Source organism: Bradyrhizobium sp. USDA 4532, from assembly GCF_024171315.1.
Taxonomy (GTDB): domain Bacteria; phylum Pseudomonadota; class Alphaproteobacteria; order Rhizobiales; family Xanthobacteraceae; genus Bradyrhizobium; species Bradyrhizobium australafricanum.
The window spans coordinates 6,705,387-6,762,711 of record NZ_JALJZN010000001.1; the positions used below are offsets into that span (position 1 = coordinate 6,705,387).

50 protein-coding genes and 1 pseudogene (1 of these 51 running past the window's edge) are annotated in these 57,325 nt (G+C 65.4%); 15 read left to right on the plus strand and 36 right to left on the minus strand.

The annotated features are described in order from the left end of the window. Positions 1-293 precede the first annotated feature (293 nt). Positions 294-1,007 carry a DNA repair protein RadC gene (gene radC / locus J2R76_RS30830; RefSeq protein WP_076831172.1) on the minus strand — a complete coding sequence of 238 codons (714 nt, stop codon included), beginning with the start codon at positions 1,005-1,007 and terminating at the stop codon, positions 294-296. A 124-nt stretch (positions 1,008-1,131) separates the two neighbouring features. Here radC and J2R76_RS30835 point away from each other — a divergent pair, with 124 nt between their 5' ends. Further along, positions 1,132-1,851 carry a DNA-3-methyladenine glycosylase I gene (locus tag J2R76_RS30835; RefSeq protein WP_076831169.1) on the plus strand — a complete coding sequence of 240 codons (720 nt, stop codon included), beginning with the start codon at positions 1,132-1,134 and terminating at the stop codon, positions 1,849-1,851. A 25-nt stretch (positions 1,852-1,876) separates the two neighbouring features. Here the strand turns inward: J2R76_RS30835 and map are convergent, their stop codons facing one another. Both map and J2R76_RS30845 read right to left on the minus strand, forming a co-directional pair. Next, on the minus strand, positions 1,877-2,701 hold the full coding sequence (map, locus tag J2R76_RS30840) for a type I methionyl aminopeptidase (protein ID WP_076831166.1): 825 nt from the start codon (positions 2,699-2,701) through the stop codon (positions 1,877-1,879). A gap of 167 nt (positions 2,702-2,868) precedes the next feature. Next, the gene (locus J2R76_RS30845; protein WP_076831164.1) at positions 2,869-4,185 is read right to left on the minus strand and encodes a mechanosensitive ion channel family protein; all 1,317 of its coding nucleotides are present in this window, start codon (positions 4,183-4,185) and stop codon (positions 2,869-2,871) included. 221 nt (positions 4,186-4,406) lie between these two features. Between J2R76_RS30845 and J2R76_RS30850 the strand changes: the two genes are divergently transcribed. After that, positions 4,407-6,200, plus strand: a complete 1,794-nt coding sequence (locus tag J2R76_RS30850) for a potassium/proton antiporter (RefSeq protein WP_057019518.1) — start codon at positions 4,407-4,409, stop codon at positions 6,198-6,200. 9 nt (positions 6,201-6,209) lie between these two features. On the opposite strand, the gene J2R76_RS30855 is transcribed toward J2R76_RS30850, so the two are convergent. From J2R76_RS30855 to mepA, 6 genes are all read right to left on the minus strand, one after another. Further along, positions 6,210-7,514 carry a hypothetical protein gene (locus tag J2R76_RS30855; protein WP_141342811.1) on the minus strand — a complete coding sequence of 435 codons (1,305 nt, stop codon included), beginning with the start codon at positions 7,512-7,514 and terminating at the stop codon, positions 6,210-6,212. A gap of 94 nt (positions 7,515-7,608) precedes the next feature. Continuing rightward, complete coding sequence (gene modC, locus J2R76_RS30860) at positions 7,609-8,280, minus strand: molybdenum ABC transporter ATP-binding protein (protein ID WP_057019517.1); 672 nt, start codon at positions 8,278-8,280, stop codon at positions 7,609-7,611. 103 nt (positions 8,281-8,383) lie between these two features. Continuing rightward, positions 8,384-9,079, minus strand: a complete 696-nt coding sequence (gene modB / locus J2R76_RS30865) for a molybdate ABC transporter permease subunit (protein ID WP_076831159.1) — start codon at positions 9,077-9,079, stop codon at positions 8,384-8,386. Between the two features lie 2 nt (positions 9,080-9,081). After that, on the minus strand, positions 9,082-9,867 hold the full coding sequence (gene modA, locus J2R76_RS30870) for a molybdate ABC transporter substrate-binding protein (protein WP_076831188.1): 786 nt from the start codon (positions 9,865-9,867) through the stop codon (positions 9,082-9,084). A gap of 208 nt (positions 9,868-10,075) precedes the next feature. Next, positions 10,076-10,585: a hypothetical protein gene (locus J2R76_RS30875; RefSeq protein WP_076831155.1), complete on the minus strand. Its 510-nt coding sequence runs from the start codon at positions 10,583-10,585 to the stop codon at positions 10,076-10,078. Positions 10,586-10,715: 130 nt separating this feature from the next. Continuing rightward, positions 10,716-11,678, minus strand: coding sequence for a penicillin-insensitive murein endopeptidase (gene mepA / locus J2R76_RS30880; RefSeq protein WP_057019514.1), 963 nt, complete (start codon positions 11,676-11,678; stop codon positions 10,716-10,718). 195 nt (positions 11,679-11,873) lie between these two features. Here mepA and J2R76_RS30885 point away from each other — a divergent pair, with 195 nt between their 5' ends. Continuing rightward, complete coding sequence (locus J2R76_RS30885; protein WP_225163662.1) at positions 11,874-12,311, plus strand: L,D-transpeptidase; 438 nt, start codon at positions 11,874-11,876, stop codon at positions 12,309-12,311. Positions 12,312-12,664: 353 nt separating this feature from the next. Further along, positions 12,665-14,866: an EAL domain-containing protein gene (locus tag J2R76_RS30890; RefSeq protein WP_143271106.1), complete on the plus strand. Its 2,202-nt coding sequence runs from the start codon at positions 12,665-12,667 to the stop codon at positions 14,864-14,866. A gap of 87 nt (positions 14,867-14,953) precedes the next feature. On the opposite strand, the gene J2R76_RS30895 is transcribed toward J2R76_RS30890, so the two are convergent. From J2R76_RS30895 to J2R76_RS30910, 4 genes are all read right to left on the minus strand, one after another. Beyond that, the gene (locus tag J2R76_RS30895; protein ID WP_229193596.1) at positions 14,954-16,117 is read right to left on the minus strand and encodes an IS4 family transposase; all 1,164 of its coding nucleotides are present in this window, start codon (positions 16,115-16,117) and stop codon (positions 14,954-14,956) included. 259 nt (positions 16,118-16,376) lie between these two features. Further along, positions 16,377-16,823, minus strand: coding sequence for a DUF1801 domain-containing protein (locus J2R76_RS30900; RefSeq protein WP_076831150.1), 447 nt, complete (start codon positions 16,821-16,823; stop codon positions 16,377-16,379). 35 nt (positions 16,824-16,858) lie between these two features. Beyond that, positions 16,859-17,641, minus strand: a complete 783-nt coding sequence (locus J2R76_RS30905; RefSeq protein ID WP_076831147.1) for a sulfite exporter TauE/SafE family protein — start codon at positions 17,639-17,641, stop codon at positions 16,859-16,861. An 11-nt stretch (positions 17,642-17,652) separates the two neighbouring features. Beyond that, positions 17,653-18,258 carry a TetR/AcrR family transcriptional regulator gene (locus J2R76_RS30910; RefSeq protein WP_057019535.1) on the minus strand — a complete coding sequence of 202 codons (606 nt, stop codon included), beginning with the start codon at positions 18,256-18,258 and terminating at the stop codon, positions 17,653-17,655. A 107-nt stretch (positions 18,259-18,365) separates the two neighbouring features. Between J2R76_RS30910 and J2R76_RS30915 the strand changes: the two genes are divergently transcribed. After that, positions 18,366-19,277 carry a sterol desaturase family protein gene (locus tag J2R76_RS30915; protein ID WP_076831144.1) on the plus strand — a complete coding sequence of 304 codons (912 nt, stop codon included), beginning with the start codon at positions 18,366-18,368 and terminating at the stop codon, positions 19,275-19,277. 21 nt (positions 19,278-19,298) lie between these two features. Here the strand turns inward: J2R76_RS30915 and J2R76_RS30920 are convergent. The 6 genes and pseudogenes from J2R76_RS30920 to lepA all read right to left on the minus strand — a co-directional run bounded on the left by J2R76_RS30920 (position 19,299) and on the right by lepA (position 27,766). Beyond that, positions 19,299-21,262: pseudogene (locus tag J2R76_RS30920) on the minus strand (methyl-accepting chemotaxis protein). Positions 21,263-21,441: 179 nt separating this feature from the next. Further along, on the minus strand, positions 21,442-22,359 hold the full coding sequence (locus tag J2R76_RS30925) for an NADP-dependent oxidoreductase (RefSeq protein WP_076831142.1): 918 nt from the start codon (positions 22,357-22,359) through the stop codon (positions 21,442-21,444). A 352-nt stretch (positions 22,360-22,711) separates the two neighbouring features. Then, the gene (locus tag J2R76_RS30930) at positions 22,712-23,884 is read right to left on the minus strand and encodes an acyl-CoA dehydrogenase family protein (protein ID WP_076831139.1); all 1,173 of its coding nucleotides are present in this window, start codon (positions 23,882-23,884) and stop codon (positions 22,712-22,714) included. A 161-nt stretch (positions 23,885-24,045) separates the two neighbouring features. Further along, positions 24,046-25,272, minus strand: coding sequence for an MFS transporter (locus J2R76_RS30935; RefSeq protein WP_076831136.1), 1,227 nt, complete (start codon positions 25,270-25,272; stop codon positions 24,046-24,048). 252 nt (positions 25,273-25,524) lie between these two features. Further along, complete coding sequence (locus J2R76_RS30940; protein WP_076831133.1) at positions 25,525-25,854, minus strand: hypothetical protein; 330 nt, start codon at positions 25,852-25,854, stop codon at positions 25,525-25,527. A 100-nt stretch (positions 25,855-25,954) separates the two neighbouring features. After that, positions 25,955-27,766, minus strand: a complete 1,812-nt coding sequence (lepA, locus tag J2R76_RS30945; protein WP_057019506.1) for a translation elongation factor 4 — start codon at positions 27,764-27,766, stop codon at positions 25,955-25,957. A gap of 238 nt (positions 27,767-28,004) precedes the next feature. On the opposite strand from lepA, the gene J2R76_RS30950 reads away from it, so the two are divergent. Further along, the gene (locus J2R76_RS30950; protein WP_349629221.1) at positions 28,005-28,217 is read left to right on the plus strand and encodes a M15 family metallopeptidase; all 213 of its coding nucleotides are present in this window, start codon (positions 28,005-28,007) and stop codon (positions 28,215-28,217) included. 109 nt (positions 28,218-28,326) lie between these two features. Next, on the plus strand, positions 28,327-29,940 hold the full coding sequence (locus J2R76_RS30955; RefSeq protein WP_076831131.1) for a glycosyltransferase family 39 protein: 1,614 nt from the start codon (positions 28,327-28,329) through the stop codon (positions 29,938-29,940). A 184-nt stretch (positions 29,941-30,124) separates the two neighbouring features. Here J2R76_RS30955 and J2R76_RS30960 read toward each other — a convergent pair whose 3' ends face one another. The 5 genes from J2R76_RS30960 to J2R76_RS30980 form a co-directional block, all read right to left on the minus strand. Next, on the minus strand, positions 30,125-30,451 hold the full coding sequence (locus J2R76_RS30960; RefSeq protein WP_028335869.1) for an HPr family phosphocarrier protein: 327 nt from the start codon (positions 30,449-30,451) through the stop codon (positions 30,125-30,127). Beyond that, entirely contained in the window at positions 30,448-30,849 is a 402-nt protein-coding gene (locus tag J2R76_RS30965) for a PTS sugar transporter subunit IIA (RefSeq protein WP_021076632.1), read from the minus strand. The genes J2R76_RS30960 and J2R76_RS30965 overlap by 4 nt, the downstream gene beginning before the upstream one ends. Positions 30,850-31,063: 214 nt before the next feature. Then, on the minus strand, positions 31,064-31,504 hold the full coding sequence (locus J2R76_RS30970; RefSeq protein WP_076831128.1) for an HPr kinase/phosphorylase: 441 nt from the start codon (positions 31,502-31,504) through the stop codon (positions 31,064-31,066). Next, positions 31,501-33,309 carry a sensor histidine kinase gene (locus J2R76_RS30975; RefSeq protein ID WP_057019534.1) on the minus strand — a complete coding sequence of 603 codons (1,809 nt, stop codon included), beginning with the start codon at positions 33,307-33,309 and terminating at the stop codon, positions 31,501-31,503. Before J2R76_RS30975 ends, J2R76_RS30970 begins: the two co-directional genes overlap by 4 nt. A 110-nt stretch (positions 33,310-33,419) precedes the next feature. Beyond that, positions 33,420-34,121 (minus strand): response regulator transcription factor, encoded by a 702-nt coding sequence (locus tag J2R76_RS30980; RefSeq protein WP_016843287.1) that lies wholly within the window; start codon positions 34,119-34,121, stop codon positions 33,420-33,422. Positions 34,122-34,362: 241 nt separating this feature from the next. Here J2R76_RS30980 and J2R76_RS30985 point away from each other — a divergent pair, with 241 nt between their 5' ends. The 4 genes from J2R76_RS30985 to J2R76_RS31000 all read left to right on the plus strand — a co-directional run bounded on the left by J2R76_RS30985 (position 34,363) and on the right by J2R76_RS31000 (position 37,590). Further along, a complete protein-coding gene (locus J2R76_RS30985) occupies positions 34,363-35,097 on the plus strand; it encodes a HugZ family protein (RefSeq protein ID WP_076831125.1) in 735 nt (244 codons plus the stop codon). Between the two features lie 53 nt (positions 35,098-35,150). Continuing rightward, a complete protein-coding gene (locus tag J2R76_RS30990; RefSeq protein ID WP_158074224.1) occupies positions 35,151-35,417 on the plus strand; it encodes a hypothetical protein in 267 nt (88 codons plus the stop codon). Between the two features lie 112 nt (positions 35,418-35,529). Beyond that, on the plus strand, positions 35,530-35,796 hold the full coding sequence (locus J2R76_RS30995) for a hypothetical protein (RefSeq protein WP_141339785.1): 267 nt from the start codon (positions 35,530-35,532) through the stop codon (positions 35,794-35,796). 177 nt (positions 35,797-35,973) lie between these two features. Continuing rightward, positions 35,974-37,590, plus strand: coding sequence for a phosphoenolpyruvate carboxykinase (locus J2R76_RS31000; protein WP_076831120.1), 1,617 nt, complete (start codon positions 35,974-35,976; stop codon positions 37,588-37,590). 270 nt (positions 37,591-37,860) lie between these two features. Here the strand turns inward: J2R76_RS31000 and rocF are convergent, their stop codons facing one another. The 3 genes from rocF to J2R76_RS31015 all read right to left on the minus strand — a co-directional run bounded on the left by rocF (position 37,861) and on the right by J2R76_RS31015 (position 42,416). Further along, positions 37,861-38,838: an arginase gene (gene rocF / locus J2R76_RS31005; RefSeq protein WP_076831116.1), complete on the minus strand. Its 978-nt coding sequence runs from the start codon at positions 38,836-38,838 to the stop codon at positions 37,861-37,863. 102 nt (positions 38,839-38,940) lie between these two features. Beyond that, positions 38,941-39,762 carry an acyl-CoA thioesterase II gene (locus J2R76_RS31010; RefSeq protein ID WP_076831113.1) on the minus strand — a complete coding sequence of 274 codons (822 nt, stop codon included), beginning with the start codon at positions 39,760-39,762 and terminating at the stop codon, positions 38,941-38,943. 134 nt (positions 39,763-39,896) lie between these two features. After that, positions 39,897-42,416 carry a glycogen/starch/alpha-glucan phosphorylase gene (locus tag J2R76_RS31015; RefSeq protein ID WP_141339784.1) on the minus strand — a complete coding sequence of 840 codons (2,520 nt, stop codon included), beginning with the start codon at positions 42,414-42,416 and terminating at the stop codon, positions 39,897-39,899. A 292-nt stretch (positions 42,417-42,708) separates the two neighbouring features. Between J2R76_RS31015 and J2R76_RS31020 the strand changes: the two genes are divergently transcribed. Then, complete coding sequence (locus tag J2R76_RS31020; RefSeq protein ID WP_057019498.1) at positions 42,709-42,942, plus strand: hypothetical protein; 234 nt, start codon at positions 42,709-42,711, stop codon at positions 42,940-42,942. Positions 42,943-43,219: 277 nt separating this feature from the next. Here the strand turns inward: J2R76_RS31020 and J2R76_RS31025 are convergent, their stop codons facing one another. After that, the gene (locus J2R76_RS31025) at positions 43,220-43,513 is read right to left on the minus strand and encodes a GIY-YIG nuclease family protein (protein WP_076831108.1); all 294 of its coding nucleotides are present in this window, start codon (positions 43,511-43,513) and stop codon (positions 43,220-43,222) included. Between the two features lie 195 nt (positions 43,514-43,708). Here J2R76_RS31025 and J2R76_RS31030 point away from each other — a divergent pair, with 195 nt between their 5' ends. Next, entirely contained in the window at positions 43,709-44,140 is a 432-nt protein-coding gene (locus J2R76_RS31030; protein ID WP_016843277.1) for a hypothetical protein, read from the plus strand. 107 nt (positions 44,141-44,247) lie between these two features. On the opposite strand, the gene J2R76_RS31035 is transcribed toward J2R76_RS31030, so the two are convergent. Together J2R76_RS31035 and pyrE are read right to left on the minus strand one after the other, a co-directional pair. Further along, on the minus strand, positions 44,248-45,045 hold the full coding sequence (locus J2R76_RS31035; RefSeq protein ID WP_076831105.1) for a DUF2865 domain-containing protein: 798 nt from the start codon (positions 45,043-45,045) through the stop codon (positions 44,248-44,250). Positions 45,046-45,434: 389 nt separating this feature from the next. Then, entirely contained in the window at positions 45,435-45,998 is a 564-nt protein-coding gene (pyrE, locus tag J2R76_RS31040) for an orotate phosphoribosyltransferase (RefSeq protein WP_076831103.1), read from the minus strand. Between the two features lie 214 nt (positions 45,999-46,212). Here pyrE and J2R76_RS31045 point away from each other — a divergent pair, with 214 nt between their 5' ends. Next, positions 46,213-46,839 carry a glutathione S-transferase family protein gene (locus J2R76_RS31045; RefSeq protein ID WP_076831100.1) on the plus strand — a complete coding sequence of 209 codons (627 nt, stop codon included), beginning with the start codon at positions 46,213-46,215 and terminating at the stop codon, positions 46,837-46,839. Positions 46,840-46,986: 147 nt separating this feature from the next. On the opposite strand, the gene J2R76_RS31050 is transcribed toward J2R76_RS31045, so the two are convergent. The 6 genes from J2R76_RS31050 to J2R76_RS31075 all read right to left on the minus strand — a co-directional run bounded on the left by J2R76_RS31050 (position 46,987) and on the right by J2R76_RS31075 (position 56,731). Further along, on the minus strand, positions 46,987-47,622 hold the full coding sequence (locus tag J2R76_RS31050) for a LysE family translocator (protein ID WP_076831097.1): 636 nt from the start codon (positions 47,620-47,622) through the stop codon (positions 46,987-46,989). 304 nt (positions 47,623-47,926) lie between these two features. Continuing rightward, entirely contained in the window at positions 47,927-50,965 is a 3,039-nt protein-coding gene (gene polA / locus J2R76_RS31055; RefSeq protein ID WP_076831067.1) for a DNA polymerase I, read from the minus strand. A 256-nt stretch (positions 50,966-51,221) separates the two neighbouring features. Continuing rightward, the gene (locus J2R76_RS31060; RefSeq protein ID WP_076831064.1) at positions 51,222-51,959 is read right to left on the minus strand and encodes a response regulator; all 738 of its coding nucleotides are present in this window, start codon (positions 51,957-51,959) and stop codon (positions 51,222-51,224) included. Next, positions 51,956-53,704, minus strand: a complete 1,749-nt coding sequence (locus J2R76_RS31065) for a DUF3369 domain-containing protein (protein WP_057019490.1) — start codon at positions 53,702-53,704, stop codon at positions 51,956-51,958. The genes J2R76_RS31060 and J2R76_RS31065 overlap by 4 nt, the downstream gene beginning before the upstream one ends. Next, the gene (locus tag J2R76_RS31070; RefSeq protein WP_168859052.1) at positions 53,674-55,671 is read right to left on the minus strand and encodes a HAMP domain-containing sensor histidine kinase; all 1,998 of its coding nucleotides are present in this window, start codon (positions 55,669-55,671) and stop codon (positions 53,674-53,676) included. Before J2R76_RS31070 ends, J2R76_RS31065 begins: the two co-directional genes overlap by 31 nt. A gap of 103 nt (positions 55,672-55,774) precedes the next feature. Next, positions 55,775-56,731, minus strand: a complete 957-nt coding sequence (locus J2R76_RS31075; RefSeq protein WP_076831094.1) for a TRAP transporter substrate-binding protein — start codon at positions 56,729-56,731, stop codon at positions 55,775-55,777. 228 nt (positions 56,732-56,959) lie between these two features. Between J2R76_RS31075 and ugpB the strand changes: the two genes are divergently transcribed. Further along, a protein-coding gene (ugpB, locus tag J2R76_RS31080) for a sn-glycerol-3-phosphate ABC transporter substrate-binding protein UgpB (protein WP_083715136.1) crosses the window boundary here: on the plus strand, positions 56,960-57,325 show its start. 954 nt of this gene lie beyond the right edge of the window; only the first 366 of its 1,320 coding nucleotides appear in the window; it begins with the start codon at positions 56,960-56,962; the stop codon falls past the right edge of the window.

Sequence of the window (57,325 nt, forward strand, 5' to 3'; positions counted from 1 at the left end):
TGGGCTAGTTTAGCGGCAGTTACGCTTGGTTCGTATGACGCGGGCGGAACGAGATGCAAGGCTCGGCAAGAGATGTCGCGAGAATGCGGTCGTATGACTCTCTGCCACAATCTCGATGTCGTCCCGGGCAAGCGCTGCGCGACCCGGGACCCATAACCACGAAAGCAAATTGGCTTGCAAAGCTGGAGCCACAGCGTGCTTCGACAACGCAACTCCGTAGTTATGGGTCCCGGCCCCCGTGTGCAATTGCGCACTAAGCCGGGACGACAGCGGAGGGCTTGTTGAGTGCAATGCTAAATCAGCCGCATGCCCTTGAAGCTGGTATGCCCGTTCTTGCCGACGATGATGTGATCGTGCACGGCGATTCCGAGCGGCTTTGCGATGTCGACGATGGCTTTCGTCATCTGGATGTCGGCCTGCGACGGCGTCGGGTCGCCGGACGGATGGTTGTGCACCAGGATCAGCGCGGTGGCGGACAATTCCAGCGCGCGCTTGATCACCTCACGCGGATAGACCGGGGTGTGATCGACGGTGCCGGTCTGCTGCACCTCGTCGGCGATCAGCTGGTTGCGCTTGTCGAGGAACAGGAGGCGGAACTGCTCCTTGTCGGCGAACGCCATGCCGGTGCGGCAATAGTCGATGACGTCGTTCCAGGACGACAGCGCGACGTTGCGCCTGATCTCACCCTTGGCGATCCGGCCGGCGGCCGCGGCGAGCAGCTTGAGCTGGTTGATCGAGGCATCCTTGACGCCCTCGACCTCGCGCAGCCGCGCCACCGGCGCGTGCACGACCTCGGCGAACGAGCCGAACTTCTTCAACAGCGCCTTGGCCAACGGCTTGGTGTCGCGGCGCGGGATCGCGGCGAACAGCGCCATTTCCAGCAGCTCATAGTCGGTCAGCGCGTCGGGACCGGCCGCATAGAAGCGCTCGCGCAGCCGTTCGCGATGGCCGTGATAATGTGGCGTCTCGTCGGGCTGATCGGGGCTGTCACTGGCTTTGGCGGGCATCGGCTACAACCATGCCGTGCTCGCGGCGATTTGCAAGAGCCGATGCAACTGCCGGGTTTGCCACGATGCTTCGGGCGAATTACCGTCGGCGGCAACGGTTCGAGAGCAAGAGGGGGAGGGCGGCGTGACATCATTCAAGGTGATCCGCTCGCGCGCGGAGAAGCGCAAGGGCGGGCCGAAGGCGCTGGAGAAACTGCTGCGGCCGCCGGCGGGCGCCAAGGCGCTGGCAAAGCTCAGCGACGACCGCGTGCTGGCCGAGATGACCAGGCGCGTGTTCTGCGCGGGCTTTGCCTGGAGCGTGATCGATGCCAAATGGCCGGGCTTCGAGGAGGCGTTCCTCGGCTTTCAGCCCGCCAAGCTCGCCTTCAAGCCCGACGAATTCTGGGAGAAGCTCGTCAGCGACGCCAGGATCGTGCGCAACGGCGCCAAGATCATGTCGGTGCGCGACAACGGCCGCTTCGTGCAGGAGATCGCGCGCGAGCATGGCAGCTTCGGCAAATTCCTTAGCGCCTGGCCGTCATCGGATGAGGTTGGACTGCTGGAGCTATTGGCCAAGCGCGGCAGCCGGCTCGGCGGCAACACCGGACAGATGCTGCTGCGCTTCCTCGGTTGGGACGGCTTCGTCACCTCGCGCGACGTCGTCGCCTGCCTGCGCGATGCCGGCCTCGATATCGCCGAGGAGGTCAAGTCGAAGCGCGATTTCGCCAAGGTGCAGGCGCAGTTCAACGCCTGGGCGGAGGAGACCGGACTGTCCTATCTGCATCTGTCGCGGATCTGCGCGATGTCGATCGGAGAGAACCATACGCCCGAGGAGATCATCGAGCGCACGCGGAGCGATTATTGACGAGGACGGTTACAGCTGAACCCGATTAGACCTGAACCCACGGCTTCTCGCCATGGCGTTCGGACAGCGTGAAGATCTCGACGCCGTCGGCGGTGACGCCGACCGAATGCTCGAACTGCGCCGACAGCGAACGGTCGCGGGTCACCGCGGTCCAGCCGTCGGACAGGATCTTCACATGCGGCTTGCCGAGATTGATCATCGGCTCGATGGTGAAGAACATGCCGGGCTTCAAGGGCGCGCCTTCGCCGGGGCGGCCGATATGGATGATGTTCGGCTCATCGTGGAACAGGCGGCCGAGGCCGTGGCCGCAGAAGTCGCGCACCACGCTCATGCCCTGCGGCTCGACATAGCTCTGGATGGCATGGCCGATATCGCCGGTGGTGGCGCCGGGCTTCACCGCGGCGATGCCGCGCATCATCGCCTCATAGGTCACCTCGATCAGCCGCTCGGCCTTCCGCGCGATGGCGCCGATCGCATACATGCGGCTGGAGTCGCCGTACCAGCCGTCGACGATGAAGGTGACGTCGACATTGACGATGTCGCCTTCCTTCAGCGGCCGGTCGCCCGGCATGCCGTGGCAGACCACGTGATTGATCGAGGTGCAGGTCGAGTAGCGATAGCCGCGATACATCAGCGTCGCCGGATAGGCGCCGTGGTCGAAGGCGAACTTGCGAACGAACTCGTCGATGACCGAAGTCGGGATGCCCGGCTTGACGATGTCGGTGAGCACATCGAGGCATTTCGACACCAGGGCGCCCGCCTTGCGCATGCCGGCAAAGCCGCTCGGTCCGTGCAGCTTGATCTGACCGGTCTTGCGAAGCGAGGTGTCGGTGGCGTCGATATAGCTCATGGGCGGGCTGTTTCTGCGGGCAAGGGGCTGATTTCAGGCCCTAATTTAATGATCGGCGCGCCCGGCGCAAGCCAAGGTTGGGCATGGGGACATGTCCAAACGGCTTGATTTTCAGGCCATATCCGGAACAGCGGCCACCGCTGCGGCGAAAAGACCGCGCTCAAGCGCTAATTGGAGACCTCGACCACGCTCTCGACCGGCAGCGCGCCGCCGCGGATGCGGAGTTCCCGCACCGGGTAGGGCACCCTGACCCCCTCCTGCTTGAAGGCGTCCCACAGCGACAGCATGACGTCGCTCTTCACATTGTCCATGCCGTCGGGGTCGGCGATCCAGAAGGTCAGGGAGAATTTCATCCCGGCCTCGGCGAACTCGGTCAGGATGCAGTTCGGCGTCCGGCCCTTGGTGGCGCGCGGATGGGCCGCCGCGGTCGTGATCGCGAGCTTGCAGACCTGCCGCGGATTGGCGTCGTAGTTGGTGGAGAAGGCGATCTTCACCAGCGTGTTCTTGTCGGTATAGGTCCAGTTGGTGACCTTCTGCGTCACCAGGTCCTCGTTCGGGATCAGGAACTCGCGGCCGTCGCCGGCGGCGACCGAGATGTAGCGGGTCTTCATCGCGCTGATCCGGCCCGAATTGTCGCCGATCGTGACGAGATCGCCGGGCTTCACCGATTTGTCGACCAACAGGATCAGGCCGCTGATGAAATTGGCGACGATCTTCTGCAGGCCGAGACCGATGCCGACGCCGGCCGCGCCGGTGAACACCGCGAGCGCTGAGAGGTTGATGCCGACCGCGCCGAGCGCGATCACGATCGCCGTCACCATCAATCCGATGCGGATGATCTTGACCAGCAGCACCTGGATCGACGGCGTCAGATCGGTGGCGCGGTTGATGCGGCTCTCGGCGAAATTGCCGGCGAGGTTGGTCAGCCACAGCGCCACGATCAGGAGCGCGCCGGCCTTGATCAACAGCAGCGGAGAAAGGCGGAGGCCGCCGACCACGACCGCATACGCATCCAGCGTGTCGGCCGCCCAATCGAGCTGGCCGATGATGCTGAGGGCGGCGACCACCCATGCCGCGATCGAGACTGTTTTCACGATGAAGGCGTTGTCGATCACCGAGGTGACGAGGCGGATCACCAGCCAGGCCAGCGCCAGCTTGGCGGAGACCGCGATCAGATAGCTGCGGCTCGGCCAGGTCGCGTGCCACATCACGATGCGGGAGATGATCATCAGGACCGCGAACACGGCGGTGGAAGCGCTCTTCACCATCACGCGGGCGAAGTGCCGGAGCGGCAGCGGCCAGCGCATCGCCAGCGACGACATGTCGACCCGCGCATGAATGGCGGTGTCGGCGGCGTAGGCGAGGCCGGCGGCGGCGAGGATGATGCCGAATTGCAGATAGAACCAGGGCGAGGCGACCTCGGCGCCGACCGAGCGCGCCGCCATTTGGATCGATTCGAGGACGTCCTTCCAGTTCATGTCCATCGGCAAAATCTCAACTCGAAGCGCGGGTCAGCCAAATGTGATTCGAATGCCCCGCGAGAATCCCACAAAGGCGCACACGCGACCATCGATACAACACAGTGTCGGGGCGACCTAGGGCTGATGAGACCGGGCACATTGCCGCTTATGTCAGAAATCGGTTGGCGTCCCAGTGTGGCGACGATAAGGATGCAATTGCAAGTATTTGAGACCTCCGAAGGCGCATGGCATCCCTCGACTCCGTCAGTATAGCGATCCTGCTCGGTGCGGTGCTGGTGATGGCCGGCATCCTGTCGAGCCTGCTGGCCTTGCGGTTCGGCGCTCCCTTGCTGCTGGTGTTCTTGCTGGTCGGCATGCTGGCGGGCGATTCCGGCCCCGGCCGGCTGCAGTTCGACGACGTCCGCACCACCTATCTGGTCGGCTCGGTGGCGCTGGCGCTGATCCTGTTCGACGGCGGATTGAAGACGCGGTTTGCCAGCATCCGCACCGTGCTGGTGCCCTCGATGGTGCTGGCGACCGCCGGCGTGCTGTTGACCGCGCTGATCACAGCGCCGGTCGCCCGTTTCGTGCTCGACCTCAACTGGACCGAGTCATTGCTGGTCGGCGCCGTCGTGGCCTCGACCGACGCGGCTGCCGTGTTCCTGCTGGTGCACACCCAGGGTCTGCGGCTACGCCCACGCGTCGGCGCGACGCTGGAGGCGGAATCCGGCACCAACGATCCGTTCGCGATCTTCCTCACCTTGATGCTGGTCGAGTTCATCTCGATCGGCCAGAGCTCGGCCTCGCACATCGCGCTGGAGTTCATCCAGGAGGCGGTGTTCGGCGCCATCATCGGGGTGATCGGCGGCCGGCTGGTGGTGATCGCGCTGAACTATGTAGCGCTGCCGCAGGGCCTGCATGCGCCGTTCGTCACCACCGCGGCACTGGTGATCTTCGGCGGCTCGCAGATCGTGCATGCCTCGGGATTTCTCGCGGTGTATCTCGCCGGTATCATCATCGGCAACCGGCCGACCCGCGCGCATAATTCGGTGGTGACGTTCCTCGACGCCGCGACCTGGCTGGCGCAGATCGTGATGTTCGTGCTGCTCGGCCTCCTGGTCTCGCCGCATCGCCTGCTCTCCAGCGCCGGCGGCGCCGTGCTGGTGGCGTTCGCGCTGATGCTGGTGGCGCGGCCGCTGGCGGTGCTGATCTGCCTCGCACCGTTCAAGTTCAACTGGCGGGAGAAGGTCTTCATCGCCTGGACCGGCCTGCGCGGCGCGGTCGCGATCTTCCTCGCCTCGATCCCGATGCTGGTCGGCCTGTCGAAGGCCTATCTCTATTTCGACGTCGCCTTCGTCGTCGTCATCATCTCGCTGCTGTTGCAGGGCTGGACACTGGCGCCGGCGGCACGGCGGCTGCACGTCGCGCTGCCGCGCGCCGAACGCGGCCCGCGCCGCGTCGAGCTCGATTTGCCCGGCCAGCTCGAGCAGCAGCTGGTCGGCTATCCGGTGCGGCCGAAGAGCCTGTACTTCCGCCGCGGGCTGATCCCGTCCTGGTCGAAGCCGACGCTGGTGATCCGCGACGAGCGGATCCTGACGCCGACCGAGGCCGATCCGGTCGCGCCCGGCGACTACATCTACCTGCTGGCGCCGCCGGAGCGCGCCGAGGCGCTCGACCGCTTCTTCGTCGACATGGCGCCGTCGAGCGCGCCCGATCCGCATCTGCTCGGCGACTTCATGGTGTCGGCGGAGCATACGCTCGGCGAACTCGCCGAGATCTACGGCGTCAAGGTCGACGAGCACCAGGCCAAGCTGACGCTCGCCGACTATTTCGACGTCAATCTCGACCGCGCGCCGAAGGAAGGGGCCGAACTGGCGCTCGACGAGATCGTGCTGGTGGCGCGCAGCATCAGCGGTGGCCGCGTTAACGTCGTCGGCCTGCGCCTGCCGGAGGAAGAGGAGAAGGTCGCGCCGCAAACGCGGATGCAGATCGTCAAGCGCAAGCTCGCCGATATCTGGGCGTCGGTGGCGGGGGTCTGAGGCGCGCCGTTACGTCTTGCGCAGGAAGCTCGAATCCGGCGCGAACTTCCTGATCATGTCGGATAGCCCGTCGTCGGCCGGCGGACCGGATGGGCCCTTGGACGCCGCGTCCGGCTTGGTCTCGCCCTTGATTTTCTGGCCGGAAATCTCGGCCAGCGCCGCGAGCAGCGTCTCGTCGAGATTGTCGGCCGCTGTCTTCGCAGGTGGTGTCGTCGCAGCTGGCGTCGTGGCGGGCGCAGCGGGAGCCGGCGGAGGTGGCGTCGGTGGAGTGGGCGCGACCGCACGGATTTCGGGCTCGCGCCGCGCCGGCGGCGCTGACTCCGGTGCCGGCTTGGACGCGTCCTTGGACGCATCCTTGAACGCATCCTTGGGGGCGTCCGCCCGCCGGGCGGCGGCCTCGCTGACGGCGGCGATCAACGATGCTTCGAGAGCGGCGGGCGTGTCGGCCGGCATGGGCGGCGGTGTAGCCGGCATCGGCGGCGTTGTGACCGGCACCGGCGGCGGCCCGGCGGGCTTCGCGTCCCGGGTGGCGCGACCGAACAGCGGTTCCCGCTGGCTCGCCGCCTGCGGTCGGCTGTCGGTGGCCTTGCCCGGCTCCTTTCCAGGCTCCTTGGCAGGCTTGAAGAGACCCGCGCGTTCGGCGGCCATCTTGGCGGAAGCCTCCTCGACCGTGGCGAGCAGGGACGCTTCGAGCGCGTTTGCGCGATTGCTTGGCGAAGCCGCCGCCTTGGCGGCAGGGATGATCACCGGCTTTGGCTGCGGCGGGGGCGGCAGCGGTGGCGGCCGAGATGCTTCGACTGGTGCGGGCGGCGGCGGGATCGGCTGACCGTCCCCGGCGCGCGCGATGATGCCGTCGACGATCGCCGCCAGGCGGCCCTTATCGGGGGCGGCCAGATAGCTCGCCGCCAGCTCATCGACATATTGCGGGCCGTAATCGGCGAGCACATTGGCGATCTGGGCGAGATCAGGATCGCTGTCGACAAGCCGGCGCCAGGCCTCGCGGTCGTAAGTCTCCCGGCCGTAGGCTGCGTCCCCCTTCTTGTCGGGCCAGGCCACCCGGCGCGACTGACGCTGCCCGGTATCCTGGCCTGCGATCGGATCGAGGGTCGGCGGCTGCAGCCCGTCGCTGAGGCGCGGCGGGGTAAATCCCGAGGCGCCGGCCGGCACGGCGGCATCGGCCGGACGCCGGGGCCGCTCGTCGACCTGCAGCGCGATCAGGCCGACGCCCATCAGCAGGAAGCCGAGCGCGGCCCACGAAATCGTGGCGCACAGCAGCCCGCCGATCAGCAGCAACACCCAGCCAGTCAGTCGCACAAATACACCCTTCCCTATGCCCGATCGGACGTCCCGACGCGGGCCTGGCAGACAAGATAGGCTATCTTATGCCGACTTTCGGAAAAACGGCCAGCTAGGCGCCCGCCGTCAGCACCTTGACACCGCCGAACGCGGTCACCTGGCCGCCGCGCAGCATCACGATCTGGGTGGCGAGCTGGCGCAGCTCGGCCGCGTCGTGGCTGACATAGACCATCGGGATGCCGGCTTCGTCGCGCAGCCGCACCAGATAGGGCAGGATCTCGAGCTTGCGGCTTTCGTCGAGCGCCCCCAGCGGCTCGTCGAGCAGCAGCAGCCGCGGCTTGGACAGCAGCGCCCGGCCGAGCGCGACGCGCTGGCGCTCGCCGCCGGAGAGCTTTCCGGGACGGCGGTCGAGCAGGGCGCCGATGTCGAGCAGGTCGACGACGCGCCGGTGTTGGGCGGGATCTTCGGTGAGGCCGTTCATGCGGCGGCCGTAGTCGAGGTTCTGGCGGACATCGAGATGCGGAAACAGCCGCGCGTCCTGGAACACGTAACCGATGCGGCGGCGCCAGCTCGGGACGTGGATGCCGGTCGCGGTATCGTCGACGGTCTCGCCGTCGATCACGATGGTGCCGCGGTCGGGACGCAACAGTCCCGCGATGGTGTTGATCAGCGAGGTCTTGCCGGAGCCGGACGCGCCGAACAGACCGGTGACGCGGCCCTCGCTGGTGAACGAGGCTGCAAGCGAGAACTCGCCGAGCTGCTTGGTGATGTCGACGCGCAGCATGGCTAAAGCGCGATGAGATTGAGTTGAATCGTCATCGCGCTTTAGCTCCTTGTTTGAGCATGGCCTCTTCGGAAAACCGCTTCACACTTTTCCGGATCATGCTCTATTGCCCATGCAGGCGCGCGGTGGCGCGACGCGCGAACACTTCAGCCGCGACCAGTGCGCCGACCGCGAGCACGATCGAGATGATCACGAGCCGCGCGGCGGCGGGGTCGCCATCCGGCGTCTGGATCAGCGAATAGATCGCCGACGAAATGGTCTGGGTCTCGCCGGGAATGTTGGAGACGAAGGTGATGGTCGCGCCGAACTCGCCGATCGCCTTGGCAAAACCGAGCACCATGCCGGCCAGCACGCCGGGCAGCGCCAGCGGCAGCGTCACGGTTGCGAACACCCGCCACGGCGCGGCGCCGAGCGTCTCGGCCGCCTGCTCGAGGCGGCGGTCGACCGCCTCGATCGAGAGGCGGATCGGCCGCACCAGAAGCGGAAACGACATCACGCCGCAGGCGAGCGCCGCGCCGGTCCAGCGGAATGCGAACACGATGCCGAGATGGTCGGCCAGCCAGCCGCCGACCAGGCCGCGCTTGCCCAAGGTCAGCAGCAGCAAATAGCCGGTGACGACGGGCGGCAGCACCAGCGGCAGATGCACGGCGGCATCGAGCAGCGACTTGCCCCAGAAATCGCGCCGCGCCAGCAGCCAGGCAAGCGCTACCCCGAACGGGGTCGCCACCAGTGTTGCGATGACGGCGACCCGCAGCGACAGCAGGATCGCCGTCCATTCGGTCGGCGAGATCTCAAACACGCTTAGGTCGTCGGGCTGATCAGGAACTTGAAGCCGTACTTCTCGAGGATCGTCTTCGCCGTCGAGGAGCGTAGGAAGGCGAGATACTCGGCGGTCTCCGGTTTCGCGGTCGTGGTCGCCGCGACCGGATAGATGATGGCCGGATGGGTGTCGGCCGGGAAGGTGCCGACGATCTTGACGCCCGGCTCGACCTTGGCGTCGGTCGAATAGACGATGCCGAGCACGGCTTCGCCGCGCGCCACCAGCGTCAGCGCGGCGCGCACGCTCTCGGCCATCGCGAATTTCGGCTCCGCCGCCTGCCATGCGCCGAGCTTCTCCAGCGCGGCCCTGGCGTATTTGCCGACCGGCACCGCCTTGACGTCGCCGGTCGCGATCCTGCCGTCGCCGGCGAGCTTGGCGAGATCGAAGCCGGGTCCGATGTTGACGTTGTCGAGCTTGGAATCCTTCGGCGCGATCAGCACGATCGAGTTGCCGAGCAGGTTCACCCGCGTCTGCTCATTGATGTTCTTCTGCTTGATCGCATAGTCCATCCAGTCGGTGTCGGCGGAGACGAACACGTCGGCTGGCGCGCCCTGCTCGATCTGTTTTGCCAATGCCGAACTCGCGGCATAGCTGGCGGTGATCTTGACGCCGCTCTTGGCGGTATAGGCCGCGTCGATGTCGTCGAGCGCGTTCTTCATCGAGGCGGCGGCAAAGATGGTGAGCGTCTTGTCCTCGGCGCTCGCGGGCGAATGCAGCGCGCCGAGCAGGATGACGAAAGCGGTGAAAAGTCCGGCAAGCCTTGAAATTGAAAGTCGTGGCATGGAAAGCGCTCCGTGCGAGTTCGCGCGCGAACGATCGCGCGCAAATCAGGCGTTGGGTTGGGGTCTGGCCTGCGACGGACGGAAGCGCTGTTCCGCTGGTCCCCGATGGACTTACGGTCCTCAGGGATATCGCACTGCAAACATAGCAGGCTGGGGCTTACGGTAAAGGCGACCGTTTGTCTAACCGCCCGTCCTATTCATCCGCCGGCTGGATAGCGATCGACAGCGAGTTCTCTTTTGAGCCGCTGACCTGCAGCACGAAGGGGCTGGCGGCGAGGTCGTATTTCACGGTCTTGCGGATACCGTCGCAATCGGTCGCGCCGCTGAACGCCTTGGGCTTCAGGAGATGCCCGTCCTGCACCAGGTCGACCCAGGCCCCGGCCGACAGGCTGACGGTATAGAGCCCGGCCTTCGGCGCGGCCTTGAAGTTGGTGAAGCCGGCGAAGGTGCCTTCCTTCGGCGCGCGCTCCGGCGGGGTCGGCAATTTGGCGTCGCCGGGGGCCACCAGCGCCAGCGTGATCGCGGTCGCCGGCAGCGCGGCCTGCTCGCTTCCCGATACGACCCGGGCACGATTGGGTGCGGTCAGCGCGGCGCGTGCGCGCTCGATCGACCATTTGAACTTGTCACAGCCGCTCGGCTCCTCCGCCGCGAAAGCGGAAGTCGAGACGAGCACGAGCGATGCGGCGAGGAGCGATTTGCGCATGTCTGGTCCATTCATGATGACGGATAGAATAGATCAGCCGCCCCGATCCATCGCCCGAACGCCTTACGGCGCGACGGCACGAGATCATATCGTAGTTCGAGCCGGCCGGCATAGCCGCCTGACAAAGATGTTATTGCCCTGGCAGCTGCTGTTTGGCGTCGGGGGCGTTCAGCACCGTCCTGCAGTCAGCCGGCATCTGCGCAAGCGTCATCGGCGGGCGGGGTTTCGGCGGCTTCGGCGGAGGCTTCGGATGCAGCACCGAATCCTTGAACCAGAAGGCGAGATCGGACGGCTTGCAGCCTTCGCCCTCCGCTTGCGGCTTCTGTCCCTCGCAGCTAGGGCTGCCGGGCGGACATCGCATACGAATGTGGAAGTGGTAGTCGTGGCCCCACCACGGCCGGATCTTCGACAGCCAGCCGCGATCGCCCGTGGCCTCGCGGCACAGCGCCTTCTTGATCGCGGGATTGACGAAGATGCGCTGCACCGCCGGCTCCCGCGCCGCGTCGCGGATGACGAGCACGTGGCCCGGCGTGAAGACGCGTGGATCGATGTCGAGCCGGTCGTCGCGCACCATCATCACCGCCGACATCTCCTCGCGGTCCTCGCGCGATAATTTGCGATCAGGCATCGGCGTCAGCCAGATGTCGGCGTCGAGTCCGATCTGGTGGCTGGCATGACCGGAGAGCGCGGGGCCGCCGCGCGGCTGGCCGATATCGCCGACCAGGATGCCCGGCCAGCCGGCGTCCTTGTGCGCGTTGGCCGCAAGCCGCTTCAGCAGCGCGATCATGTTGGGGTGACCCCAGTAGCGGTTGCGCGACAAGCGCATCACCTGCCAGGTCTCGCCGTTGAGCGGCATCTGCGCGGCGCCGGCGAGACAACCCTTGGTGTAGCCGCCGATCGACCGGGTCGGCAACGCCGCCGGCAGCACCTTGCGCGCGAACAGCTGCTTCGCCCCGATCTTTGGATCATTGGGGTTGGCGAGCGGCGGCAGCGGCTGTGGATTGAGCGAGCCCCTGTCCTGCGCCCGCGCGGAGATGGTGCAGGCGACGAGGGCTAAGATCAGGAGTGGGAACAGACGCAGGCGGGGTGTCATTCGGATCACTCTGTCGGCGCAAGGCTAGCATGGATTCGGAGCAGGCGGACCGCGCTTTCATCCCATTCGCTTGATCGCCCACAGGGTGGATTAAGATTACCTGCGGCTTCCAGGCTCCGATGTGAGCCACGCCACTTTACAAGCGCACGTTGTGGGCGACATCATGTCCGCAATAATTTCAGGGTAGGCGTTATTGTGACGAGCGTATCGTGCGTACGGCTGGCGTTTGCCGCCGCGATTGCCGCGCCGATTTTGGCGCTCTCGCCGGCGCGGGCCGACGTCGTCGTTCACATCGATAAATCATCGCAGCGCATGGCGGTCAGCGTCGATGGCGCGAGACGCTACAACTGGCCGGTGTCGACCGGCCGCCGCGGCTATGGCACGCCGAGTGGGGTGTTCCGTCCGCAGATGCTGGCGCGCCGCTGGTACTCGAAGAAGTACTATAACTCGCCGATGCCGCACTCGATCTTCTTCCACCGCGGCTTTGCCATCCATGGAACATACGAACTCACGCGCCTTGGCGGGCCGGCCTCGCATGGCTGCGTGCGCCTGCATCCCTCGCACGCCGCAATGCTCTATGGGCTGGTCGAGCGCAACGGCCGAGGCGGCACGCGCATCGAAATCACCAACTAAGGTATGATCCGGCAAAATCCGAAGGCTGAGGCGCACCGCGCTTTAACCGCGCGATAACCCTGCCGCACGCTGACGAACATTGATGCGCTTGAAGCGTCTTCGGCGCATTCATTGTGCAATCGCGCGCCGGTTTACGCTTCCTTCACCAAGCGCCGGCGCTTCCACGCTGCGAATCTGTGCCGTGCGCCGCCGGCGCGCCGGGAGCAAACTCGCGCCCGGCGTGAATTCGCCTGCAAAGCAGGCATGCAAGGGTTTCTCAGGCAGCGCAGCTACTCGCCAAGAGATACCAATTTTTCAGAGACTTATCGCAGATATATCGCCGAACTGGAATGCGCGTGGGGCGTGCGATACCGATGATGCGGCCGAAGAAAAAGACCAAGAAACCGAACCAGGCCAAACTGTCCCGTCCTCGGGGCCGTCGTCCCACACCGATGCCGAAAGTGTCGGGCAGATCGCGCCGCCCCGCGGTCGAGATCGGCGAACTGGTGCGCCAGCGCGCGCAGGCCGAAGCCGCGATCGCCGAGGCGCGCAAATCCAACGCGCGGCTGCGTGAGGCGATCGACATCCTGCCGCAGGGCATCGTGTTCCTGGATCCGGAAGGCCGCTACACACTCTGGAACAAGAAATACTCGGAAATCTACAAGCGCAGCTCCGACCTGTTCGAGCACGGTGCGCGCCTGGAAGACACCATCCGCATCGGCGTCGCGCGCGGCGACTATCCCGAGGCTGCCGGCCGCGAGGAAGAGTGGATCGCCGAACGGCTCAGGAAGATGTACCAGCCCGGCGAGCGGCACGAGCAGGTGCTGGCCGACGGCCGCGTGGTGTTGATCGAGGAGCGGCTGACCGCAGATGGCGGCATCGTCGGCCTGCGCGTCGACATCACTGAACTGAAGCAGCGCGAGGCGTCGTTCCGCCTGCTGTTCGACGGCAATCCGGTGCCGATGATCCTGTGCGCGCTCGACGGCGAGCGGATCCTCGCGGTCAACGACGCCGCGATCGCGCATTACGGCTATGTCCGCGCCGAATTCGAGCGGATGACGATCAGGAGCCTGCAGGCGTTCGATGCCGAGCTGCCTTGGGCGGCAGGCCGCAGCAGCGACGAGCAGGCGGCGCGGACCTGGAAGCATGTGCGCGCCGACGGCACGCTGATCGACCTTGCGATCTATTCGCGCCAGCTGATGCATGGCGACCAGCCGGCGATGCTGCTCGCGCTGATGGACATCACCGAGCGCAAGCGCGCCGAGGCGCGGCTCGCCTTCATGGCCCAGCACGACAGCCTGACCGGCCTGCCCAACCGCAATCTGCTGCGCCAGCAGATGGACGAGATGCTGCAGCACACCCGCCGCTCGACCGACAAGGTTGCGGTGCTGATGCTGGGTCTCGACAATTTCAAGGCGGTCAACGAGACGCTCGGCCACGGCATCGGCGACAAGCTGCTGCGCGCGGTCGCCAAGCGCCTGCGCTCGACGCTGCGCGAGGAAGATGCGCTGGCCCGTCTCAACTCCGATGAGTTCACCATCGTGCAGGGCGGCGTGATGCGGCCCGAGGACGCGGTGCTGCTGGCGCGGCGGATCTTGGATGCGATCGGCGAGCCCTATCTGCTCGAGGGGCATTCGGTGGTGATCGGCGCCAGCATCGGGATCGCGATGTCGCCCGGCGACGGCGAGGATTCCGAAAAGCTCCTGAAGAGCGCCGACATGGCCTTGTCGCGCGCCAAGAGCGAATTCCGCGGCACCTTCTCCTTCTTCGAGGCGGAGATGGACGCGCGCGCCCAAAGCCGGCGCAAGATCGAGATCGACCTGCGCGATGCGATCCAGAACGAAGGCCTGCGGCCCTATTACCAGCCGCTGGTCGATCTTGCGAGCGGGCGCATCACCGGCTTCGAGGCGCTAGTGCGCTGGCCGCATCCGGAGCGCGGCATGATCTCGCCTGGCGAGTTCATCCCGGTGGCCGAGGAGACCGGGCTGATCAATCCGCTGGGCGCGCTGATGCTGCATCGCGCCTGCATGGACGCGGCGCAATGGCCGGATGACGTGCGCGTCGCGGTCAATTTGTCGCCGCTGCAATTCCGTACCGGCAATCTGCTGGCGCTGGTCACCGACGCGCTGCGGCAATCCGGCCTGCCGGCGCGGCGGCTCGAGCTCGAGATCACCGAGACGCTGTTGCTTGAGAAGAGCAGCCAGGTGCTGGCGACGCTGCATGCGCTCCGCGCGCTCGGGGTTCGGATGTCGATGGACGATTTCGGCACCGGCTATTCCAGCCTCAGCTATCTGCGCAGCTTCCCGTTCGACAAGATCAAGATCGACCAGTCGTTCGTGCGCGACCTCGGTGCGAACCCGGACGCGCAGGCGATCGTGCGCTCGATCGTCAGCCTCGGCATCGGGCTCGGCGTCACCATCACCGCCGAGGGCGTCGAGACCGAGGCGGAGTTGAGCCGGCTGCGCGCCGAAGGCTGCCACGAGGGCCAGGGCTTCTTGTTCAGCCGCGCCCGGCCGAACCCCGAGGTCATCAGCCTGCTCAAGGCGCAGCGCGTCGCGACGGCGCTGGTGGCGTAGTGGAGCCTAGAGGCAGAGATGTAACCTCGATCGAGCGTCGGGCTCCCCTTACCTCGCCCCGCGTGCGGCAGGGGTGTCCGGGGAAATTCAGGCATAGCGGAGCTCCATCTGGTCAGGTGAGATGGTTGATTTCCGACGGCTGGGGTTGATGGGCGGAGGTTTGTCGATGGCAGCGAGGGATCGACGCGTGAGCAGGAGCTGGCCGACGAGTTCGGCGAACCTGAGCGGGAGCATTTTGATGCAGTTGGTGTGAGCGGCGATGCGCAGCAGCAGGTAGGCAATCATCGCAGCGAGCACCTGAAGGCGGATCGCGTTGTCGTTGGCGCCGAGGAACTTGCGAATATCGAGATGCTGCTTGATCCAGCGGAACAGCAGCTCGATTTGCCATCGGCTCTTGTAGAGGGCGGCGATCTCGACGGCGCTACGGGCAAGGTCGTTGGTCAGGAGTGTGATCTTGCCGCCTTTCTCGCGTCTGATCTTGATGCGGCGGAGCGGGATTGGAAGGCGCGAATCGCCCTTGCTGGTGAGCTTCACCTCGTCATCGGCAAGGATTTCGAAGCCATCCCCGTTACGCTTGCGGATGGCGCGATGCCTGAGCGAGCGAAGACGGATGCTCGTCTTCGCCCGGGTAACGAACAAAGCCTTGCTATCATTGATCTTCTGCCACCAGTCGAAACGGCAATAGCCCTTGTCAAACACATAGGTGGTGGCGGGCTGGATTGGGGTCTGTCGGCCGATCTCGATGTCATTGACGTTCGCGGCCGTCATCTCGACGCAGGTCGGGACATCGCTCCTTGGGTCGTAGACGACATGCAGCTTCATGCCGCGGATGCGGCCGTTCCACGTCGCCCAACTGCAGACCTTGCCGAGCGGGATCGGACTGGCGTCGATCAGACGCACCATCTCCATGCCTTCACTCCGCAGCTGGCGACGCGCCATCGCCGACAGCGCCGCAAAGGTTTGCGCGAAAATGCCGATCGGACGGCGGGCATTGGCATCGGACAACGTCGAGCGCGACAGCTTGCCGGTTCCCAAGTGATAGTGATGCTGCGAATTGGCGTTGAAGCCAGTCACCACCCCGCGCAGACTGCTGTTGCCGCTAAGCTGGGCATAGATCAGCGCCACCAGATGATCCCAGCTCCTGAACGACTTGTCGTAGGCATCCCCGTCCAGACGATCCACAACCGTCTGAAACTGCCGTCGATTGATCGGTTCAAGCAGCCTTCCAAAAATGCTACCGCGATATCGCATGCTCGGCCCTCTGTGTCTCGACAACCAGAAAAGACCGATTTGCCTCGGTCCTGCCGAGCATGCACCGCGACACAGTGAATCATTCCCCGGACACCCCTGCGCGTGCGGGGAGAGGTCGGATCGCATCATCAGATGCGATCCGGGTGAGGGGGATTCTCCGCGAACGCAGCTATTACCGAATGTGCGGAGACGGCCCCTCACCCCAACCCTCTCCCCGTAAGAACGGGGAGAGGGAGCGCACCGCCGTCGCCTTCACGCCCTACGATTCTTTCTTGTTGAGATGATAAGTCAGCGCCAGCGCCACGCAGTGGCGCAGCGCGGGCTCCGGCAGCTTGCCCGCGACATCGAGCAGGATGGCGCGGTTGCCGCTGTAGCTGAGCTCGGGATAGAGTTCGCGGAAGGTCTCGACCAGATTGGTCTGGCAGTGGAAGTAGACCGCGACCTGGTCGGCAGCCGGCTTCACCTGATCAATCCGGACCGTGCTGCCGCTGCCGGTCTCCGGCGTGAGGTAGCTCGGCTGGCCCCACTTCAATGTCTCTTCCAGCGCGCCGACGCCCTTGGTTGCCTTCGCGGTCTCGAAGATCAGCCGCCGCAGCGCCAGCAGCTTGGCTCTGACCGGGGCAGGGTACGTGTCGAACAGCGCAGCTGCCGGTTTAGCGTGCGGCCGTCGCGCCGCCTTGCTGGTCGATGCTGGCGGCTTGCGCATGGTGGGCTCCGTGAGGAGGACGTACCTATATCTATCTACCACAGCGCCTTGAAGGTCATATAGACCGCCATCAGCGAGACGAAGACGATCATCGCGTTGCGTAACCGCGCGCGGTCGATGCGGTTGGCGGCGCGGGCGCCGAGATCGGTGCCGGCCAGCAGGCCGACGATCACGCCCGCCAGCACCGGCCAGGACGCCAGCGAGCCCTCGCTCCAATAGATCCAGGCCGAGGGGATCGTGGTCGGGATCAGCGACATCACGAGGCTTGCCATCTGCGCCTGATGCTGCGGCACCCCGAGCACGGCGCTTAAGCCCACCACGGTCGCCAGTCCGCCGCCGATGCCGAGAAAGCCCGACGACAGGCCCGCCAGCAGCCCGACAATGAGCAGCGCCGGCCAGGATATTTCGCGCGCGGTGACTTTGTCGTCGTGCTTCGCCTGGTCGCGTCCGCCGCGCAGGATCAGCATCGCGTCGAGCACGACGAGATAGGCCATATAGGTCCAGCGCAGCGCGGGCTCGGCGACATGGTTGGCGGCGAGTGCGCCGGCCGCGCCGCCGGCGACAAAGCCGAATGTCAGCAGCGCGATCCAGCGCAATGGGGTGCGGTTGCCGCTCTGCCAATAGCGCCGGATCCCCGTGAGGCTGGTCGGCGGCACCTGCGCGACCAGCGAGATGCCTTGCGCGACATGTTGGCCGGCGCCGAGCAGTAGCATCGAGAACACGACCAGTCCGCCGCCGGGGCTGACGCCGAGCAGCCCGGCGGTCAGACCGCCGGCGAGGCCCGCGCCGATGCCGGCGAGGAGGTCGGGGACGATCACCGCATCCCCCGTCAGCGCCTGGCGGCAAGGCCGGCAAGGAAGATGTCGAAGGCGTGCATCGCTTCCGCGGTCGAGACGGTTTCGCCCCACAGCCGTTGCAGCACGATGCCCTGAAACATCGCGACCATTGCCCGCGCCGCGCCGCGCGGCTGCACGCCGCGGTCGATCGCGCCGCTCTTCTGGCCGCGCCGCAGCAGGTCCACGATCAGGGCGATCGGCTGGCGGATTCCGCTCAGCACCTGGTCGCGGACCACGTCGTCGCGCAGCGCCTCCGCCCAGAGCTGCAACGCGACGCGGCGGGCGCGCAGGCCTTCTTCCTTCTGCAGGTCGCCGAGAAAGCCGCGGGCGATCGAGCGCAGGCTCTGCAACACATCGTCCGGTGGACCCTTGAGCGCCAGCAGCGCGCTGTCGCGGCCATGGCGGCTTTCGCCGATCGCCTGGATCAGCTCCTCCTTGCCCGTGAAATGCCCGTAGATGCAGCCGGCGCTGAGCCCGGACTGCTTGATCACGTCCTGGATCGTGGTCTGGTGAAATCCCTGGCGGGCAAAGCAGATCTCCGCGGCCTGCAGAATCTCCTCGCGACGGATCGCGAGCGTCTCGGGTTTCACCTTCGGCATAGTCGGTCCTTGTCAGGTCGCGGCCGGCCGATGCGGCGGGCTTGACGATCATTCGTTGCCATTATAAAGAACGAATATTCGTTTTGTAAAGAGGGGAGGCTGACGGCATGATCGGCTTTGCAAAGCTTCTGTGGCATCCGGGCGCGGCTGAGATGGCTCATGTCGAGCTGCCGTCGACCGGCGCGCGGATCGCGTTCCTGCTCGCGTCGTTCGCGATCGTGCTGCTGTTCGAGGCCGCGTTTCCGCTGTTCAGCTACGGCCGCAGCGACCGGATGCGCAATATCGGCCGCAACGCCGCCATCACCGTGATCTTCGTCGGCGTGAACCTTTTGCTCAGCCCGCTGTCGCCGCTGGCCGCGCAATGGACGCTGGATGCGAAATTCGGCCTGTCGCACTGGCTCGGCCTGTCACCCCTGAACCAGCTCCTGCTCGGCATCATCGGGCTCGACCTGTTTGCCTATTTCGCCCACGTCTCCATGCACAAGCTCGGCTGGATGTGGCGCTTCCATCGCATGCACCATGCCGATCGCTTCGTCGACGTCACCACGACGTTCCGCGAGCATCCCGGCGAGACGCTGTGGCGGATCGGCTGGCACATCGCCGGCGTCTTCGTGTTCGGTACGCCGGCCTGGGTGCTGGTTACCTATCTGACGCTGTCGGCGCTGAACGCCCAATTCGAGCACGCCAATATCCGCCTGCCCGAGCGGCTCGACCGCTGGCTGCGGCTCGTCTTCGTGACGCCGAACATGCACAAGATGCATCATTCGCGTCATCAGCCGGAGACCGACAGCAATTATTCGAACCTGCTCTCGATCTGGGACCGGCTCGGCGGCACCTATAATCGTGGTCCACGCTTCGCGGAGCTGCGCTATGGCCTCGACGGCTTCGATGATCCCGAGAAGCAGTCGCTGCGCGGCCTGCTGAAGATGCCGTTCATGCGCGATTGGGGGCGGGTCGACGCTCGGCCGGACGACAAGTCCGACCGGTCCGCTCCGCCGCCCGTGCTGCCCTGGCCATGACTTGAAGCCCGGCGCCGCCGCTCAGGCGGCGTTGCGCAGTCCGGCGAGGAAGGTGTCGACGCTGTGCGACAGCGCGGCGGCGTGATCGCCGAGCTGGCCGGACGTATCCAGCACATTGCCGGTGAGGGCGCGGGATTGGCTGGCGGCCTCGCTCGCGCCCGCGATATTGGCGGAGACCTCGACGGTCCCGGTGGACGCCTGCTGCACGCTGCGGGCGATCTCCCGCGTCGCCGAGTCCTGCTGCTCGACGGCGGCCGCGATCGCGGTGGCGATACCCGAGATCTCGCGGATGGTGCCGCTGATGTCGCCGATCGCGCTGACGCAGTTGCCGGTGGCGGACTGGATCGCGCCGACCTGGCCGGCGATCTCCTCGGTCGCCTTCGCGGTCTGGCTCGCGAGGTCCTTCACCTCGGCGGCGACCACGGCAAAGCCGCGGCCGGCCTCGCCGGCGCGCGCCGCCTCGATGGTGGCATTGAGGGCCAGCAGATTGGTCTGGCTCGCGATCGCGCTGATCAGGCGCAGCACGTCGCCGATCTTCTCTGCCGATGCGGCGAGGCTCGTCACCATCTCGGTGGTCTCCATGGCCTTGGTCACGGCGCTGTCGGCGACGCGGCTGGAATGGGTGACCTGGCGGCCGATCTCGGTGATCGAGGACGCCAGCTCCTCGGTTGCGGCGGCGACCGCGTTGACGCTGGCCGAGGCTTCCTCGGACGCGGCGGCTGCCGCCGAGGTCCGTTCGGAGGCGCCGTTGACGCTGGCGGTGATCTCGCCCGCGACGCGCTGCATGTCGCCCGAGGACCGCGCGACGGCGGCGACCATGCCCTTGACGTCGGCTTCGAAACGATCGGCCATCTGCCGCTGCAAGGCCTGCTTGTCGGCCTCCGCCTTCACCTTGTCGGCCTCCTGCGCCTCGCGCAGCGAGGAGGTTTCGACCATGCTGCGGCGGAACACGTCGACCGCCTTCGCCATCGTGCCGAGCTCGTCGCGGCGCTCGCTGCCGGGTATGGTGACGCTGGTGTCGCCGCTGGACAGGCGGTTCATGACCGCGGTGATCGCGGTGAGCGGCCGCGACAGGCCACGGCCGAGCAGGAACGCGAGCAGCACGGCGGCGGCCATGATCGCGACCACGCCAAGGATCAGATTGCGCTGCGCGCTTGCCGCGGCGGCTTCATAGTCGCTGGTTTGACGATCTCGAGCACGGCGACCGGTTCGCCGGCGTAGTTCTTGATCTGGCCGAGATAGAGCTCCACCGCATGGCCGTCGAGAACGGCGTCGCGCAGCAGGGCCGCACCGTTCATCACACGCTTGAGCTCGTCCTGGGTCGCGACCACGGTATCGCCGAAGGTCGAGGACAGCCGCTTGAAGCTCTGGCCGTCGAAGGAATGCACCGCAAGGTCGATGCCGAAGCGCTTTTTGGCGCGGTCGACGAATTCCTTGCCGAAGGCGGCGCCGACGTCGACATTGGCCAGCGTCTTGCCCTCGTGCATGATCGGGGTCATCCCGAAGATCGAAAGCGCCTCGCGGCCGGGCTCGACGCCGACGATCGGCTTGCCGGTCTTGTTCGATTCCACCACCGTCGTGCGCCGCGTCGAGGCGTCATCGCCGAAAGTCTTCGGCGCATGGACCCGGTAGAAGCTGGTCGCCGGGGGCTGCCAGAACGAGATCAGCGGGATGCCCTGCGCCTTCATCGACGCCCAGGAGGCGCCGAGCAGCTTTCCGAGGCCGTCGCGGTCGCCCTTGGCGATGGCGTCCTCGACCGGCGGCAAGGCGGCGATGACCGCCGAGACCGCGAGCGCCGCGCGCCCCTCGTAGTCGATCGCTGCAATCACGCTGTCATATTGCAGCTTGAGCTGCTGATCGAGCGCGAGCCGCGTCAGCGCCCGCTGCTGGCTGATGGAGAAGCCGCCGAGGATGGCGCAGGCGACTGCGACAGTCAGCGAAATCGCCAGAATCAGGCGGGCGGCAATCGATCGAAGCGTGAACATGGGACCAGCGAAACTCCAGGCATTAGCGCCGCCCGCAAAGTCTCAGAAAAAGCTTAACAACCGGATGTTGCGCCGCCGGTATTCGTGCCGCGACCATGGCCGCCGGTGCTACTTTCGTACTGTTCAACGTCTGGCCTGACAGGGCCGGCCGGCTGCGCGCATCAATAGGCATGTGTCACTCAGGGGCGAACGCGGATGATCGTACTCCCTTTGCGTCGACCGGTCGGATTCAAGGCAGCGACGGCCTCGTCGAGAGTCGAGACGTTGCCGATGTTTGTCCGCAGGCGTCCGTCCCGCACCCGCCGGACGATCTCACTCAGTTGGGAACGATCGGACTCGACGACGAAGTCGACCGCCAGGCCGTCGGAAGGTCGCGCCCCGGCCGGCCCAACGACCGTCACCAGCATTCCTCCGCCTCGAATCAGTTTTGCCGACCGCTTCTGGATTTCACCGCCAATGACGTCGAACACCAGATCGACTTTGCCGACGTCCTCAAGGGCGTCGTTGTCGAGATCGACGAACTCCTGCGCGCCGAAGTCGAGCACAGTCTGACGGTCGGCGGACCGCCCGGAGCCGATCACATACGCGCCGGCCTCTCGCGCGAGTTGCGTCACCATCGACCCGACTGCGCCGGCCGCGCCGTGTGCGAGGACACTCTGCCCCGCCTGGAGGCGGCCGTGCTGAAATAGTCCTTGCCATGCCGTCAGGCCCGAGACCGGAAGGCTTGCGCCCATTGTGAAGTCGACGTCGCCCGGTAGCGGCGCGAGGTTGCGCGCCTCGATCGCCACATACTCGGCCAGCGTGCCGTCGCGATACCAGTCCGCTAGACCGAACACCCGCTGTCCCACCGATAGCCCTGTAGTGCCATATCCGAGAGCGGTGACCACTCCGGCCAGCTCGTGCCCCGGGATCGACGGTGTTCGGTCACGATCGAGGCGATCGGTCCAGGTCGAGGGCCACGCCAGCTCAGTCGGGACAAATCTCGACGCATAAACCTGAACGACGACGTCGTTTATCGCTGCCTGCGGCTCGGGCCGGTCCACCAGCTTCATCCCGGCCGTTCCCGCGGCTTGGTCCGTTACAACGATGGCCTTCATGGGAATACTCCTTGTCTCTTGGTGGAACTGCTGCAGAGCGCGCGGACGCGCCGACTAACCAAGAACTGCCAAGGCAGTTCGGTTGCTTAGTACGAACGAATAGATGCGCTGCGCCTGCTCATAAAACAGCACCAAGATTGCGAATTTTGGCTGTACCAAGCGCGACGGCTGCCCTCTGCGAGCTCAATGCGTTACCGCACCGCTGAAAAATCCGGGCAGTCGACAGAATCCATTTTGCACAGTCGGGGACAGAATTCAGATTGCGAGGGCCGCCAGTCGTCATGCCCACTGTTGGGCCCAAAACCGACATGATCTTTTCGGAAAACCGCTTCGCACTTTTCCGGATCATGCTTTAGCGCGCGGTCGGCGGAGCGCCGAGATTGCCTGCCAAAATCGCCTTGCCGGCGTCCTCGTACTGGGTGTCGCGGGCCTGGATCTGCTGCGCGATTGCGTGCATGTCGCGAAACCGTCGCTCGAACGGATTCTTGGCGAACACCGCCGTTGCCCCCGACATGTGATAGGCGATGTCGACCACTGCGGCCGACTGGTGGATGGTCCAGGTCGAGGCGATGCGGATCGCGACGCGATGTGCCTCGGTGATCGGGTCGCCGCGGACGAGATCGTTCCAGACCTCGTGGGCCGTCGCGTACAGATAGGCGCGCGCGGCGCGCAGGCTGGCCTCGGTGCGCCCGATCTGGCCCTGCACGGCATTGTTGTCGCGCATCGCCTTGAGGCCTTGCGGGGTCTTGCCGCGGGCAAGCTCGGTCGCCGCGTCCAGCATGGCGCGCGCGACGCCGAGCGAGGTGGCGGCAAAGCCCATGCTGAACACCATGTTGGTGGAGAGCTTGTAGAGCGGCCCCGGCTCGCGGCACGCGGCGGGATCGTCGCGCAGCGCGGCGAACTGCTCCGGAATGAAGAGGTTGTCGACCGAGTAGGAATCGGTGCCGGTGCCTTTCAGACCGATCACGTCCCAGACGTCATACATTGTCGCTGACGACATCGGGAACAGGATGGTGCGGATCTCCGGCGAACCGTCGGCCTTCTTGCGCGGTGAGCCGTCGTCCTCGACGACGCGGACATGGGCGCCGAGCCAGCTCGCCTGCCGCGAGCCCGAGGCGAAATCCCAGCGCGCGCTGGCGCGATAGCCGCCGGGCTCGGCGCGCACCTCATGGGCGATAGCGCCCCAGGCGAGGATGCCGGGCGTGGTGTTGAAGATCTCGTTAGCTGCGTCGGGTTCGAGATAGGCCGCGGTCATGGCGCAGACGCTGCACTGGCCGAGGCACCAGGCGGTCGATGCATCGGCCTTGGCGATCTCCTCCTGCATCTGCATGAAGGCGTCCAGTGTCGCCTCGGCGCCGCCAAAACGCTTCGGCAGCAGCGCGCGATACAGCCCGTTCTCGACCAGTGCCGCGGTGACGGATGGCGTCAGTCGCCGTGTCCGTTCGATCTCGTCGGCTTCACTCGTGATCAGCGGCGCCAGCGCGCGCGCCCGCTCGACAAGGTCGAATCCCTGCGGCTTGTTCATGCGTGTCCTCGGCGCCTTCTGTCATTCTTGTTGGGCAGGCCGGGCGATGGTGGCTCATCCGGCAGGAGAGGGCAAGGGAAGGCAAGGCAGGACGGCGCCGATGCAGATCAGCTATCCATCCGCTGTGCCGGTGCGCGCGAGTGTGACGAATGCAGCCGCGCTCAGGCGGCGGCGCGGCCGAGATCGAGCGACGGCTGGCGCTTGGTCGAGAAACTCAGCGCCACGGCGACCGCGGCGAGGCCGATCGCAAAGGAACCGGCGTGCAGCCACGTATAGCCGTGGAACGTGTCGAACACGTAACCGCCGGCCCACGGCCCGAGCGCCATGCCGAGGCTCGCGAAGGCCGACACCGCGCCGAACACCGTGCCCATGATGCGCGCGCCGAAGAACTCGCGCACCAGCACGGCGTAGAGCGGCATCACTCCGCCATAGGCCAGCCCGAACACGACAGACAGCGCGTAGAACTCGCCGAGCTGCGCCACCGCGAGATAGGTCGCGATCGACAGCGCCTGCACCAGGAGGCCGCCGACCAGGACCGGCTTGGCGCCGAGCCGGTCGGCGAGCACGCCGAGCAGCAGCCGGCCGCCGAGCCCGGAGAAGCCGGCGAGGCTGTAGACTGTGACCGCGGTGAGCGGCGCGATGCCGCACACCATGGCGTAGGACACCATGTGGAAGATCGGTCCCGAATGCGCCGCGCAGCAGGCGAAATGCGCCAGTGCCAGCGTGATGAATTGCGGCGTGCGCAGCGCCTGCGCCGCGGTCCATTCAGTTTGCGGCACGTTCGCGGCGGTCGGGATTGCGACGTCCGTTCCCTGCGGCGCCGGGCGCACCAGGAACGATGCGGGGATCAGCAACGCCCATGCGGCGATGCCGATCACGAACATCGCAAAGCGCCAGTCATAGGCCGTGATCAGCCAGCTCGCGGACGGCGCGACGGTCAGCGGCGATACGCCCATGCCGGCCGACACCAGCGCGACCGCGAGGCTGCGATGCTTGTCGATCCAGGCGCTGGCGAGCGCCATCATCGGCGCATAGAAGCTGCCGGCGGCGATCCCGATCAGCACGCCGAAGCAGAGCTGGAATTGCCACAGGCTCTGCGCCTGGCTTGCCGTCACGAGGCCAAGCCCGAGCAACAGGCTGCCCGCCAGCACCACGATGCGGGTACCGAAGCGGTCGGACAGCGCGCCCCAGGCGAACGCCGCAAAACCCATGCAGAGGAAATCCAGCGTCGCCGCCGCCGAGACGCCGGCGCGCGACCAGCCCATCGCATCCGAGATCGGCTGCAGGAACACCGCGAGCGACAGCATGGTGCCGAAGCCGACGCAGGTCATCAGCGCGCCCGCGCCGACGACGACCCAGCCATAGTCCAACCGAGCGGCCTTGCTCATGCGTTTCCCCGGCGCTGTTGTTTGTTGTGGTGCGCGCAGGGAGGATGCTGGCCTATCTGAGGTCCAGGGGCAACATGACGGGCAACATGCCTCTCATTCCGGGATCAGCGGATTGTGCGTTGCATGCGCAAGATGTCGCAGCGAGGTGCGGCTAGAGCCTTTTCCGTTCCGATAGAATCGGAACGGGGCTCTAGATTCTTGCTTTGACGCGTTTTCTTCACGCGAACCGGAGCCACTTCGCTCGAAAACGCTCTAGCCGCACTGCCAGGCGCGCCCGATCGGCGTCCAGGTCCAGCACGGGCCAAAACTGCCGCCATTGTAGCGGCCGCGGTAGAATCCGGGGCGGCCGAAATAGTACCAATCCCCGCCATACCAATATTGCGGCGAATAGTCCGGGTAGCCGCGGGCGGCGCCGCGCGGGCCGAACACCGGAATGGTTTGGTTCGGCGGCTGCCGGTAGCCGGGCAGGAAGCCATAGCCGTGCCAGCGGGTGCCGTGCCGCTTCTTCGAGGAGGCGGCGGAGCTCAGGTCCGGCTGCAGCAGTGCGAGGATGACGATAAGGAGGAACAGGATGCGCAACATGATCGCAGTCTAGTCGGAGCGCGATGCAGTGGCGATTCAAATCATGGTGCGTTTTGTTGCTGGGACAAGAATGGGCAACAGTCGCGCCGGTAGCGCCGCCTCAGCTGTCCACCTTGAGCGCGGCGATGAAGGCTTCCTGCGGGATGTCGACCTTGCCGAACTGCCGCATCTTCTTCTTGCCTTCCTTCTGCTTCTCCAGAAGCTTGCGCTTGCGCGTGATGTCGCCGCCGTAGCACTTCGCGGTGACGTCCTTGCGCAGCGCGCGGACGGTTTCGCGCGCGATCACCTTGCCGCCGATCGCCGCCTGGATCGGGATCTGGAACATGTGCGGTGGAATCAGCTCCTTCATCTTCTCGACCATGGCGCGGCCGCGGCCCTCGGCGCGGGTGCGATGCACCAGCATCGACAGCGCGTCGACCGGCTCGGCGTTGACCAGGATCTGCATCTTGACCAGATCGGCCGGCTTGTAGTCGGTCAGATGATAGTCGAACGAGGCGTAGCCCTTGGAGACCGACTTCAGGCGATCGTAGAAGTCGAACACCACTTCGTTGAGCGGCAGGTCGTATTTCACCATCGCGCGGGAGCCGACATAAGTGAGCTCCTTCTGCGAGCCGCGGCGGTCCTGGCACAGCTTCAAGACGCTGCCGAGATATTCGTCGGGCGTGAGGATCGTCGCCTCGATCCACGGCTCCTCGATCTCGGCGATCTTGACCACGTCGGGCATGTCGACCGGGTTGTGGATCTCGAGCTCGGTGCCGTCGGTCAGCTTCATCTTGTAGATCACGCTCGGCGCGGTCGCGATCAGATTGAGGTCGAATTCGCGCGACAGCCGCTCCTGGATGATTTCCAGATGCAGCAGGCCGAGAAAACCGCAGCGGAAGCCGAAGCCGAGCGCGGCGGAGGTTTCCATCTCGTAGGAGAAGCTTGCGTCGTTGAGCCGCAGCTTGCCCATCGCCGCGCGGAGCGTTTCGAAGTCGTTGGCGTCGACCGGAAACAAGCCGCAGAACACGACCGGAATCGCCGGCTTGAAGCCCGGCAGCATCTCGCTGATCGGCTTCTTGTCATCGGTGATGGTGTCGCCGACGCGGGTGTCGGCAACTTCCTTGATCGCCGCGGTGATGAAGCCGATCTCGCCGGGGCCGAGCTCCTCGACCTGCTCCATCTTCGGCGTGAAGAAGCCGACGCGTTCGATATCGTAGGCCGCGCCGGTGCCCATCATGCGGATGCGGCTCCCCTTCTTCATCACGCCGTCGACGACGCGGATCAAGACGACCACGCCGAGATAGACGTCGTACCAGCTGTCGACCAGCAACGCCTTCAGGGTCGCGTCGCGGTCGCCCTTCGGCGGCGGCAGGCGGGTGACGATCGCTTCCAGCACGTCAGGCACGCCGACGCCGGTCTTGGCCGAGATCATCACGGCGTCGGACGCATCGATGCCGATCACGTCCTCGATCTGCTGCTTGACCTTCTCGGGCTCGGCCGCGGGCAGGTCGACCTTGTTCAGGACCGGCACGATCTCGTGATTGTTGTCGAGCGCCTGATAGACATTGGCGAGCGTCTGCGCCTCGACGCCCTGGCTGGCGTCAACCACGAGCAGGGAACCCTCGCAGGCCGCCAGCGACCGCGAGACCTCGTAGGCGAAGTCGACATGGCCGGGCGTGTCCATCAGGTTGAAGATGTAATCCTTGCCGTCCTTGGCGCGGTAGTTCAGCCGGACGGTCTGCGCCTTGATGGTGATGCCGCGCTCGCGCTCGATATCCATCGAATCGAGCACCTGCTCCTTGCCCGCCATTTCACGATCCGACAGGCCGCCCGTCATCTGGATCAGGCGGTCGGCAAGGGTCGATTTGCCATGGTCGATATGGGCGACGATGGAGAAGTTGCGGATGTTCGAAATCGGGGCAGTTGTCATGGGCGCGGGATAGCATCCGCACCCCCGCGCGGGCAACCAAATTGCGGTATTTTGCAGCGGTGTGACGACGAATCACGGCGCCGTTTCCGGCTGGGTTGCCGTGACCGATTCCCGGGCATGTTCCTGCCAGGTTCGGCGGCCCGAAAATCGTCTTTCGCGTCGCCGACACCGGGCGGATGAGCATGCACGGCTACGCCGCCGCCATCGACCTCAACCTGAAAGTTCGGGATGACCGGCTGTGGGCCGGCAAAGGCAAGACCATCCCCTGCAACAACTGGATGCGGCCGGGATCGTCGGCATCTTCGAGCGCCACGGATTCATTCGGGGCGGCAAGCGGCGTCACTACGATACCATGCATTTCGAGCACCGGCCGGATTTCCCCGAAAGTGAATCCGCTGGCTGGAGGCGTTCTCACGCCAAGCTGATTTCACTGGCCACAAAAACGCGCTAAAGCGCGCTGAAATGCGGATGAGCACTCATCGCGCTTCCGCTTCCATTCGGGCATGATCCTTCCGGGAAACCGCTTTCCACTTTTCCGGGGCATGCCTCAGGCACAGGCCATGTCGACCGCCTCCACGCTCCCCGCCGCCCGGCGCACCAACCGCAAGCTGACGATCCGGCGGATCGCCGCCTGGATCGCCTCGCGCGCCACCGATCCGAGGACCAGCCTGTGGTTCGTGATCGGCTTCGCGCTGGTTCATGCGGTGCTGTGGACGCTGATCCTGGTCAAGCTCAAGGCCGCACAGGACATCCATATGGATGTTGCGGAAGCCTATGCCTGGGGCCAGCGCTTCCTGCTCGGCTATGGCAAGCACCCGCCGCTGTCGGGCTGGATCGCCGGGGTCTGGTTCAGGATTTTTCCCGTCACCAACTGGTCGACCTATGCGCTTGCGATGACGACGGTCAGCTTCGCGCTGGTGGTGTGCTGGCTGATCGCGCTGCGCGTCGTCGATCGCCGTCGCGCGTTCTTCATGGTGGTGATGCTCGCGCTCTACCCGATCTTCAATTTCAAGGGCTTCAAATACAACGCCGATCTCGCGCAGCTGGTGCCGCTGCCGCTGCTGGTGCTGGCCTATCTGAACGCGTTCGAGAAGCGCAGCTTCAAATCGGGTCTCTGGCTCGGCTTTGCCGGCATGCTGGCGCTGATGACCAAGTACTGGGTGGTGACGATGATCGGCGCCGTCGGGCTGGCCGCGCTGATCCATCCGCAACGGACGCAATTCCTGCGCTCGCCGGCGCCATGGGTTGCGATCGGCACGATGGCGGTGGCGATGATCCCGCACCTGGTGTGGCTGGAGGAGGTGGACTTCGTGCCGTTCACCTATGCCGGTGACGTCTACGCGCTGTCGAGCCGCGCACTCAATGTGCAGCTCGTGATCGGCTATGTCGTACACAATGTCGGGCTGCTCGCGATTCCCGTCGTGCTGGGCCTGGTGGCGCTGCTGCTGGGCTCGGTGCCGTGGCGGCCGTCGGACGTGCTGGCGCGGGTCTGGTCGCGCGGACCCAATCCCGCCGTCAACCTTCCGCAGGCGCTCAACGTCTGGATCATCCAGCTGATCGTCGCGATCGGGCCGCCGCTCGGCGCGCTGGCGTTCACCGTCTATATCAAGACCGATTGGGGCATCCCGCTGTTCTTCCTGGTGCCGCTTGCGCTGGTCGCGATTCCCTCGCTTCGCTTCCCGCGCATGGCGCTGTTCTCGATCACCGCGATCTGGTTCGTGGCCACGATCGCCACGCTGATCGCCGCGCCCAGCATCGCCACGCAGGAGATCGCGTCCAACCATGTCGGCGGCTCGACCTACGCCGCGCGCTCCGAGCTCGCGCGCGAACTCACCCAGACCTGGCAGGACAGATTCCATTCGCGCTGGGCCGTGGTCGTCGCGCGGTCCGATATCGGCGAGCCGATGACGTTCTACAGTCCGGATCATCCGGCATCGCTGGTGCCGGGCGAAGCCTGGTCGTCGGGGCTGACGTCGCTCGACGAAGCCAAGCGTCTCGGCTTCATCGGCGTCTGCGACACCACCGATCCGGTGTTCCTGAAGCCCTGCGAGGCGTGGATGGCGGAGCACGCCAAGGACGCCGAGCCGCTGGTGATGACCACCATGCGCTTCTTCAACGGCCATCCCGGTCCGTCGACGGTCTGGAAGGTCTATCTGGTGCCGCCGGCGAAGTAGCTGTCGCTCCCTCGCCCCGCGCTTGCGGGGTCGAGACGAGCGAAGCTCGCTCTTAGAGAGTTGGGGTGAGGGGCTCTCGCCGCGATGGCGATCTATCGATAGACCTGTACCCCTCACCCGGATCGCATCGTTCGATGCGATCCGACCTCTCCCCGCAAGCGGGGCGAGGTGAGAGGTGACTGCCTTACGTGCCTTCCTCGTTGAACTTGCTGGCGACGAGTTCGGCGATGGCGTCGAGCGCCTGCTGCGCTTCGTCGCCCTTTGCTGAGACCACGACCGTGGTGCCGGGCCCGGCGGCGAGCATCATCAAGCCCATGATCGAGGTGCCGCCGACGGTCTCGGTGCCGCGGGTGACCCAGATCTCGGCGTTGAATCGCTCGACCAGCTGGACGAACTTGGCCGATGCCCGCGCATGCAGGCCGCGCTTGTTGACGATCAGGAGCTCACGGGAAATGGCGCCCGCTGGCACGCCCGGGCCGACCTGATTTCCGCCCGGGGCCTCGTCGCTCATTTGCCTGCGAGAACGCGGCTGGCGATGGTGACGTATTTGCGGCCGGCTTCCTGGGCCATCGCGATCGCGTCGGGCAGCGAACGCTCCTCGCGAACCTTGGCAAGCTTGACCAGCATGGGAAGGTTGATGCCTGCGAGCACTTCCACCTTCGGGCGGCTCATGCAGGAGATCGCAAGGTTGGACGGCGTGCCGCCAAACATGTCGGTGAGGATCGCAACGCCGTCGCCGCTATCGACGCGGTTCACCGCCTCGATGATGTCGCTTCGACAGAGATCGGAATCGTCCTCGGCCCCGATCGTAATCGCTTCAATTTGTTTCTGCGGACCCATGACGTGTTCGAGCGCCGCTCTGAACTCGTCGGCAAGGCGCCCATGGGTCACCAGCACTAGACCAATCATTGGAAACTCCTCGCGGGCGCCCTTTGGTGCACCGCACGAACGCGCCACTTTGACCATCCAGAGGCCCTACGCAAGAGGGCATCTTGGCTAGTCTCCCGGTTCCTGGCGATAGAGAGGGGAGGCTGCGCCGGCAAAATCCGACGCGATAGTGGATGTGATATGGTTACCAATTCCCTTCCCACAATTGGCCGCAAGATTACGGGAACATGAACTTTCAGGTTGTCGTCAGCGCGGCGACAACCAGCGGCAGGGGTTGGAAGCCAACGCCGACGGGAATTCGCGGTAACAAAGCACCATTAAGGCGAATCGTGAGCGCCTCCGGCGGCGGCAGCCGCTCGGCGTCGTCAGCGGCGAGGTCGACGATCAGCCCCACCACGGCTTCATCTGCGAACGGACAATGGCGGATTCCGAGGCCTCGGATCTCGATCAGACCAGCCAATTGCTGGACCGGACGAACCCACAATTGTTCGCCGGCTGTGTCGAGACGGACACGGTCATCCCCCACCAAAATGGCCGGCGGAAGCGCTCCGGTGCGCCCGGCGAGAATCAGGTCAAAGGCCAGACGCGACTTGCCGGCGCCCGACGGGCCGCGGATCAGCACCGCACGCTCGCCGACCAGAACGGCGGATGCGTGCACGCTTGAATTGTCGCTCATAGTGTCGGCAGCCTGACCACGAAGCGTGCGCCGGCGATGGTGGGCTTGCCGTCTGCGTCCGCAGGGCCAGCGCGGTTCTCGGCCCAGATGCGTCCGCCATGGGCTTCAATGATCTGCTTGGAGATCGCAAGCCCGAGGCCGGAGTTCTGGCCAAACCCTTGGTGCGGCCGGTCGGTGTAGAAGCGCTCGAAGATCCGCTCCAGCGCGTCCTCGCCGATGCCGGGCCCGTCATCGTCGACCACGATCTCGACCTCGCCGCGGTTGCGGCGGCAGACGATGCGCACCTTGTCGCCCGGCTTGGAGAATGATTGCGCGTTCGACAGCAGGTTCGAGATCACCTGGCCGAGCCGTGAATCATGGCCGGGCACAGAGAGCGTATCGGTCGGTCCGCGGCCCTCGAAGCGGGCTTCGACGGCGACGTCGTGGCCGAGCCTGGTCTCGTTGGCGACGCCGGTCAGCGTCGTCAGCAGCCGCCGCAGATCGACCGGCGCCATGTCCTGGCGCTGCAATTCGGCATCGAGCCGGCTGGCGTCGGAGATGTCGGAGATCAGGCGGTCGAGCCGCCTGACGTCATGCTCGATCACGGCGAGCAGCCGCGCGCGGCTGTTGTCGTTGCGCGCCAAAGGCAGCGTCTCGACCGCGGAGCGCAGCGAGGTCAGCGGATTCTTCAGCTCATGGGCAACGTCGGCGGCGAACATCTCGATCGCCTCGATGCGGCTGTACAGCGCGTTGGTCATGTCGCGCAGCGCGCCGGAGAGATGGCCGATCTCGTCGCGGCGCCCGGTGAAGTCGGGAATCTCGACGCGGGTCTGGATGCGGTGGCGGACGCGCTCGGCGCCGTCGGCGAGCCGTCGCACCGGGCCAGCGATCGTGCTCGCCAATAGCAGCGACAGCATGATCATGACGGCGGAGGCGACGCCGCCGATCTTGAGGATGGCGAGGCGCTCGGACATCACCAGCTGGTCGATGTCGTCGCCCTGCGTGGTCAGCATCAATGCACCGCGCACGGCGCGGAAATGCTGCACCGGGACGGCGACCGACACGATGATCGCGCCGCGCTCGGTGACGCGCACGGCGCTGCCCTTCATGCCCTCGAGCGATTGCGCGACTTCGGAATAACCCTTGCCGCCTTCGGGACCGAGTTCGCGATAGATCGGCAGGTCGCCGCGGTTGAGCCAGGTCTTTATGGTGGCCTTGGTCCTTTCATAGAGCGACGGCTTCTCCGACGGCGGCGGCAGCTCCATGCGCAGCACGTCGCCGCGCGCGAACAGATTGCGGCTGTCGAGGATCAGGCCGCCATCGCGGTCGAAGATGCGGGCCCGCGTCTTGGTCGGCGCGATCAGGCGGCGCAGGACCGGCGCGACCCGCTCGGGATTGATCGGGAAATCCGCCGATTCATCCGGCTGGCCATAACTTTCGCCGGGCTTGAGGTCGAGCAGGCGATCGGGGTCGATCGTGACGGTGTTGCCTTCGACGGTGGCCGAGGCCGCGATCGCCTCCGAGATGATCTCGGCATAGACTTGGAGGCTCTGCGTGCGCGCCTCGATCAGGCCAGCGCGGAATTGCGAGAGATAGAGGATGCTGGCGACCAGCGCGACGAGGCCGGCGAGGTTGAGCGAGACGATACGGCGCGTCAGGCTCGAGAACGACAGCGCGAAGAAGAACTGACCGGCGCGGCGCAGCCAGCCGAGCGGACGGCGCCAGCCCTTGTCCTGCGCCACGTCTTCGGCAACGGCGTCCTGATCGAGGAGCTGTGACGCGTCCTCGGTGTTCAGGCCTTGCTCGAGCTGCGTTCGATCAAGCACTGGCAAAGCTGCCGGTTGGTATGGATGTCGTCCCGCGAAGCAATCGTTCGCCCGAGCTTACCCCAGCCGTGCGGAGCCTGTCAGTTAACAAGCCGCCCGGGAAGCGCAGATCAGGCTTCCTTGAAGCGATAGCCGACGCCGTACAGCGTCTCGATCATCTCGAAGTCGTCGTCGACCACCTTGAACTTCTTGCGCAGCCGCTTGATGTGGCTGTCGATGGTGCGGTCGTCGACATAGACCTGGTCGTCATAGGCCGCGTCCATCAGCGCGTTGCGGCTCTTTACGACGCCGGGGCGGGTGGCGAGCGCCTGCAGGATCAGGAATTCGGTCACGGTGAGCGTCACCGGCTCGTTCTTCCAGGTGCAGGTGTGGCGCTCCGGATCCATCCGCAGCAGGCCGCGGTCCAGCGCGCGGGCGTCCGGCTCCTTCGGCGCGGCGGTCGGATCCTTCGGCTGACCGCGGCGGAGTACGGCCTTGACCCGTTCGACCAGCAGGCGCTGCGAGAACGGCTTGCGGATGAAATCGTCGGCGCCCATTTTCAGGCCGAACAATTCGTCGATCTCCTCATCCTTCGAGGTGAGGAAGATCACCGGCAGGTCGGACTTCTGGCGCAGCCGGCGCAGCGTTTCCATGCCGTCCATGCGCGGCATCTTGATATCGAGGATCGCGAGATCGGGCGGCGACGTGCGAAACCCATCCAGCGCCGACGCACCGTCCGTGTAGGTCATGATGCGATAGCCTTCGGCTTCGAGCGCGATCGAAACCGAAGTGAGAATGTTGCGGTCGTCGTCGACCAGGGCGATTGTGGGCATGTGCTGCTTTCACAATGAGAGTGGCTTAGACGGCGGGCACTCTGGCGACGCGCCGTAGAATTGGGCTTCGAACGCGGTCAACGAGCAATGCAAGCTGGGCTGAAGTGTGACCGAGTTCCGCAAAAATCCGCTTCTGCGACCCACGCGATGGGTCCCCATATAGCACCCTTAGACCATGAGAAAAGGCCCTTTTTTCATAGGGAACCCACCCGATTCGTGCATAAAATGACCCGATAGGCCCATGCAACCGACCGCCGACTTCGATCCTGCCCACCTTGCCCGCTCGCTGCTCCGCCGCAGCCGCCAGGGCGCCCTCGCCACGTTGATGGCCGGCACCGGCGATCCCTATTGCTCGCTGGTCAATCTGGCCAGCCATCCCGACGGCTCGCCGATCCTGCTGATTTCCCGGCTGGCGCTGCATACCAAGAACGTCCTGGCCGATAGCCGGGTGTCGCTGATGCTGGACGAGCGCGCCGAGGGTGATCCGCTGGAGGGCGCCCGGATCATGCTGGCGGGCAAGGCGGAAGAGGTCGGGGAGGCCGGGCGGGAGCTCGTCCGAAGGCGCTATCTCGCTGCCCATCCGTCAGCGGAAGCCTTTGTGGAATTTAAGGATTTCTCGTTCTTCCGGATCAAGCCAAGCGGTGCCCATCTGGTCGCCGGGTTCGGCCGCATCGTGGACCTCAAACCCGCGCAATTCCTGACCGATCTCGGCGGAGCCGAGGCGCTGCTCGAAGCCGAGCCCGGCGCGGTGGCGCATATGAACGAGGATCACCGCGAGGCCATGAACCTTTACGCGACGCGGCTGCTCGGCGCGGAAAGTGCCGACTGGCTCTGCACCGGCTGTGATCCGGATGGCATGGACATGCAGGCCGGCCGCGACACGCTGCGGCTGGATTTCCCTGAGCGCGTCACCACCGGCACCGAGCTGCGCAAGATGCTGGTGCGGCTCGCCGGCGAGGCGCGCGCCAAGGGATAGCAAGGATAGGAGAAAGACCTGTCCTCACGGCGGCGCTGCGGCTGTGGCGAGGCATGGTGTCGCATGGCTGCGGCGGCGCGATTGCGCGGTCCGGATTTGACAGCGCGATCATTTCGCACGGGCGTGTCGTGTCATCGCCCGTTGGCTCGATCTGCATGCAAGAATGTCTGGCGCGGCTGCATCCGAAAATCAGCCGGATCGCGATGTCGACCGCGATGACGCGCGCGTGCGACCACGCTGATTGCGTTATCATCGATCGCGGGGTCAGCGATCGCCTCGCCGCCGAACGCTACGCGTTGCGGAACGTTCACGGCAGTTGAGCGTTGCACCAATCGGGCTTCAACGAAGGTGTGTTGAGCGCAGTCGAAACTGCTCATCAGCAGCTTCTCACTTGCAGCTCAATGCCGATCAGGTGGTGCCGCGTGCAACACGATGGTCATGCTCGGCTCTGCAGCGCTGCGTCAACGCGCGGCGGCTCATCTCAACGATACATCCTCAGCGCGAAATGCATACCCGGCATTCTCCGCGCCGTTCGCCTCGATCGGCGAACGCGCCGCCCGCCGGCTGGCACTTTTTGTGCATCGCAAAGCTCCGTGCGCGGCGGGAAAGGCGATGAAACGTCGCCCGACTGCCGGCAAAACAATGAGAAAACGAAAGCAAGACGAAAGGGTTTCGCGCTGCGGTATTCGCGCCAGATGATGGGCCTGCCTTGGAATCAGCCAAAAGCCGTTCGATTGGCTTGGCAAGCCCGGCGATCCCCACTATTAGGTCGCCGGACCGAAGCCGAGAGGCTATATTCTGATCACGGTCACCGCGGCGGGGCGCGACTAGCGACATTCGCGCGAACAAGGATACGCGGGTTCGAGGAGGTTCTTCGTGCAAGAGACGGGCGTGCATAACGGTGCCTTCGGCGCCGACAAATTCGGCTTAAAAAAACTCAAGGGCGTGCATTGGAATTATGGCGCACCTCAGCTTTACGAGCATTCGCTGCGTAATGGCGAAGCGGTGCTGTCGGCCGATGGCGCGCTTTGCGCGGATACCGGTGTGTTCACCGGGCGCAGTCCGAAGGACAAGTTCACGGTCCGCGACGATCTCACCGACAAGAACATGTGGTGGGCCGGCAACCAGTCGATCACCTCGGAGCAGTTCGCCACGCTCCATGCCGACTTCCTCAAGCATGCCGAAGGCATGACGCTGTTCGCGCAAGATCTTCACGGCGGCGCCGATCCGAAGCATCGCATCAAGACCCGCGTCTTCACCGAGCTTGCCTGGCACTCGCTGTTCATCCGCACGCTGCTGATTCGTCCCGAGGCGTCGGAACTCGCGAGCTTCGTGCCCGAACTGACGATCATCGACCTGCCGAGCTTCCGCGCCGATCCGAAGCGTCACGGCTGCAAGTCGGAGAACGTCGTCGCGATCGATTTCGCCCGCAAGATCGTCCTGATCGGCGGCTCGCAATATGCCGGCGAGATGAAGAAGAGCGTGTTCACCACGCTGAACTATTACCTGCCCGAGAAGGGCGTGATGCCGATGCACTGCTCGGCCAATGTCGGCGCCGACGGCGACACCGCGATCTTCTTCGGCCTGTCCGGCACCGGCAAGACGACGCTCTCGGCCGATCCCAAGCGCACGCTGATCGGCGATGACGAGCATGGCTGGAGCGAGGACGGCGTCTTCAATTTCGAAGGCGGCTGCTACGCCAAGTGCATCAAGCTGTCGGGCGAGGCCGAGCCGGAAATCTACGCCGCCAGCAAGCGCTTCGGCGCGGTGCTGGAAAACGTCGTGCTCGGCGCCAATGATCGCGTGCCCGATTTCGACGACGGCTCGAAGACCGAGAACACCCGCTCGGCCTATCCGCTCGATTTCATCCCGAACGCTTCGCGCACCGGCTGCGCACCGCATCCGAAGAACGTCGTGATGCTCGCCGCCGACGCCTTCGGCGTGATGCCGCCGATCGCCAAGCTGACGCCGGCGCAGGCGATGTATCACTTCCTGTCCGGCTACACCGCGAAGGTCGCCGGCACCGAGCGCGGCCTCGGCAACGAGCCGCAGCCGGAATTCTCCACCTGCTTCGGTTCGCCGTTCCTGCCGCGCGATCCGTCGGTCTACGGCAACATGCTGCGCGAGCTGATCGCCAAGCACAATGTCGATTGCTGGCTGGTTAACACCGGCTGGACCGGCGGCAAGTACGGCACCGGCCGCCGCATGCCGATCAAGGTGACCCGCGCGCTGCTCACCGCGGCGCTGAACGGCTCGCTCCGCAACGCCGACTTCCGCACCGACAAGTATTTCGGCTTCGCGGTGCCGACCTCGCTGCCGGGCGTCGAGCCGCACATCCTCGATCCGATCAAGACCTGGGCCGACAAGGTCGAGTTCGACAAGACCGCGCGTGCGCTGGTCGGCATGTTCCAGAAGAACTTCGCCAAGTTCGAAGCGCAGGTCGACGCCGAAGTCCGCGCCGCCGCACCGGAAGTGAAGCTGGCGGCGGAGTAAGCCGCGCAAGCGATACGCGATTTGAAAAGGCGGCCCTCGTGGCCGCTTTTTTGATTTTTGACGCAGTCAACGAAGCGCGCACCTTTTCGATCCGGCAAGCTGAGCAGCCAACGGCGCCACATACTCCAGTGTCGTCCCGGCGAAGGCCGGGACCCATACTCCGCAGCGGATGTTGTGGTTGGGACTCGTCATTCCACCGGTGCGCAACAATGACAATCGGTGGTTATGGGTCCCGGCTTTCGCCGGGACGACATCGCGTGTGTTGCTCCACTACTCCCCCATCTCCGGCAGCACCGCGTTGCTCGGCGTCTGCCGGTCGGTGATCTGCAGGCCGAACAGGCTGCCGATCAATTCGACCGCGACGCGCGCGGTGCGGCCGCGCTCGTCGAGGAAGGGATTGAGCTCAACGATGTCGAGCGAGCGCACCAGCCCGGAATCGTGCAGCAGCTCCATGATGAGATGGGCTTCCCGATAGGTCGCGCCGCCGGGCACCGTGGTACCGACGCCGGGCGCCACCGCCGGATCGAGGAAGTCGACATCGAACGAGACATGCAGCACGCCGTTCTTCGCCCTGACGCGTTCGATGACGCGGCGCGTGAGCACGGCGACGCCGAACTCGTCGATCTGGCGCATGTCCGCGATCGACACGTTGCGCTGCCGCAGCAGCTTGCGCTCCAGCGGATCGACCGAGCGCGTGCCGATCAGGTCGAGCTGATCGGGCGGGATCGAGGCGCGCGGCAGTCCGCCGAGCAGATCGTCGAGACCGGGCTCGCCGCACAGGAACGCGGCCGACATGCCGTGCATGTTGCCGGTGATGGTGGTGGCCGGCGTGTTGTAGTCAGCATGCGCGTCGACCCACAACGCAAACAGCGGCCGGCCCTTTTCCTGCCAGTAGCGCGCGACGCCGTTGATCGACCCCATCGACAGCGAGTGATCGCCGCCCATGAAGATCGGGATCGCGCCGGAATGCGCCAGCCAATAGGCGCGCTCGGAGAGCGCGCGGGTCCAGGTCTTCACCTCGTCATAGAACCTGGTGTTGGCCGGCACCGGGCCGTCGGCGACGACGGCGGGGATCGCAAGGTTGCCGTGATCATCGACCTGGAAGTCGAGCTGCTCGAGCAGGCGCGCGATGCCCGCGGTGCGCAGCGCATCCGGTCCCATCAGCGGGCCGGCCTGCGATGCGCCGATCTCGATGGGAACGCCAAGCAGGGCGATGCGCGAGGGCTTTGACGTGTCGGCTTCGGACATGCAGCAGTGCTCCCAAAGGTGTGGAACAGAAGCGACGTGCCAATGTTCCCTCAACCCTTGAAATAGGCAATGCGGTCGTAACAGACCAATGTGGATATTTGGCTACGCCTTGAAATAAGCGATCTGCGTCGTGGTCGCGAGCAGCCGGCCGGACGGCGACCACAATTCGCCGTGCTGGTCGCCGTAGCTCTTGTGGAAGCTCTTGGCGTCGGCGGTGGCGAGCACGCGGGTGGTATCCTCCGCGTCCAGGTCGGCCGCGTCGGCGTGGAAATAGGTCGTCAGCGACACGGTGCCGAACGGCACCAGCTCGTGCCTTGCGTGGAAGACGCGGCCGAAGAACGCGTCCGACATCGACATCAGCGACAGCGCATCGAGCTTGCGCGGCACACGGTCGGCGATCCAGAGCTTTGAATAGGGGCTCGACGGCTGTTTCGCGCCGCCGCCGCCGGCGAACTTCGGCTCGCCCTCGGCGAAGCGGAAATCGTACTGGTTGGCCCAGGTCATCTTGAGCTTTGGAAAGGACCGCAGATGTTCGAACGGCACGGCGCCCGGAAACCCGGCCGGTTGGTGCGACCAGGACGGGCGGCGCTCGGCGAACACGGCGGTCGCCAGTGTCGCGACCTCGCCGCCGCCCTGCGTCATGTCGACCGACCAGTGCTGGCTCGAGCGGTTGGCCTTGACCAGGCGGACATCGAGATCGAACGCGCCCTCGGCGACCGGCGCGCAGTAGTTGACCGTCAGCGCCAGCGGATCACCCGCGCGCTGCGGATGCTGCATCAGCGCGCGCAGGATGGTCGCGGCCGTGCAGCCGCCGAACGGGCCGACGAACGCCCAATAGTCCGGGCTGGTCCGTCCCTGCCAGCGGCTGTCGCCGGCGGTCACGGCGGTTGCTTCATCGAAAAGGTGCGGGGTCTTGGTGAGCATGCAGGTCTTTCAATATCGACTGGCGCTTCCGTATCGCCATACGCAATGACGAGCAATGACGTTCGTCATGCAATATCGCGAGCATTGCGCTGATTTCAATGACGTCGGGCGTAATCGATTTCCGCGTCCCGGGATTATCCCTTCGCCTCGCGCTGGTTGCCGAGCTGCGGCGAGGCACCCGGATGCATCGGCACGTGCCAGATGTCCTCGGCATATTCGCGGATGGTGCGGTCGGAGGAGAACCAGGCCATGCGCGCCACATTGAGGATCGAGGCGCGGGTCCATGCCGGCGCTACCATCCAGCGGGCGTCGATGCCGCGCTGCGCGTCGTAGTAGGAATCGAAATCGGCCGAGACCATGTAGTGGTCGAGGTAGCGCAGCGCGTGCCCGATCGAGGCGAAGCGTGCGGGATCGCCGGGCGAGAACTCGCCGCTCTCGATGGCGCGGATCGCGCGCTCCAGCCGTGGCGATTTGCGGATCGCGTCGCTGGCGTCCAATCCCTGCTTGCGGCGGACCATGACGTCGCCGGCCTCGAGGCCGAAGATCGCGATGTTCTCCTCGCCGACATTGTCGCGGATCTCGATATTGGCGCCGTCGAGCGTGCCGATCGTCAGTGCACCGTTCAGTGCGAGCTTCATGTTGCCGGTGCCGGACGCCTCCATGCCGGCGGTCGAGATCTGCTCGGAGAGATCGGCGGCCGGAATGATCACCTCGGCGAGGCTGACATTGTAGTCGGCGAGAAAGGCGACCTTCAGCCTGCCGCCGAGCGAAGCGTCGTTGTTGACGACCTCGGCGACGTCGTTGATCAGCTTGATGATCAGCTTGGCGTAGCGGTAGCTCGCCGCCGCCTTGCCGGCGAAGATTTTCACGCGCGGCACCCAGTCGCGCCGCGGATCGTCCTTCATCGCGTGATACAGCGCGATCGTCTCCAGGATGTTGAGCAGTTGCCGCTTGTATTCGTGGATGCGCTTGATCTGCACGTCGAACAGCGCCGACGGGTCGACCTTGATGTGGTTGCGCTCGCCGATCAGCCTTGCCAGCGCCAGCTTGTTGTGATGCTTGACGTCGCGGAAGCGCTTCTGGAACTCCAGGTCGCTCGAATGGGTCTCGAGCCGCTCGAGCAGCGAGAAGTCGTCGAGCACGGCCTCGCCGCAGGCTTCGCGCAGCAGCGCGGTCAGCCGCGGATTGGCCAGCATCAGCCAGCGGCGGAACGTGATGCCGTTGGTCTTGTTGGTGATGCGCGACGGATAGAGATGATGCAGGTCGTGGAACACGGTCTCCTTCATCAGGTCGGAATGCATCGCGGAGACGCCGTTGATGCGGTGCGAGCCGACGAAGGCGAGCTGGCCCATCCGCACGCGGCGGCCGCTGCGCTCGTCGATCAGCGAGACCGAGGCGCGATACTCGATGTCGCCGGGGAAACGCTCCTCGGCGAGCGCGAGATGGGCCACATTGATGCGGTAGATGATCTCGAGATGCCGCGGCAGCAGCCGCTCGAACAGTTCGACCGGCCAGGTCTCGAGCGCCTCGGGCAGCAGCGTGTGGTTGGTGTAGGACAGGGTCGCGACCGTAATCTTCCAGGCCTCGTCCCAGCGGAAATTGTGCAGGTCGACCAGGATGCGCATCAGCTCGGTGACCGCAAGGCTCGGATGGGTATCGTTGAGCTGCACGGCCGCCTTCTGCGCAAGATTGCGCAGGCCGCCGTCGGAGGCGAGATGCCGCTTGACGAGATCCTGCAATGAGGCCGAGACGAAGAAGTATTCCTGGCGCAGCCGGAGCTCGCGGCCCGCCGCGCTCTCGTCGTTCGGATAGAGGAATTTGCAGATCGCTTCCGCGCGCGCCTGCTCGGCGCTGGCCGAGACGTAGTCGCCGGTGTTGAAGACGTCGAGCTCGAGCGGATCGGGTGCATGCGCCGACCACAGGCGGAGCGCGTTGACGTGCTGGCCGCGCCAGCCGACGATCGGCGTGTCATAGGCCATGGCCTCGACGGTTTCCGCCGGATGCCAGGTGGCGCGGTCGCGGCCGCGCTCGTCGACATGCTCGACATTGCCGCCGAAGTGAACGTTGTAGACCACCTCCGGCCGCTGGAATTCCCAGGGATTGCCGAAGGCGAGCCACTCGTCGGGATATTCCTGCTGCCAGCCCTGGTTCATGATCTGGCGGAACAGGCCGAAATCGTAGCGGATGCCGTAGCCGGTCGCGGGGATCGCCAGCGTCGCCATGCTCTCCATGAAGCAGGCCGCGAGCCGGCCGAGGCCGCCATTGCCGAGCGCCGCATCCGGCTCGCATTTGCGCAGGTCCGAAAGATCGACGCCGAGGTCGCCGAGCGCCGCCTCGAACAGCGGCAGCAGTCCCATATTGTTCAGCGCGTCGGTGAACAGGCGGCCGATCAGGAACTCGAGCGAGAGATAATAGACGCGCTTGGCGCCGGCGTCGTAGCTCTGCTTCTCGGCCGTCAGCCAGTGGTGCACGATGCGGTCGCGCAGCGTCAGTGCCGCGGCCTTGTACCAGTCGCGTCTGGTCGCAACGGTGGCGTCCTTGCCGATCGCAAGCCGGAGCTTGGCTAGGATCGCGCTCTTGATCTCGGTCAGCGCCAGCTCGTCGATCGGCTGGTTCAATGCCGGGTAGTTTGTCTGTTCCTGCAACGCGCCCAATCCCTGCCGTTCAACCGGAACATGATGCGGTGATGCGCATCATGACCCCATCTCATTGGTGGAGCATGGTTCCCCGGAGATCCCGGTTCCGCGGCCTTCCGATTACGCTCCAGCGCAATGATACCCGCCTTGCAAGGCAATCGAAACCGTCAGGGACGATGCCATACACAGCGCTGCCGTGATTTTATGCAAGGACCGGGCCGCTTCGGGAACCTTCCTGACCAGCCGTCATGGGTGTTACGATGGCGCTGCAGAAGCCGGGATTTCGCGACAATTGACCGGAGGATGCGTGATGAGACTCTTGATCGAAATCGCGGCCGCGGCGTTGCTCGTGGTGTGCATCACGGCGACCAGCGCAGCCGATGCCGCGGGCAGACCGGGCCGCAGCGCCGACGGCCTGAATTGCGGCTTCAGCGTGGCGCAGAACGCATCGCCCGCCGCGCGCTGTGCCGCCATCAAGCGGCAATGCGGCGGCAAGTTCTACGCAAATGCCTGCGGCGACAAGCTGCTCTCGGCGATGAATTGAGCGGCCGCGCAACGCGCTTTCACGCTCAATCGGGACACCGTGGTGATACGGATTTCCAAGCCTTAACGGAGCCTTTACAAACACAGCTGTCGCTCGTGGGGCGGGCACATTTTTCAGCTCCGACGCATTTCATTCCGAAGCCATTTTCAACGGGCCGCTGACCTGGTCAGCGGCCCGAATTGCTTTTTGGGGCGGCATATGCGCGCGACGGGGCGATGATACTCACTCGCGCCTCAGCCGTCGTCCTGGCGAAAGCCAGGACCCATTACCCCAATAGTCAGATGAGGCCCGACAGGTCGTTCCAATCCGGATTTTCTGCTTCGATCAGCTTGATCTTCCAGTCGCGCTTCCAGAACTTCAGCTGCTTCTCGCGGGCGATCGCTTCCTGCGGCGTGGCGAATTCCTCGACATGGACGAGGCGGAAGACTTGGTATTTGTACACAAACTTGGAGCCTCGACCGGAGCGATGCAATTCAAGCCGCGCGCCGACATCGTTGGTGACCCCGATATAGATCGTGCCGTGATGCCGGCTTGCGAGGATGTAGACGTAGTAGCTGCTTGCTGCGCTCATCGTTTGGCCCAATCTCGCGAGATGTCGGCCTATTGGGCTAATGGGTCCTGGCTTTCGCCAGGACGACGTCCGGGAACGATCATTAAACCAATCAGAACGAATTAAGAACACTTTAGCAAGTCTTTGATATATCATTGTGATTCGGCGGCTGCGCCGACACAATATCTATGGTCTTTCAGTCTCTGCGAGGACTACATGTCCACCATCGCCTTCGATCAATTCGCCCTGACCCGGATTGCCGATTTCGCGCGGTCGCTGTCGCGGCTGCACCAGGCCTCGCGCCGCCAGCCGATCGACGACGACCAGCTCGATCGCGAGTTCAACGCGGTCTGCATGTCGATCTGGGGCTACACCACGGATGATTTCAGCGACGAACTGTTCTCGGACGAGGATCACGCCTGGCTCGACTCGCTCGATGAAGCGCATGCGCGGATCTTCGCCGGCGAGCAGGGTTATGATCTCGTCGACGACCACGGCATGCTGACGGACTGGTGGGGCTATTGCTGGATGATCCTCGCCGAGAAGCGCGGCATCCTCAATCCGGAGAACCGCGCGGCCGCGCGGGCCGCGATCGAGGAGAAATACATGGCCGCGCCGAACGTGATCGGCGTGATCGTGGCGCGCTGATAGTTGTCGCGATGTCATTCCGGGGCGATGCGAAGCATCGAACCCGGAATCTCGAGATTCCGGGTCTGGTGCTTACGCACCATCCCGGAATGACGGGCTGACGCCCGTCAGTTCGCTTCGGCGCGCCTTGCCGGCTTTGCAGCGTTGCCCTTCGGCGCAACAGACGACGGCGGCGACGGCGCGACATCGCTTCTGGTTTCCGGCAGCGGCGCGTCGCCGGCGATCTCGGCGCTGACCGGGGCGACCTTCATTTCGCCGAGCCGCGCGCGGACCGCCGAAGTCAGTCCGGGATAGGAGGCAACCGGCGTGAAGTCGAACGACTGCTCGTTGCCGACACGGATGCCGGTATAGGCGACGAGGCCGTCGGTGGTCGCGATCACGTCGCCGGCACGCAGCGAGGCATCGAGCGCGAGGTCGACCGGCGCGAGCCCCGCCGGGTCGCGGCCGTTGCAGGTGCAGTCGGCGCGCAACGCCTTGCGATAGGCGAAGGCGTTCTCGCTGTCGGCGTAGCGTTCGCCAGCGGTCGATGCGGCGCTGTCGATATGGCTGCCGTAATAGACCTTGGTCGCGCTCGCCGGACAGAACGCCTGGCAAAGCTGCGCCGGCGTGGCGTTGCCGCGCATCGTCAGCGGAAAATATTTGCCGTCGCAGCTGCGCACGCAATACGCCGGTCCGGAACCGGCCACGCGCGGCGCGGAGATGGGGGCGGACGGCTGCCGTTCAGCCTGCTGGTTGAGGCCGAACGGGTCGGCGAAGAAATTGGCTTGCGGCGGCGCCTGCCGGCTCTGCTGCTTCTGGGAACCGCCGAAGAAGAAGTCGAACAGCCCTTCGGCCGACACAGGCGCGGGCACCACCAGGATGGAACCCGCAAAGGCCGCGGCGGCAAGCATCACGCGGCGCCGCATGCGCCGATCACTCAACTCTGTACGCAACGCCAACTCCACCCGACGCGCCACGCCGCGGCGACAAGCTGCCCCGGCGGCTTCACCTTAAGGCGTGATGGTAAACGAGCGATTGATTGAGCGTGACTGCGTCACAGGAAAGCGAATCTCGCTTACCTCGCCCCGCTTGCGGGGAGAGGCATAGGCCGCCTTCGGCGGCCGTCCTCAAGAACGCCGAAGCAAGGCTTCGGCTATGTCGCATCGTAAGATGCGATCCGGGTGAGGGGGTACAGGTCTCTCGACAATTGCAAGCGCGGAGAGAGGCCCCTCACCCCAACCCTCTCCCCGCATCCGCCTTCGCCCGAAGGCGGGCTTCGGCGGACAAGAGAACGGGGCGAGGGAGAAGAGAGCCGTCAGTCCTTCTTGAACTCGCCGGCCTTGTACAGCGCGCGGAATTGGAGCCCGGCTTCGGCGAACGTCTCGGTGGCGCCTTCCTCGCGGTCGACCATGGTGAAGACCAGGGCGATCTCGCCGCCGGCCTCGCGCACGGCTTCCACCGCCTTCAGCGCCGAGCCGCCTGTCGTGGTGACGTCCTCGACGATCACGATCCGCTTGCCCGCAAGGCTTTCGCCCTTGGCCAGCCCTTCGACGGACAGCTTCGCGCCGTGCTCCTTCGGCTTCTTGCGCACGAAGAACGCCGCGATCGGGTGGCCCTTCAGCCAGGACAGTTGCGCGATGGCGCCGGCGAGCGGCACCGCGCCCATCTCGAGCCCGCCGACGAAATCGAGCTTGTCGTCCTTCAGCGCTTCATAGGTGAGCTCGGCGAGCAGCGCCGCGCCCTCGGGATCGAGCATCGTCGGCTTCAGGTTGAAATAGAAGTCGCTCTTGCGGCCCGACGCCAGCGTGATCTCGCCGCGGCCGAACGAGCGCTTGCGGATGATCTCGGCGAGGCGGGCGCGGGAGGCTGATTTGGACAAAGACTTTTTCCCTTGAGGGTTTGAGGCGGGCGGCAATCTATCCACGCTTACCGGCACATTCCAGCGTGGAAATCGGGCCGTCAACAGTGCCCAAGCCGCGATTTCCGCGGGCGTGCTTTCCGGAAAGCGCGGTTGTGCGGCCGTTCCGTTCCCCGTAAGCAGGCGCCAAACACTCGGCCGAACACTTGCCCAAACACTTGCACGGGAAGCGGAAATGACCATCGAGCTGCACACCTGGAACACCCCCAACGGCCGCAAGATCTCGGTGGCGCTGGAGGAAATGGGGTTGCCCTACAAGGTGATCCCGGTGAACATCAGCAAGGGCGAGCAGATGGCGCCCGCTTTCCTCGCGATCAGTCCGAACAACAAGATCCCCGCGATCGTCGATCCGGATGGGCCGGGCGACAAGCCGGTCAGCATTTTCGAGTCCGGCGCGATCCTGCTCTATCTCGGCGAGAAGACCGGCAAGTTCCTGCCGAAGCCGCTGGCGGAGCGGATCCCGGTCTATGAGTGGCTGATGTGGCAGATGGGCGGCTTCGGCCCGATGCCGGGCCAGGTGCACCATTTCATCGCGCTGGAGAACGAGCAGGACCGCGCCTATGGCCTGAAGCGCTACATGGCCGAGACGCGGCGGCTCTACGGCGTGCTCGACCGCCGGCTTCAGGAGCGCGAATTCGTCGCCGGCGATCTCTCGGTCGCCGATTTCGCCATCCTCGGCTGGGCCTGGCGCCATCCGCGCCACAAGGTCGAGCTATCAGACTTCCCCAACGTCAAGCGCTGGTACGAGACGCTGATGGCCCGCCCGGCGACGAAGCGGGGAATGGAGGCAAAGCTGGATTGATCTTCTCCCTCGCCCCGCCCTTGCGGGGAGAGGGGTGGGGTGAGGGGCTATCTCCCCGATAACGGTGGGAATTGAATTTGCGGATGCGCCCCTCACCCGGCGCTACGCGCCGACCTCTCCCGCAAGAGCGGGGCGAGGTGAAGAAAGCTAGGCCCGCCGCGCTTCGAGCGCCATCTTCATCGCCAGCCCTGCGAGCACCGTGCCCATCAGCCAGCGCTGCACCAGGAGCCAGGTCGGGCGAGTGCCGAGAAACACCGCGATCGAACCGGCGGCGAGCGCGATCATCGCGTTGACGCTGACGCTGATCACGATCTGGATCGAGCCGAGCGCGAGCGACTGCGTCAGCACGCTGCCGCCGGTGGGATCGATGAACTGCGGCAGCAGCGCCAGATAAAGCATCGCGATCTTCGGGTTGAGCAGATTGGTGACGAAGCCCATCGCGAACAGCTTGCGCGGGCCGTCGACCTTCAGCGCCTTGACCTGGAACGGCGAGCGGCCGCCGGGCCTCACGGCCTGCCATGCCAGCCACAGCAAATAGCCCGCGCCGGCAAAGCGCAGCGCGTCATAGGCGTAGGGAATCGCAAACAGCAATGCGGTGATGCCGAACGCCGCGCACAGCATGTAGAACACGAAGCCGAGCGCCACGCCGCCGAGCGAGACGATGCCGGCCGCGGGCCCCTGCGTGATCGAGCGCGAGATCAGGTAGATCATGTTCGGCCCCGGCGTCAGCACCATGCCAAGGCAGATGAGCGCAAAGCCGAGCAAAGCGGATGTGTGGGGCATGACGGGTCTCGCGAGGGATGCGCACGCTTCTAGCGTGCCGTCCGCCGCGCGGCCATCGCGGAATTGCTCTCGGAGCAATGTGGCGGGGCGGTGGTGCGCTCCCTCGCCCCGCTCTCTTGTCCGCCGAAGCCCGCCTTCGGGCGAAGGCGGATGCGGGGTCGAGACGAGCGAAGCTCGCTCTGAGAGGGTTGGGGGTGAGGGGTTCTCTCAACGTGCAAGGACCGAGGTGAGACCTGTACCCCCTCATCCGGATCGCAAGAGCGATCCGACCTCTCCCCGCAAGCGGGGAGAGGCGAAGGAGCGGCTAATGCGCCTCGTCCCAATTGTTCGCGGCGCGGGCGTCGACCTGCAGCGGCAGCGACAGGATCACCGCCGGGAACGGCGCGTCCTGCATCACCTTCTGCACCACCGGCAGCGTCGCCGCGACCTCGTCGTCGGGCACCTCGAAGATCAGTTCGTCATGCACCTGCAAAAGCATCTGCGCCGAGAGTTTTTTCTCGGTGAGCGCGTCCTCGACGCGGATCATGGCGCGGCGGATGATGTCAGCCGCGGTGCCCTGCAGCCGCGCATTGATGGCGGCGCGTTCGTTGAAGGCGCGCACCGAGGCGTTGGACGCCTTGATGTCGGGGTAGTAGCACTTGCGCCCGAACAACGTCGTCACATAGCCGTTGCGGCGGCAGAAGTCCTTGGTCTCGTCCATATAGGCGCGGATGCCCGGGAAGCGCTCGAAGTATTTCTTGATGTAGGCCGAGGCCTCCTCGCGGGCGATGCCGAGCTGGTTGGCGAGGCCGAACGCCGAGATGCCGTAGATGATGCCGAAGTTGATCGCCTTGGCGCGGCGGCGCACCTCGCTCGGCATGTCCTTGATCGGCACGCCGAACATTTCGGATGCGGTCATGGCGTGAATGTCGAGCCCGTCGCGGAAGGCCTGGCGCAGCACCGGCACGTCGGCGATCTCGGCGAGCAGCCGCAACTCGATCTGGGAATAGTCGGCCGACACCAGCTTGTGGCCCGGCGTCGCGATGAACGCGCGGCGGATCTTGCGGCCGTCCTCGGTACGAACAGGGATGTTCTGCAGGTTCGGCTCGTTCGACGACAGCCGGCCCGTGGTGGTCGCGGCCAGCGCGTAGGTGGTGTGGACGCGATGGGTCTGCGGATTGACATAGGTCGGCAGCGCGTCGGTGTAGGTCGATTTCAGCTTCGAGACCTGGCGCCACTCCAGGATCTTCTTCGGGAATTCGTGGCCTTGCTCGGCGAGCTCGTCGAGCACCTGCGCGGTGGTCGACCACGCGCCGGTCTTGGTCTTGCTGCCGCCGGGCAATCCCATCTTGCCGAAGATGATGTCGCCGATCTGCTTCGGGCTGCCGACATTGACCGGCTCGCCGGCGATCTCCTGGATCTCGGCCTCGACGCGCGCAGCGGTCTGGGCGAAATCGCCCGACAGCCGCGACAGCACCTGGCGATCGATCGAGATGCCGCGCCGTTCCATCCGCGCCAGCACCGAGACCAGCGGCCGCTCCAGCGTCTCATACACCGTCGTCATCCGCTCGGCGACGAGACGCGGCTTCAGCACCCGCCACAGCCGCAGGATCACGTCGGCACTTTCGGCCGCATATTCGCTGGCCTTGTCGATCGTGACCTGATCGAAGGTCAGCTTGCCCTTGCCGCTGCCGACGAGGCCGCCGTAATTGACGACGGCGTGGCCGAACCAGCGCTCGGCGAGCGCCTCCAGCGCATGCGAGCCGCGGCCGGCATCGAGCGCGTAGCTCATGAGCTGCGCATCGTCGATGTTGCGCAGGGTGATTCCGTGCTGCGCCAGCATCACCGAGGTGAACTTGACGTCAAAGCCGACCTTCTGGATTCCAACGGACTCCAGCAGCGGCCTCAGCGCCGCCAGCGCCTCGGCGGTCTTGATCTGGCCCGGTGCGAGGCCGGCATCGAACAGGCCCGCGCCACCGCCGGCCTGCCGGTGGCCGAGCGGGACGTAACACGCAACGTTTGGCGCCAGCGCCAGCGCAAGGCCGGCGAGCTCGCCCTGCATCGGGTCGATCGATTCCGACATCGCCTCGATCGCGACATAACCGGTGTCGGGCACGCGGGCGATGAAGGCGTTGAGCTGATCGAGACTGCCGATCGCCTGATACGCCTTGCGGTCGAAGCCAATTTTCCGGATCGCCTCGCCACGGGCCTCGGCCAGCGTCGCCGGCGTGCCCTTGCGGCTCGAATTCTTGTCGTCGCGCGCGCCGGTCGGCTTGGCTTTCGGCAGCGGCGCCGCGGCCGATGCCGGAGCGTCTCCGGGCGCCGGCGTCACATCCGACGGCGGCAACGGCGAGAACACGCTCGCGCCGCTCTTGTTGCCGGGATCGGCATCGACATTGGCCGGGTCGATCTGCGCGTAGTCGGCGACGCGGCGGGTGAGGGTGGTGAACTCCATCGCCTTGAGGAAGGCGATCAGCCGGCGCGAGTCGGGCTCGTTCACGGCGAGGTCGTCGAGCGGCACTTCGAGGTCGACCTTGTCGTCAAGCAGCACCAGCTGGCGCGAGATGCGCGCCTTCTCGGCGTTCTCGAGCAGCGCCTCGCGCCGCTTCGGCTGCTTGATTTCGCCGGCGCGGAACAGCAGCTGATCGAGATCGCCATATTCGATGATCAGCTGCGCGGCGGTCTTGATGCCGATGCCGGGCACGCCGGGCACGTTGTCGGTGGAATCGCCGGCCAGCGCCTGCACCTCGACCACCTTCTCCGGCGGCACGCCGAACTTCTCGATCACCTCGTCGCGGCCGATGCGGCGATCCTTCATCGTGTCGTACATCACGACCTTGTCGTTGACGAGCTGCATCAGATCCTTGTCCGATGACACGATCGTCGTGGTCGCGCCGCGCTCGCTGGCGAGCCGCGCATAGGTCGCGATCAGATCGTCGGCCTCGAAGCCGACCTGCTCGAGGCAGGGCAGTTCGAAGGCGCGCACCGCCTCGCGGATCAGCGCGAATTGCGGGATCAGATCGTCGGGCGCCGGCGGCCGGTGCGCCTTGTAGTCGGGATAGAGCTTGTTGCGGAACGTGATCTCCGACTTGTCGAACACGATCGCCAGATGCGTCGGCCGGTTGTCCTCGGGCATGTCGCGGAGCAGCTTCCACAGCATGTTGCAGAAGCCGAGCACGGCGTTGACCTGCAGCCCGTCGGATTTGCGGTTCAGCGGCGGCAGCGCGTGGTAGGCGCGGAAGATGTAGGACGAGCCGTCGATCAGGAAGACATGGTCGCCCTTCGCCGTGGCCTTGGCGGCAACGGGCTTGGGGGCGGTCTTCGATGCGGGCTTGGCGGGGGCTTTGGAGGCTGTTTTCGGCATGGCCGAAACTTAGGGATTTTTGCGCGGATTGACAGCCTTTGCTGTGTGGATTCTGGGTGTGTCGCACAGCCAAATCGATAAATTCGAGGATGATGCAGGGCGTAGTCCCGTCATCCTGAGGTGCGAGCGCAGCGAGCCTCGAAGGATCGACGGCCACCAGCCGGGGCCGTGCATCCTTCGAGACTCCGCTGCGCGGCTCCTCCAGCGACAAAGGCGAAGCCTTTGCGCGGGGATGACGGGGACGGCACCGGAATGACTACGCCTTGTCGCCGGTCGGCGAGAACAGGTAGCCGCCGCCGCGGATGGTGCGGATCACGGACGGCTTGGTCGGGTCGAATTCGATCTTGCGGCGGATGCGCATGATGCGCAGGTCGACGGCGCGGTCGAAGGCCTCCGCGTCGCGCGCATTGGCGAGTTCCAGCAGCCGCTCGCGCGACAGCACCCGCTTCGGGTTGGCCGCGAACACCTTCAGCAGGCCGAATTCGGAGGCCGTCAGCGGATGCTCGTTGCCCTCGTCGTCGCGTAGCGCCTGGGCCTCGAGATCGAGCCATTTGGTGCCGAACCGAACCAGCTGCTCCTTTTCGGCCTTCGCGTTCGCCGGTTCCGGCGCCGCCGCTTTCGCCGGCCCGCTCCGCCGCAGCACCGAGCGGATGCGTGCCATCAGCTCGCGCAATTCGCAGGGCTTGGCCACGTAGTCGTCGGCGCCGAGCTCCAGCCCGACCACCCGGTCGATCGGGCTGGCAGTAGCTGTCAGCATGATGACGGGGACGTTGATCTTGCTCTTGAGGTCGCGAATGATCGACAGCCCGTCCTCCTCGGGCATGTTGAGGTCCAGCACCACGAGATCGGGCGTGCAGCCCTCGATCTCCTTGCGCAGGCTCTTGCCGCCGTCGCACAGCGTCACGCCGAAGCCGTGCATCTTGAGGTAATCGCCGACCATTTCGCGGGCCGGCGCCTCATCGTCCACGATGAAGATATGCGGGTTCTGGCTCATGATGTCTCTGTTGCCGGCAGTGTAACCGTAAAGGTCGACCCCTGTCCGGGGCCCGGGCTCTGCGCGGTCACATGGCCGCCATGCATGTCGATGATGCGCTTGACGATGGAAAGGCCGAGCCCGGTCGAGCTTTCGCCCGCGGTCGGCTTGGCCGACAGCCGCTGGAACCGGCCGAACAGCCGGCCGAGATCCTCGGGGCTGAGGCCGGGTCCCTGGTCGGCGATCCGGATCACGGTGTCGTCGCCCTCATGGCTGACTGTGACCGTGATCTTGCCGCCGATCGGCGAGTACTTGATGGCGTTGCTGACGAGGTTGTCGATCGCCTCGCGGATCCGGTCGGCGTCGCACATCGTGACGAATTGCTGCGGCCCCGAGACCGAGATGCTCTGCTGCTTGTTGACCGCCGAGGGCAGATTGGCCTCGGTGACCTCGTTGACGAGGGCCGCGACGTCGACCGGCTCGCGGCGGATGGTGATGTCGAACGCATCGGCCATCGCGTCCGAGATCAGATGGTCGACCATCGAGGTCAGCCGCTTGGTCGCGTCCCTGATGTGCTCGACCTGCGACGTGACGTTTTCCTTCGGCGAGCCGGCGCCGATCAGTTCGGTCAGCATCTCGGTGCGTCCGAGGATCACGCCGAGTGGGTTCTTCAGATCGTGAGCGACGGTGCCGAGGATTTCGTTCTTGAAGCCGTTGGCGCGCTGCAGCCGCAGCCATTGCGCCGAGAGCCGCCGGTTGGCCTGCATCAGCGCGCGGGTGCGCTGCGCGACGCGGTCCTCGAGCTGGGTGTTGGCCTCGTGCAGCTGCTGGTAGAGGATCACATTGTCGAACGCGATCGACAGCCGGCTCGAGAATATCTCGACCAGCGCACGGTCGGTGTCGGAGAGCTGGCGCTCGGCCTGCAGCAGCACCACGACCTCGCGGCCGCTGCCGGTGCGCGAATAGAGCACGCTGCGGTGGTCGGCGAACTCGTTCTTGCGGCGCTGGAATGCTTCCTCCACCATGTGCCGCAGGTCCGGATCGAGCGCCTTCGACGAGGTGGTGCCGATGAAGCGGCTGTAGCAGCCCGAGCAGGCCAGCACCGAGAAATCGGCCGCCGCCGAATTGCCGTCGTCGCGCAGCACCAGAATGCCGGCGCAGTCGACGTTGAGCAGCGAGGCGAGCTGGGTCAGCACGCCCTCGGCCAGCCGCTGCATCGATTTGAAATCGTACAGCGTCGAGGCCGCGTCGATGATGATCTCGAGCCCGCGCCGCGTCTGCACCATGCGCTCGAGCTGCTGGTAGCTGCGCAGCGCGGCGGTCAGCGACGTGAACAGCTTGTCGGCGGTGAGCTCGGTCTTCGCCTTGTAGTCGTTGATGTCGTATTGCACGATGACGCGCCGCTCCGGCGCCTGGCCGGGCTGGCCGGTGCGCAGGATGATGCGCACGGTCTCGTTCTTGATCTCGTTGCGGATGAACTCGACGAGCTCGAGGCCGGCGACGTCGGTCTCCATGATGACGTCGAGCAGCACGGCCGCGATGTCGGGGTTGTCCCGCATCAGCGTGCGGCCTTCGGCCGCAGAGTAGGCCGAGAGGATCTCCAGCGTCGAACCGTTCAGGTTGTAATCGCTCAGCGCGAAACGGGTGCCTTCATGGACGGCGTGATCGTCGTCGATGACGGCGATCTTCCATTTGCGGGCCGACGAGTCCTCCGGGGGGCTCTCGGTATCGTCGATCAGTTGGAGGACATCGTCCTGTTCGGCCATTGACTGGTTCCGTCGGCTGCTGCGTCAGCGATCGTGGGCTCGCCCTTGGCAGCCCCCTTGGCGATCCTGGGCATGATAATGCGAAAAGTGGTGCCTTGTCCTACCCTTGACTCCAGCATCATGCGTCCACCGAGCTGCTGGGTGACGAGGTTATAGACGATGTGGAGGCCAAGGCCCGTACCACCTTCGTTGCGGCGCGTCGTAAAGAACGGGTCGAACGCCTGCCGCTGCACGTCCGGCGTCATGCCCGCCCCGTCGTCTGCGAAGATGATCTCCACATCGTCGGCGCCGCGCCCGCGCGCCGAGATGGTGATGGTGCCGGAGCGGCCATCGGCAAAGGCATGATTGACGGCGTTGAGGAAAAGATTGGTTAAGATCTGCCCATAGGCGCCGGGATAGCCGTCGATCAAGAGCCCCTCGGGCACATCGACCGACAGCGCGATCGCGGCCTTCTTCAGCACCGGCCGCAGGCTCGCCACGATCTGGTCGGTGGATTCGCTCAAGGCAAACTGGCGGCGCTCGGCATGCGATCGGTCGACGGCGACCTGCTTGAACGACTGGATCAGCTCGCCGGCGCGCGTCAGGTTCGAGACCAGTTGCTGCGATGCGTCACGCGAGGCGCGGACGAACTCGTCGAGCCTGGAGCGGCGCAGCGGCTCGGTCTTCAAATCGTTCTCGAACATCTCGCTGCGGCGGGCAAAGCTCGAGGCCACCGTCAGGCTGATGCCGATCGGGTTGTTGACCTCGTGGGCGACGCCGGCAACGAGGCCGCCGAGCGCGGCGAGACGTTCGGCATCGATCAGGTTCTGCTGCGCGGTGTTGAGCTCGAGCAGCGCGCTTTCGGCCTCCTCCTTGGCGGTGCGCAGCTCGTCCTCGGTCTTGCGCTTGGCGATCGCGTTTTCACGGAACACTTCGACCGCGCGCGCCATGGCGCCGACCTCGTCCTTGGCCGACGTGCCCTGCACCGGCCGGTCGAGGTCCCCCGAGGTGATGGTGCGCATCGCGGCCATGATCTGCGCCAGCGGCAGCCGGATCGACAGCGCGATCATGACGCCGGCCGACATGATGACGCCGAGGAAGATCACGGCAATCGACAGCACCCGGCGCGAGATCGAGGTCAGCGTCTTGTCGAACGTCTCCTGCGCCTTCTGCTCGCGCTGGCGCATCTTCACCGAGAGATCGTCGATCGCGCCGATCGCATCCGCCTGGCTGGCGTCGATCGAGTTGCGCAGCAGATCGGTGCGGTTGGTGAGCTGCTCGCTGAGCTTGCCGAGCCCGTCGCGCAGCTCGGCGGTCTTGACCTTGAGCCGCGCCAGCGCCATGCGCTGCAGATCGTTCTCGGCCAGATCGGTCATGACCGGAATCGTCCGCTCGATCGTATCGATGTTGCGGCGGGCTTCCTCGGCCGACGAGGAGGCAAGCGAGAGGTAGTAGGCGTTGGCGGCGACCAGCAGCGAGGTGAACGCCTCGCGCGACTTGCCGAGCGCGGGCCAGATCAGTGCATCGCGATGGCCGGTCGCGCCCTCGATGATCGAATAGAGCCCGGCCATGTCCTTGGTCGGCGACAGCACCTGCTCGTCATAGGTCTTGGCGATCCTGGTCTGCACGGTGCGCAGTTCGCCGAAGCCGTCGAGGAAACGGCTGGTGACGCGCTCCAGCTGCTCGACCGAGCCTGACAGCATCGGGTCGGTCGAGGCCCGGTTGGTCAGCGTGCCGAGCACGGCCTCGCGGAGCAGCAGGATTTCAGCGAACAGGTCCGGGCTCGGCTGATTGATGTAGCGATGGATCAGGTTCTGCAGACGGCTGGTCTCGCTTTCGAGCTTGGCCAGGATCTTGTCGGATTCCCGCACCTGGCGGACATCCTCCCAGGCCGAGCCGAGCACCTTCGAGCCGTTCCAGATCAGCACCGCCAGCACGATCACGACCGCGGAGTTGAGCAGGGCGATCGAAAGGATGCGCCAGCGGATCGGGACCGCACGCAGCAACTGGACGATGCGGAAACGGCCCTGCGGCCCGAAGGCCGCCCGCCGTCGCTTCGTCCCGTCCTGCTCTGGTGCGTCCAAGATCCGGTTACTCCATGTTGCGGATGCGTTCGATCAGCGCTGATATCGCAGGATCGCGCTCGGCCCTGGCGTAGATGCCGGCCATCGCGGCTTCGAACGGCTTGCGGTCGATGTCGGTCACGATCTTGACGCCGGCCAGCTCCGCCTGCTGGCGCGAGCGCTCCTCGAGGTCGCGCCATCTCTCGCGCATGTAGGCGCTGGAGCGTTGCGCGGCCTCGCGGAAGATCGCCTGCTCCTCCGCCGAGAGGCTGGCCCAGGCCTTTTGCGACATCAGCAGCACGTCCGGACTGAAAGTGTGCCGGGTCAGCGTGTAGTAGCCGGCATATTTGTAGTGGCCGGTGGTGACGAAGGACGCCCAGTTGTTCTCGGCGCCGTCGATCAGCCCGGTGGCGAATCCGGTCAGCACCTGGCCGTAGGGCATCTGGACCGGCTGGGCGCCGAGCGCGCGCACCATGTCCGACATCCGTTCGGATTGCTGCACGCGCACCCGCAGTCCCTTGAGGTCGTCGAGCGAACGCACCGGGCGCACGCTGTTATAGATCGAGCGGGCGCCGGAATCGTAGAAGGCCAGCCCGACGAAGCCGTGATCCCCGAGACTGTTCAGGATCTCGCTGCCGATCGGTCCATCCAGCACGGTTTGCAGGTGTTCGGGCGATCGAAACAGGAACGGCATTGCGAGCACGTTGACCGACGGCACCATTGTCCCGATCAGCGCGACATTGGTCCGGTTCAAATCGATGGCGCCGGCCCGCGTCTGCTCCAGCGTCTCCTTCTCCTCACCCAGCTGGCGGGAATGGAAGACCACGATGCGGTGCCGGCCGGCGGTGCGTTCGGCGATCAGACGGTCCATGTAATTCAGCGCCTGGACGGTCGGATAGTCCTCATTCTGGGTATCGGCGGTCCGGAATTCGCGCGCAAAAACGCTCGCCGGGACCGCTGCCCATGACAGCGCGACGGCAAGCATCGTTATCCGCGAAAGGCCGGCGCGGCGGTACACAGGCTACTATTCCCCTTGTGAATTGTGTCCAGGGCGGGAAGAAAAGGTTCAACGCATTTTTAGCAGAATGGCGCTGGTTCGCCATCGGCCAAACGTTAAATCCGCGGTGCAACCTGCGGTGTAGGTTGAATCTGCGGTTGTGGCGCCTTATGAGGGCGTGGTGGCATCCGGGAACGGCTCGTCGTGAAGTTCGCTTTGAAGCTCGCCTTGAAGCTTTTGTACCTCGTCGTCGCGGCTCTTCTGCTTGTGTCGCCGGCGCGGGCGGCCACCGAGATCATGTGGTGGCACGCGATGTCGGGCGAGCTCGGCAAGCAGCTCGAGAAGCTTGCCGCCGATTTCAACGCCTCGCAATCCGACTACCGGATCGTGCCCGCCTACAAGGGCAACTATACCGAGACCGTCACCGCGGCGATCTTCGCCTTCCGATCGCGCAGCCAGCCGGCGATCGTTCAGGTCAACGAGATCGCGACCGCAACCATGATGGCGGCCCGCGGCGCGATCTATCCGGTGTTCGAGCTGATGCGCGATCAGTCCGAGGCATTCGCGCCGTCGGCCTATCTG

Bases quoted from the DNA above. Each gene is read 5' to 3' on its own strand.
- radC (WP_076831172.1), bottom strand. From the start codon at position 1,007: ATGCCCGCCAAAGCCAGTGACAGCCCCGATCAGCCCGACGAGACGCCA.
- map (WP_076831166.1), bottom strand. From the start codon at position 2,701: ATGAGCTATATCGACGCCACCGACACCTCGCTTCGCAAGACCGGTCAG.
- J2R76_RS30845 (WP_076831164.1), bottom strand. From the start codon at position 4,185: ATGGACATGAACTGGAAGGACGTCCTCGAATCGATCCAAATGGCGGCG.
- J2R76_RS30850 (WP_057019518.1), top strand. From the start codon at position 4,407: ATGGCATCCCTCGACTCCGTCAGTATAGCGATCCTGCTCGGTGCGGTG.
- modC (WP_057019517.1), bottom strand. From the start codon at position 8,280: ATGCTGCGCGTCGACATCACCAAGCAGCTCGGCGAGTTCTCGCTTGCA.
- J2R76_RS30875 (WP_076831155.1), bottom strand. From the start codon at position 10,585: ATGCGCAAATCGCTCCTCGCCGCATCGCTCGTGCTCGTCTCGACTTCC.
- mepA (WP_057019514.1), bottom strand. From the start codon at position 11,678: ATGACACCCCGCCTGCGTCTGTTCCCACTCCTGATCTTAGCCCTCGTC.
- J2R76_RS30890 (WP_143271106.1), top strand. From the start codon at position 12,665: ATGATGCGGCCGAAGAAAAAGACCAAGAAACCGAACCAGGCCAAACTG.
- J2R76_RS30895 (WP_229193596.1), bottom strand. From the start codon at position 16,117: ATGCGATATCGCGGTAGCATTTTTGGAAGGCTGCTTGAACCGATCAAT.
- J2R76_RS30900 (WP_076831150.1), bottom strand. From the start codon at position 16,823: ATGCGCAAGCCGCCAGCATCGACCAGCAAGGCGGCGCGACGGCCGCAC.
- J2R76_RS30910 (WP_057019535.1), bottom strand. From the start codon at position 18,258: ATGCCGAAGGTGAAACCCGAGACGCTCGCGATCCGTCGCGAGGAGATT.
- J2R76_RS30915 (WP_076831144.1), top strand. From the start codon at position 18,366: ATGATCGGCTTTGCAAAGCTTCTGTGGCATCCGGGCGCGGCTGAGATG.
- J2R76_RS30925 (WP_076831142.1), bottom strand. From the start codon at position 22,359: ATGAAGGCCATCGTTGTAACGGACCAAGCCGCGGGAACGGCCGGGATG.
- J2R76_RS30930 (WP_076831139.1), bottom strand. From the start codon at position 23,884: ATGAACAAGCCGCAGGGATTCGACCTTGTCGAGCGGGCGCGCGCGCTG.
- J2R76_RS30935 (WP_076831136.1), bottom strand. From the start codon at position 25,272: ATGAGCAAGGCCGCTCGGTTGGACTATGGCTGGGTCGTCGTCGGCGCG.
- J2R76_RS30940 (WP_076831133.1), bottom strand. From the start codon at position 25,854: ATGTTGCGCATCCTGTTCCTCCTTATCGTCATCCTCGCACTGCTGCAG.
- lepA (WP_057019506.1), bottom strand. From the start codon at position 27,766: ATGACAACTGCCCCGATTTCGAACATCCGCAACTTCTCCATCGTCGCC.
- J2R76_RS30955 (WP_076831131.1), top strand. From the start codon at position 28,327: ATGTCGACCGCCTCCACGCTCCCCGCCGCCCGGCGCACCAACCGCAAG.
- J2R76_RS30960 (WP_028335869.1), bottom strand. From the start codon at position 30,451: ATGAGCGACGAGGCCCCGGGCGGAAATCAGGTCGGCCCGGGCGTGCCA.
- J2R76_RS30965 (WP_021076632.1), bottom strand. From the start codon at position 30,849: ATGATTGGTCTAGTGCTGGTGACCCATGGGCGCCTTGCCGACGAGTTC.
- J2R76_RS30970 (WP_076831128.1), bottom strand. From the start codon at position 31,504: ATGAGCGACAATTCAAGCGTGCACGCATCCGCCGTTCTGGTCGGCGAG.
- J2R76_RS30980 (WP_016843287.1), bottom strand. From the start codon at position 34,121: ATGCCCACAATCGCCCTGGTCGACGACGACCGCAACATTCTCACTTCG.
- J2R76_RS30985 (WP_076831125.1), top strand. From the start codon at position 34,363: ATGCAACCGACCGCCGACTTCGATCCTGCCCACCTTGCCCGCTCGCTG.
- J2R76_RS30990 (WP_158074224.1), top strand. From the start codon at position 35,151: ATGGTGTCGCATGGCTGCGGCGGCGCGATTGCGCGGTCCGGATTTGAC.
- J2R76_RS30995 (WP_141339785.1), top strand. From the start codon at position 35,530: ATGGTCATGCTCGGCTCTGCAGCGCTGCGTCAACGCGCGGCGGCTCAT.
- rocF (WP_076831116.1), bottom strand. From the start codon at position 38,838: ATGTCCGAAGCCGACACGTCAAAGCCCTCGCGCATCGCCCTGCTTGGC.
- J2R76_RS31010 (WP_076831113.1), bottom strand. From the start codon at position 39,762: ATGCTCACCAAGACCCCGCACCTTTTCGATGAAGCAACCGCCGTGACC.
- J2R76_RS31020 (WP_057019498.1), top strand. From the start codon at position 42,709: ATGAGACTCTTGATCGAAATCGCGGCCGCGGCGTTGCTCGTGGTGTGC.
- J2R76_RS31025 (WP_076831108.1), bottom strand. From the start codon at position 43,513: ATGAGCGCAGCAAGCAGCTACTACGTCTACATCCTCGCAAGCCGGCAT.
- J2R76_RS31030 (WP_016843277.1), top strand. From the start codon at position 43,709: ATGTCCACCATCGCCTTCGATCAATTCGCCCTGACCCGGATTGCCGAT.
- J2R76_RS31035 (WP_076831105.1), bottom strand. From the start codon at position 45,045: ATGCGGCGCCGCGTGATGCTTGCCGCCGCGGCCTTTGCGGGTTCCATC.
- J2R76_RS31045 (WP_076831100.1), top strand. From the start codon at position 46,213: ATGACCATCGAGCTGCACACCTGGAACACCCCCAACGGCCGCAAGATC.
- J2R76_RS31050 (WP_076831097.1), bottom strand. From the start codon at position 47,622: ATGCCCCACACATCCGCTTTGCTCGGCTTTGCGCTCATCTGCCTTGGC.
- polA (WP_076831067.1), bottom strand. From the start codon at position 50,965: ATGCCGAAAACAGCCTCCAAAGCCCCCGCCAAGCCCGCATCGAAGACC.
- J2R76_RS31060 (WP_076831064.1), bottom strand. From the start codon at position 51,959: ATGAGCCAGAACCCGCATATCTTCATCGTGGACGATGAGGCGCCGGCC.
- J2R76_RS31065 (WP_057019490.1), bottom strand. From the start codon at position 53,704: ATGGCCGAACAGGACGATGTCCTCCAACTGATCGACGATACCGAGAGC.
- J2R76_RS31075 (WP_076831094.1), bottom strand. From the start codon at position 56,731: ATGCTTGCCGTCGCGCTGTCATGGGCAGCGGTCCCGGCGAGCGTTTTT.